This window comes from Pseudodesulfovibrio tunisiensis (genome assembly GCF_022809775.1).
Classification (GTDB): domain Bacteria; phylum Desulfobacterota; class Desulfovibrionia; order Desulfovibrionales; family Desulfovibrionaceae; genus Pseudodesulfovibrio; species Pseudodesulfovibrio tunisiensis.
This window is the reverse complement of sequence record NZ_CP094380.1, coordinates 2,018,362-2,073,412: the sequence shown is the minus strand read 5'-3', so window position 1 is coordinate 2,073,412 and position 55,051 is coordinate 2,018,362. Positions and strand designations below refer to the sequence as shown.

Here is a 55,051-nt window from a genome sequence, read left to right as displayed (position 1 = left end):
TCGGTGAGCCCGCCGATTCCCTCGTCAGGGAATCCGATGCGCACCGGAAGGTCGAAAATCTGTTCCGCGAGCTCCTGCATGCCGTCGATCAGGCAGGTGCCACCAGTGAGCACCACGCCAGCCGCGATCATGTTCTTGAACCCGGACTTGATGAGTTCCTGATCCACCAGCGCGAGGATTTCCTCGCATCTCGGCTCGCATATCTCGGCCAGCACGCGTTTGGACATCTTGCGCGAATCGCGTCCGCCCACGCTCGGCACCTCGATGATCTCGTCATTGGTGACCAGATCGGCCATGGCGCAGCCGTAATCCATCTTGATCTTTTCGGCAGCCACCATGGGGGTGCGCAGGCCGTAGGCGATGTCGTTGGTCAGGTTGTGACCGCCCAGCGCGAGCACCGAGGTGTGCTTGATGGAATCCTTGGAAAAGATGGCGATGTCCGTGGTGCCGCCGCCCACATCCACGAGGGCCACGCCGATTTCCCGTTCCTCGGGAGAGAGCACGGCCTTGGACGAGGCAAGAGACTCCAGCACGATGTTGGACACATCCAGCCCGGAGCGGTTGCAGGAGCGGATGATGTTCTGGGCGGACGTGACCGCACCGGTCACGATGTGCACCTTGACCTCGAGCCGTACCCCGGCCATGCCCAGCGGATCGGCGATGCCGCGCTGATCGTCGACGATGAATTCCTGAGGCAGGGTATGCAATACCTCGCGATCCATGGGAATGGCAATGGCCTTGGCCGCCTCGATGACACGGTCCACGTCGCGCTGGGTGACCTCGCCGCCCTTGACCGCGATGACCCCGTGACTGTTGAAGCCCTGAATGTGGCTGCCCGCAATGCCCGCGTACACGGTGCGGATGTCGCAGCCCGCCATGAGTTCGGCATCCTCAAGCGCCTTCTTTATGCACTGCACGGTCTTTTCGATGTTGACCACCACGCCGCGGCGCAGGCCGGTGGACGGCGCGGTGCCGATGCCGATGATGTCAACCCCGGTTTCCGTGGGCTCGCCCACGACCGTGCAGATCTTGGTGGTTCCCACGTCCAGGCCCACGATGAGATCGTTTTTGGCCATTGTCGTCTCCTTTTCCTCTATTCCCGTATTCCCTGTTGCGCCGGTTCCGCCGTGTCCGACGTTAGCCGCGCCTGATTACCCAGACCTTGTCGCCCGCAGCCGTGATCGAGGCCGCGTTTGCGAATTCTCCCCGCTCCATCAGGTCTCTCCAGACCGTCTTGATGCGGTGCAGCTGGATTTCCCACATGTCCGCGTCCATGCGCAGCGTGAGATTCCTGCCGTCCAGAAATATTTCGAACTCTCCGCCCTGATTCACGCGCATCCAGGCTATCTGTTCCTGCGAGATGGGGATTTCGCCGTTGCCGATCTTGCCCAGAAACGAGGAGAGCAGGCTGCCGACGGCTTCGTCCTCCCGTGCAACGGCCAGCATGGGCAGGGATTCCGTGTCCCCGGGATGCACGGGCGCGATGACCCTGCCTTCGGCATCCGCATAGTAGAGGCCGTTGCCCTGCCGCACCCAGAATGCGGGCACCTTTTCGGTCACGCCGATCCAGAGCCTGTTGGGTAGTTCGCGGCGCACGGTGGCGGCCTTGATCCACGGGTCGCGGAAGAGCTTTTCCTCGACCTCGGCCACGTTCATGTCCAGACTGTTCAGGCCGAGGCTCACGTCGCCCGTCTTGAGGATGTGGCCTCTGGTCAGTCGCTGGTTGCCCTCCACCGTGATGGAGGTCAGGCCGAAGAACGGATGCGTGGTGGCCAGTCTGTATCCATAGAGCAGGCCCACACTCAGGGCCGCGAGCACGGCCAGAGTGAGCCAGATGATCAGGATGCGGCGGACCACGATCCAGCCCGTGGGCGATCCATTGCCGCTCGGACGCTTGCGTCCCCCTCGGTAGGCATTGTTCTTGCCGCCGCCCAGACGGAGTTTGGCGGTCTTGTTCAGGGTCGCGGTGCTCACAGGATGATGACCTCCGTTTCCAGATTCACGCCAAAGAGTTCCCGGACCCGCATGCGGGCCTGGTCCATCAGCTCCAAAGCCTCCTCGCCGGTGCCGTTTCCCATGTTGACCAGAAAGTTTGCGTGCATCTCGGAAAAGCCCACGCCTCCCAGTCTCGCGCCCCGGAAGCCCGCCTTGTCCAGAAGCCTGCCCGCGCTGTCCCCTTCGGGGTTTCTGAACACGCAGCCCGCGCTTTTCGCGGTCACGGGCTGGGTTTTGCGTTTTTGGGCATAGGCCTGCTTCATGGCCTTGTGCACGCTTCTGGATGAAGCCTCGTCCAGCGCCAGTTCCACTTCCCAGATCAGGGCCTTGCCACAGCCCGGGTCGAAATGGCGGTATCCGAACTCGCAGTCCGCTGCGTGCATCCAGAAAAGTCCCTGCGCCGGGGTCCACAGGCGGATGCGGGTCAGCACGTCGCCGAACTCCACTCCGTATGATCCTGCGTTCATGGCGACGGCCCCCCCCACGGAACCCGGGATGCCGGTCAGGCCTTCCAGACCGGAAAATCCGGCCTTCTGCGCCCAGCCCAGCAGTCCCGGAAGCCTGAGGCCGGCCCCGGCGCGGACAATGATCTTGCCGTTCTGCTCCTCGATCCGGTCCGGGTACGAGGGCAGTCCTGCGCGAAGCAGGACCAGCTCGTGCCGCGCATTCCGGGCGAGCAGGTTGGTGCCCCGGCCCAGCACGAAGGGAGGGAGCGCGTTTCGACCCAGGAAGTCGGCGACCGCGTCAAGGTCGTTTTCCTCGCGCACGATCAGCTCCACTGCGGCGCAGCCGCCGAAGCCGAGAGAGGTGCGTTCGCTCAACGCGGGGTTGTCGATGCGTTCCAGGGCCATGGTGAAATCCTATTTGTCCTTTTTCTGTGCCAGATTGAGCCAGTGCTCGCCCACGGTGTAGATGGAGCCCGCGCCCTGCGTCATGAACAGGTCGCCGGGTTGCAGTACGTCGGGCAGTGCAGCCTTGAGTTCCTCGAAATCCGCATAGAACTTGACCTTGGTATCGCTGACCTGCTTGATGCCGTGGGCCAGGGACATGCTGTTCACGCCCGGGATCGGGGATTCGCTGGCCGGGTAGATTTCCGTGAGCAGAAGCAGGTCCGCGTCCGTGAACACCTTGCAGAATTCGCCGAACAGGGCCTGCGTGCGGGAAAAACGGTGCGGCTGGAATGCCACGACCAGCCTGCGGTCCGGATAGCAGGCCCGGGCCGTGCGCAGGTTGGCCCGGATTTCGGCCGGATGATGGCCGTAGTCGTCGATGACCAGCACGCCGCCGCGTTCGCCCTTGCGTTCGAACCTGCGGCCCACGCCGCCGAAATTGGCCAGTCCGGACAGGATGGAGTCCTTGTCCAGTCCGGCTTCGAGGCCCACGCCGATGGCGGCCAGCGCGTTGAGCACGTTGTGCATGCCGGGCTGGGCCACGGTGCATTCGCCCCAGAGCACGTCGTCCAGATAGACCTTGAACAGGCTCCGCAGGTGCGAGCTGATGATCTCGCCGCGCAGCCGGTTTTTCGGACCGAGTCCGTAGGTCAGGCACGGGCGCTTGATTCTGGGCAGCAGCCGTTGCACGCCCGAGTCGTCGCCGCAGACCACGTTCATGCCGTAGAACGGAATCTTGTTCATGAACGCGGTGAAGGAATCGTCGATGGCGTCCTGGTCCGCATAGAAATCCAGATGGTCGCGGTCCACGTTCGTGACCACGGAAATGATGGGCGAGAGCAGCAGGAACGAGCCGTCCGATTCGTCGGCCTCGGCAATGAGGTAGTCGCCCTCACCGAGGCGCGCGTTGGACCCGAAGGTGTTGAGTTTGCCGCCGATGATTACGGTGGGGTCGAGCCCGGCCTCGGTGAACATGGTGGCCAGCAGGGACGTGGTCGTGGTCTTGCCGTGGGTTCCGGCGACAGCCACGCCTGTGCGCAGACGCATGAGCTCGGCCAGCATCTCGGCGCGCGGGATGATGGGAATGCCCATTTCCCGGGCTGCGACCAGTTCCGGATTGTCGTCCGGGATGGCCGTGGACTTGATGAGCACGTCGGCCTTGTCCACGTTGTCCGCGCCGTGGCCGATGAACACGTTTGCGCCCAGCTTTTCCAGCCGTTTCACTGCCGCGCCTGCGGAAAGGTCCGAACCCGTGACCGTGAAGCCCATGTTGATGAGTACTTCGGCAATGCCGTTCATGCCCGAGCCGCCAATGCCCACCATGTGAATCTTGTTCACTCTGGCGCGCATGGCCGGACAGGCTTCGCCGCCTACGGTCAGATATGGTCCCTGTGCTGCTGCCATGAAAAAATCCTCTTTATGCGACCTTGGCGCAGAGTGCTTCCAGTCCGTCCGCAATGCGGGAGGCCGCATCCGGGCGGGCAAAGCCGAGCGCCGCGGTTTCCATGCCCTTGAGCTGTTCCGGGTCGCGGAGCAGTTCCGCCACGTCCCGCGCCAGCAAGCCCGGGTCCAGTTCGGACTGGGGCAGGAGCCGCGCGGCTCCCCGGTCTGCAAGGGCTTTTGCGTTCAATGTCTGATGGTCGTGCGTGGCCTGGGGAAACGGCACGAAAATCGCGGGAACCCCGGCTGCGGCCACTTCGAATACCGTGGTGGCTCCGGCGCGGCAGACCGCAAGGTCGGCCCGCGCGTATTCGAAAGCCATGTCCTCGATGAAATCCCGAACCTGTTCCGGGTCCGCGCCAGCCTCCCGGTAGGCTTGGCGCACCTGTTCCAGATCGGCCGGACCGGTCTGGTGGGTCAGGGTGATCCCGGCTGCCATGAGATCGGGCAGTGCCTGGATCACGGTGGTGTTCAGGGGATGCGCTCCCTGACTGCCACCCAGCACGAGCACGTGCCTGCCTCGTTGGCGTTCGGCGCGGAGTGCACCCGTTTCCGCGATGTCCCGCCGCACCGGATTGCCAGTGAGCCGAATCTTTGCCTCGGGGAATGCGCCGTGCACATTCCCGAAGGAAATGAAAATCGTGTTCGCGAAATTGCCGAGCATGCGGTTGGCTGCGCCGGGCATGGAGTTCTGCTCGTGTACAGCGCAGGGAATGCTTGCTATCCGGGCGGCCAGCACCGGGCAGAATCCCGCATAGCCGCCAAAACCGATGACCGCATCCGGCTGGAAGCGCCGCAGTTCGCGCCGGGCAAGGCACACGCCTCTGCCGACCCAGCCCATGCCCTGAACCATTCCCTTGAGCCCTCGGCCCATGATGCCTTTTGCCGGGAGTTCGCGAAATTCCAGTCCGCGTGTCCGGGCCATGTCGCCTTCCGGTCCGCTGCCGCCAAGGAACAGGATGCGCGCGTCCGGGTTGCGATGCCGGATTTCCTCGGCCACGGCAAGTGCGGGGAACACGTGTCCCCCGGTTCCCCCGGTGGTGATGACGAGTCTGGAGAGCGCGGTCATGCCTTTGCCCCCCGGGAAAGGTTCAGCAGGATGCCTGCGCAGATGAATGAAATGGTCAGGTTGGACCCGCCGTAGCTCACGAACGGCATGGCCACGCCCTTGGGCGGCACCGTGCCGAGGACCACGGCCAGATTGAGCACGAAACCCAGAGCCGGAATCAGGGTCATGCCGAACGCCGTGAACCGGTCCTGAAGCTCCTCCTGCTTCAGTGCCACGCGAAAGGCACGGTACAGGAAGAAGCCGATGAGCACGAAGATCATGGACAGGCCCACGAAGCCGAGTTCCTCGCCCACCACGGCCATGATGAAGTCGTTGTGCGCCTCGGGCAGGAACAGCAGCTTCTGTTTGCCCGCACCCAGCCCGGTACCCCATATCTGACCGGAGCCGAAGGCGTACAGGGACTGGACCAGCTGATAGCCTTCGTTCTGGGCCGAGGCGAACGGGTCCAGAAATGCGGTCCACCGCTTGAAGCGGTAGGGCGAGGACGAAATGAGCAGCCAGCCTGCGCCGCCCGCGAAGATCAGGGAAAGCAGCAGGTAGCTGAGTCGGGTTCCGCCTGCCGCGCACATGAAGAAGAGCAGCCCGGCCAGCATCACGGCGCCGCCGAAGTCCGGCTGGAGCAGGAGCAGGCCGCAGAACATGCCCGTGACGATGAACGGGGGCAGAAAGCCCACGGAAAAGGTTTTCACCATGTCCTGCTTGTGCGCGAAGAAATAGGCCAGATAGAAGATCAGGGCCACCTTGGCGAATTCAAGGGGCTGGATGTTCACGGGGCCGAGCCGGAGCCAGCGGCTCGCGCCATTGATGTTCAGGCCGAGGGGCGACAGGGTCAGGCCCAGCAGGATCATGGCCCCGGCCACCCAGAGATAGGTCAGGCCGTACAGCACCTTCTTGGGAAGCTGCATGCACACGACCATGGCTGACAGCCCCACGCCGGTGAACGCGAGCTGGCGGCGGAAGAAGTGGTACTTGTCGTCGAAGTAGTGCTCGGCCATGATGCCGGACGAGGACAGGACCATGATCAGGCCGAACCCGCCGAGCAACAGCGTTGCCAGCAGGAGCCAGTGGTCCATGCGCCCGGGCGCGGTCATGACGGAATTGAGCTTTCGACTCATGCAAGTTCCTCCACCACGCTCTGGAAGTGGTTGCCGCGCTGGGCATAGCCGGAATACAGGTCGAAGCTGGACGTGCCCGGGGAAAGCAGGATCACGTCGCCGGGATTCGCGTCCGCGTACAGCCGCTTCACGGCCAGATCAAGGGTCGCGTCCCAGGACACGGGAAACATCTTGGCGAGTTCGGGTTCGAACACCTCGCGGCTCGCGCCGAACAGGGCCACGCTTCTGACGTGATCCTTGACGTCGCGGGCCAGTGCGGCCACGTCGCCGCCCTTGAACACGCCGCCCATGAGCAGCCGTACCGGGCGGTCGAAACTCCTGACCGCAGCGACCACGGCTTCCAGCGTCGTGGCCTTGGAATCGTCCACGAACAGCACGTCGCCCTTTTCGCCCACGGGTTCGATGCGGTGGGCAAGGGGCTTGAATTCGCGGATGGCCTCGGCTGCCTGTTCCTCGGTCACGCCGAAGCGGCGCACGGCCTGCCACGCGGCTTCCACGTTGGACCTGTTGTGCTCGCCGAGCAGATGCGGGGCCTCGAACCGGTCCGTGGGGCCGAACCATTCCATTCGGGCGCGCGTGATGTCGCGGCCCTCAAGCACGGGGCGCAGGCTTTCGTGCAGCAGGGCCGCATCCGATTCGTTCATGTGGGCAAACAAATTGAGTTTGGCATGGAGATACTCCTCCATGTCCTCATGATAATCCAGATGGTTGGGCGCGAGGTTCAGGAACAGGCCGACATGCGGCTTGAACAGGCGGCAGTTCTGGAGCTGGAAGCTGGAAACCTCCAGCACGATCACGTCCACGGGCTCCATGTCCAGCAGATATTCGCACAGGGGCGTGCCGATGTTGCCACCGGTGAATGTACGCAGTCCGGATTTCTCCAGAATTTCGCTGATCAGCGTGGTGGTCGTGGTCTTGCCATTGGAGCCGGTCACGGCAAGGACCGGGGCTTCGATGAACCAGGAGGCCAGTTCCAGTTCGGCCACGATCTTGCGTGCGGGTACATCCTTCAGGAACGGCTCCAGTCTTTTCACGGGCACGCCCGGGGAAAGCACCACGATGTCCGCGTCCGCGAACTGGGCCGGGGAGTGCCTGCCGGTCTGGAGTTCGATGTCGCCCGCGATGTCGTTGACAATGGACGGATCAAGCGTGTCGTTGGCATCCACCACGCGCACGGTCGCGCCCAGCACGCAGAGCAGCCGGGCTGCGGCCAGACCGGAGCGGCCCGCACCCACAACCACGGCGAGTTTGTCGGCGAGGATTTTTTCCTTGATGAATTTGCGCATGATGCGGTTCATCGTTTCTACCTCAGTTTGAGCGTGCTCAGCGCCATGAGCGCCATGAGGATGGAGAGAATCCAGAATCTGACGATGATCTTGGATTCCGGGATGCCCTTGAGTTCGAAGTGGTGGTGCAGGGGCGCCATCTTGAAGATGCGCTTGCCCCCGGTGAGCTTGAAGTAGCCCACCTGAAGAATGACCGAGAGGGTCTCGAACACGAACACGCCGCCCACGATGGCAAGCAGGAGTTCCTGCTTGGCCAGCACGGCCACGAAACCGAGCGCGCCGCCCAGACTCAGGGAACCCACGTCGCCCATGAACACCTGCGCCGGATGGGCATTGAACCACAAAAAGCCCAGTCCCGCGCCCACCATGGCTCCGCAGAAGACCGTGACCTCGCCGATGCCCTGCACGTTGGGCACGGCCAGATACGTGGCGATCTGGGCATGGCCGGACACGTAGATGAATATGGCGAAGCAGGCCATGGCCACGACCATGGGGCCGATGGCCAGTCCGTCAAGTCCGTCCGTAAGGTTCACGGCATTGGACGCGCCCACGAGCACGATCATGGCAAAGGGCAGATAGGCCCATCCCAGATCGGGCTGGAAATTCTTGAAGAACGGCACGGCCAGCTGGGTCGAGTAGGCAGGCTCCTGAATCAGCACGGCAATGGCTGCGGCTGCGACCGCGCACTGGCCCAGAAACTTGGCCTTGGCAGACAGGCCCATGTTCCGTTTCTTGACCACCTTGAGATAGTCGTCCGCAAAGCCCACGGCCCCGAAGCCCACGAAGACCATCATGGTCAGCCAGACATAGGGGTTGGACAGGTCGGCCCAGAGCAGGGTGCTGATCGTCACGCTGGCGATGATCATGATGCCGCCCATGGTCGGGGTTCCGGCCTTGGCCTGATGTGCGGGACCGTCCTCCTGAATGTACTGGCCGCATTTGATGCGACGCAGCCAGCGGATCATGGCCGGGCCGAACACGATGGAGATGAGCAGGGCGGTGAGCAGCGCCCAGACGGACCGGAACGTGATGTACCGGAACACGTTGAATACGCCGATTTCCGTGCTCAGGGGGTAGAGCAGGTTGTAGATCATGCAGCACCCCCGTTCGAGCCGAGCTCCCTGTTCAGCGCATTGGCGAATTCCTCCATGCGCATGGAGCGGGAGCCCTTGAAGAGCACCACGGCTTTTTCCAAACCCATGTCCCGCCATGTCCTGATGAAGGAATCCGAATCGTTGGCGCGGATCAGGCGTCCGGCGCCGAAGCCCACGGTCACGTCGGCTGCGTGATCGCCTTTGTAGAACACGGCTTTCGGGTCGATTTCCCTGAGCAGTTCGCCCAGTTCCCTGTGCCGCTGTTCCGCTTCGCTGCCCAGTTCGCGCATGTCGCCGAGCACGAGCACCAGCGGACGGCCGTCAGCCATGACCTGTGCCGTGCGAATGGCATGGCTCATGGACAGGGGGTTGGCGTTGTAGGTGTCGTTGATCACGCACACGCCGCCCGTTGCCGTGCAGCAGAACCGCTGGGAATCCGTGCGGAAACGCTTCAGGCCTTCCACCACCTCGTCAAGGGTGAGTTCCAGAGCCTGAGCCGCAGCAGCCACGGCAGCGGTGTTTTCCGCATAGTGCTCGCCGCAGAAGGGGGCGGTGAATTCGCGTTCGCCGTTCGGGGTGCGCAGCTTGTAGCGGCCCGAGCCGTCGGCCTCGGGGCCGAGGAAGGTCGCGTAGTACGGCATGGCCGCGTCCCTGGTCGAGAACATGATCGGGAATTTGGTGTACTGCCGGACCGCGGCCAGAAGCTCGGGGTAGTCCGCGCTGACAACGGCCTTGCCCTTGGGCCGCAGAAAGCGGAGCAGGGAGGCCTTGGATTTCGCCACGTTCTCGATGTCGCCCAGCCCTTCGAGATGGCCGGGGCCGACATTGGTGATGACTGCGATGTCCGGGTTGGCCACCGGGCCGAGGTCGTCCATGTCGCCCAGATGGCTGATGCCCGCTTCCATGACCCACAGGTCCTGGTCTTCCCGGGCCTTGAGCATGGACATGGGCAGTCCTATCTGGGTGTTGAAATTCCGGTAGTTTCTGGCGACCGAATAGGCCTCGGAGCACACCTCGGCCAGCATTTCCTTGACCGTGGTCTTGCCTGCGGTGCCGGTCACGGCAACGAGCCGCGCACCGCACAGGGCGCGCCAGCAGGCGGCCAGTCGGCCCAGGGCTTCCCGGGTGTTGCGCACCATGAGTACGGGCACGCCCGGATCATCGATCAGACGGTGGGTGACCACGGCGGCGGCTCCGGCCCTGGCAGCCTGCGCCGCAAATTCATGGCCGTCCAGATTTTCGCCTTCGATGCAGAAGAACACGTCGCCGCGCTGGACGGCGCGGCTGTCGGTCTGCACGTTGTTCACGGCGATGGACTTGAATGCCTTTTCCGGAGGAGTGCGCAGGCATTTCTGCACTTCTGCAAGGGTGGTCAGCATGTTATTCGACCTCCCCGAGAGCGCGAAGCACGGCGGTCTTGTCCGAAAAGTCGATGCGGTCCGTGCCGATGATCTGGTAATCCTCGTGGCCCTTGCCCGCGATGAGCAGCACGTCGTTCTGGTTCATGGCGGCCACGGCCAGATTTATGGCGGTCTGACGGTCCGGGTTTTCCAGAACCTCGTGGCTGCCTTCCAGCCCGGGACGTGCGTCGTCCATGATGGCGATCGGGTCTTCGGTGCGCGGATTGTCCGAGGTGAGCACCGCGACATCGGCCCAGCGAGCCACGGCCTTTGCCATGAGCGGGCGTTTGGCACGGTCGCGGTCGCCGCCGCAGCCGAATACCGTGATCAATCTGTCGAAATCCAGTTCCTTCAGGGTCTTCTGCACGTTCTCCAGCGCATCCGGCGTGTGGGCGTAATCCACGAAAATGGGCAGATTCTTTTCGTTCTTCACGCGCTCCAGACGACCGGGAACTCCGTGAAAGTCGGCCAGACAGCGCATGTCCTTGCAGGACAGGCCGAGATGCAGGCCCACGGCCTGCGCCGCAAGCAGATTGGCCGCATTGTATGCGCCGATCAGCGGAGAATGGATGGTCCAGGTCTTGCCTTTCCACGTGGTTTCCAGCTCAATGCCCTGTCCGGTGCAGGAGAGCATCCGGCCCTGCACTGCGTTGCGGGGCTTGCCCCCGGCCTCGGGCAGATCGTGGTCGCCCAGACCGTACGCCGTGATTTCCGGATTTTCCTCAAGCAGCCTGCGACCAAACGGGTCGTTGAAATTGACCACGCCCGCCTTGTCCATGCGCGGGTATTCGCGGAACAGCTTGGCCTTGGCCGAAAAATAGGTCTCCATGTCGCCGTGGTAGTCCAGATGATCCTGCGTCACGTTGGTGAGCACGGCCGCGTCGAAATCCAGTCCGGCCACGCGGTACTGGTCCAGAGCATGGGATGATACTTCCATGATCGCCACGTCCACGTCCGCCTCCTTCATGTTGGAGAGCAGTTCGTGGGTCATCCAGCAGCCCGGGGTGGTGAGCTTGGCGTCGATGGAAAAGCCGGGCCAGCGGTAGTTGACCGTGCCCAGCACACCCACCTTGAGACCTGCACAGGAGAGCAGATGTTCGATGATGTAGCTGGTGGTGGTCTTGCCGTTGGTTCCGGTGATGGCCACGAGCTTGATCTCGCGGTCCATGACATGGAAATAGGCGCGGGCCAGTTCGCCGAGGGCGATTGCGGTGTTGTCGTGATAAATTACGGCGGCACGGCTTTCGGCCACCGGGGCGACGAGATCGCGTGCGGAATCCGGGGCAACCAGATATTCCGCACCGTTGTCCAGAGCGGCGGGAATGAAGTCCATGCCACGCACGGAGGTGCCCGGCAGGGCGACAAAGCAGTCGCCGGGCTGAACCTCGCGCGAATCGGTACGGACCATCAGGCCCTTTCCGCGAACCTTTTTGAGCAGCGTTTCGAATTGCATTTCGCCGCGTTCCTTGTGTTTCCTTCGGCTAGGAGAGCCAGAGAACAAAAACATCGTCCTTCCCTCCCTTGCCTGTAGCGTCCGGCCACGGTTGGCCGGCAGCGGGTTTCTGTTTGTCGACCGTCATGCCGTCCCCCTTGAGAACGGGTACGATGCCCTTCCGGGCCAGAGCTTCCACGGCGCGGCGCACGGGCAGTCCGCGTAGCGCGGGAACCGTCCCGGATACGGTCACGGGGCGCGGTGCGGGCAGGGCGGCGGCCAGATCGGTCGCGCCGTCCTTTGTCCGGGGGGCGCTCACCGCCACCGCAGTCTCGGAAATATTGTCCGGAAGCTTGTCCAGATAGGCCAGGGAACGGATCGCCACTTCGCGTACCACCGGGGCGGCCACCTTGGACCCGTACTGGGACTTCTGGGGTTCGTCGATCATGGCGAGAAAGAGCAGTTCCGGCTTTTCCGCCGGAATCAGACCCACGAACGAGGAAAGGTATTCCTTGCCGTATCCGCCTTCCCGGGATGCCTTCTGGGCCGTGCCGGTCTTGCCGGCCATGGATATGCCCGGAATGCGTGCGCTGCGTCCGGTGCCGTCCTCCTGCACCACTTCGCGCATCATGGACAGGACCGTGTCCGCGGTCTCCCTGCTGAAGATGCGCACGGGCCTGTCTTTGGCAGCCGGGCTCGGGCTTTTCACCAGAGTCAGACGGCGGGTTTCTCCGCCATTGGCAAGGCAGAGAAACGCCTTGGACATCTGTATGGCCGTGGCAGCGATCCCCTGACCGAAACTGATGGCGGCCAGGTCCACGCTGGTCCACTTCGTGGGGGGCATGACAATGCCGCCGCTTTCGCCGGGAAGGCGCAGCCCGGTTCTTTCACCGAACCCGAGTTTGGTCAAGTAGGAATGGTAGACGTCCGCACCCAGATCCGCCGCTATTTTCACGCATCCGATGTTCGAGGAATAGCGGAGCACCTTGTTCGCTGGCAGCCAGCGCGCCGGGTGCGTGTCGCGGATGACCTTGCGCGCCACCCTGTACCGGCCGTTTTCGCAGTCGATCAGGGTGTCCCGGGTGATCACGCCTTCTTCCAGCGCAGCCGCGAAGAGCAGGGGCTTGAGCGTGGAGCCCGGCTCATACACGTCGGTCAGGCTCCGGGCGCGGCGCTGGTCGGCCCGGGACTTGCGGAAGATGTTCGGGTTGAAGAACGGTGCATTGGCCAGAGCCAGTATCTCGCCCGTGGGCACGTCCACCACGACCACGATTCCGGCGCGGGCTTCGTACTTGCGGATGGCGTTGGCCAGGGACTGCTCGGCTGCGTGCTGAATCTGCGTGTCGATGGTCAGGCGAACGTCCTTGCCGTTCACGTCCACTTCACGCCCGTCCGCATCCAGATAGAGCCTGCGTCCGGACGCGTCGCGCTGGACAACGAACCGGGCCTTGCCCGGCACCATGCGTTTCTGGAACTCGCGCTCCACGCCCTCGCGGCCCATGCCGTCAACATCGACAAAGCCGAGCACTTGCCCGGCCAGATGTCCGTTGGGGTACAGACGGGTGAATTCCGAGGTGAGATGCACCCCGGGCAGCTTGGCCTTGTCCACGGCCAGAGCTTCCCGGTCCGTGACCTGCCGCTTGATCCATATGAATGGCCGTTTTGACGAAAGCTTCTTGCGGACCCGCGTCGGAGATATGTGCAGAATCCGCGACAGCACGGCCACGGATTTCTGCAGCGAGGCCGAGGCCTCCACGGGTCTGGCATACACGGATTTGGCTTCCACGCTGGTGGCGAGCATCTGGCCGTTGCGGTCCAGAATGCGTCCGCGCTCCCCGCGCTCGAATTCCGCGGCAAGGTTCTGCCGGGACGCCATCTTCTGGAGACGCGGCCCGTCATGGAGCTGCACCCAGCCTGCACGGACCCACAGTCCGGCCAGGGAAAGGCCGAACAGTGCCATGACCAGGATCATCTTGATCCGGCTGTAGTCCTTGCTTTTTTTGCCGTGCTTTACCATGTCTGCTCCGCGCCGCGACTATTCGGCGTCGATGCGCCTGATCTGTCCGGGCTCGGCCACAGCCAGCCCGTGTCTGTTTGCCAACTCCTTGAGCCGGTACGGGGATACCAGGTTGTTGCGCTCCACTTCGAGTTTTACGGCCAGTGATTCCTTGGCATCCAGCGCCTTTTCCATCTTGCGCAGGTCATAGGCCAGATCCATGCGGTCGATGTTCAGCCACACCGTGGCCATGCCCAGACAAAGGGCCATGCCGGTGAGGGAGAGAATCATCCACAGAAGTGTCTTGTCCGCTTTGCTCATGCCTGTTCCCCGTCCGCGCCGAGACGCTCGGCCACTCTGAGCTTCGCGCTTCGGCTTCTCGGGTTGGCCCGCATCTCCTCCTCTTCGGGGAGAAGCGGCTTTTTCGTCAGAACCTTGAGTTTCGGTATGCCGCCGCAGGTGCATATCGGTTGCCTGGGGGGACAAACACATCCCTTGGCGGCATCCCGAAACGCATGCTTCACAACTCTGTCCTCCAGAGAGTGAAACGAGATTATGGCCAACCGACCGCCCGGATTCAGGCGGTCCATTACTGTCTCAAGGTATGATTCGAGTTCCCCTATTTCCCTGTTGACTGCGATGCGCAGTCCCTGAAAGGTCCGTGTGGCCGGATGGTTGCGCGCCGTGTGCCGCATCTTGGGCGGGTAGGCGAGGCGTACGATCTCGGCCAGTTGCAGGGTCCGTGTGATGGGCTCCTGCTGTCGGGCTCTCAGGATGGCGGACGCGATTTTTCCGGCCATGGGGTCTTCCCCGTATACCCGGATGATTCGCGCCAGCTCTCCGTGTTTCAGTGTGTTGACCAGGTCCTTGGCCGACTGGCCGAAGCCGGGGTCCATGCGCATGTCCAGGGGACCGTCATGGATGAAGCTGAAACCCCGCTCCGCCTCGTCGAGCTGCAGGGACGACACGCCGAGATCCAGCACTGCGCCATCCACGCCTTCCCAGCCGAGCTCGTCGAGAGCTTCCTCAAATCGGCTGAAGGGAAGGTGGAACAGATGAGCGCGGTCACCGAACGGTCCCAATCGTTCGGCTGCCAGAGCAAGCGCCTGTTCGTCCCGATCCAGGCCACAGAGTTCGGCGTTCTCGCCCGCCGTCTCCATGATGAGCCTGGAGTGGCCGCCCATGCCCAGGGTGCCGTCCATGTAACGACCGCCCGGTCTGGGTCTGAGCCACTGAACCACTTCATGTAAAAGAACCGTTGTGTGTATGGACGCAGGGTCCGTCACGTTGTCTTCTCCCCGTCAGAACGGGAGGCTGACGTTGTTCTCCGCCAGCTCCTCGGATACATCGAAGTCCTCCTGCAGGAGGGCTTCGTAACTGTCGGCGGGCCAGATCTCGAACCGCCGTCCCGCACCCAGGACCACCACATCCTTGTCCAGCTTTCCGCTCTTGCGGAGATGCGCGGGGATGGCGATGCGACCCTGTTTGCCCACCGGGGCCTCGGTGTAGCCGGAATAAAGGATGCGGATCATGTTCTGGACCGCACGGCTGGGCGACTTGATCTTTTCAAGCTCGTCCTCCAGACGATCCCACTGGGTCGGGGTGATGCCGATCACATGTCCGTCGTGCAACGTCAAAATCATCCTGCCTTCCGGAACCTCCTTCAGGATCGAGTCCTTGAAGTCCGGAGGAAGGATGAGTCGCCCCTTGTCGTCGAGGCTTCTGTGCACGTGGCCGCGAAATTTCATCGGCATTCCCGTTGTGGCGTATTATCCCACTTTTTTACCCACTCTCGTCACGTTATTCCACTTCCTTCCACCTCTGGCGGAAAACAAAGAGTTTGTCAATACGAAATCCGGACTACGTTGGTAAAATAACGTGGGGATTGTTGATTTTCTGGCACCCTGCGCCTAGACTTCTCACCATCCACACGTGTACAAGTTGTGGAAAAGCGCAATTATCCCGCTGAAAATCGGGACGGAACCTGAAAAAAAGGGGTGATTTCATGGACAGGCACATCAAGATTATCGCGACGCTCGGGCCGGGAACGGACAATTACGACGCGGTAAAGGAACTGGTGCTTTCCGGAGCCAAGATATTCAGGCTGAATTTTTCCCACGGCGGCGTGGAATTCTTCCGGAAAATGGTGGACATCATCCGCAGGCTCGAAGACGAGACCGGATTCACTCTCACCATTCTCCAGGACCTTTCCGGCCCCAAAATCCGTACTTGCGACGTGGGGCAGGGCACGCTGGAGATTGCCAAGGGCAGCGAAGTGCTCATCGGTACGCCCGACAAGTTCGAGGGGGCGACGCTTCCGTTCATCTGTCTCGACATCAAGGACCTGTTCAAGGGGGTCCAGGTCGGGGATCAGGTTGCCCTGTCCGACGGCATGATCCGATTCACCGTGTCCGAGATTCTGGATGAATGCCTGATTCGGGTCACGGCCGTGAACTCGGGCATTGCTCCGCCACGCAAGGGAATCACCTTTCCGGGCAAGACAACTCCGCTGGCCCCGCTCACGGAAAAGGACAAGAAGGACCTTGCCGTGGGCATGGAGCTGGGCGTGGACGTTGTGGCCATGAGCTTCGTGCAGAAGCCCGAGGACATCTGCAACCTGCGCGCCGAGATGATCCAGTACGGACGCAGGGTGCCCATCATCGCCAAGCTGGAGCGCACCGCGGCCATCAGGAATCTGGATCGCATTCTGGATGAGGCCGACGGGGTCATGGTCGCGCGCGGCGATCTCGGACTCGAACTGGACCTTGCCGAGCTGCCGGTCGCCCAGAAGCGCATCATCAAGGCGTGCAACAAGGCCAGCAAGCCGGTGATCGTGGCGACCCAGATGCTGCTTTCCATGGTGAACAGCCCCATGGCCACCCGCGCCGAGACCACGGACGTGGCCAATGCCATCCTTGACGGTGCGGACTGCATCATGCTGTCCGAGGAAACCGCCATCGGCCGGTATCCGGGCGAGACCGTGCGCTTCATGCGCAAGATCGCGTACCAGATCGAAGGCTTCATGTTCGAGGGCCGTGAACGCGACGTGCTCCAGCACTTCGACCGCGAGCATCCGTCCACGTTTCTGGCCTATGCCGCGGCCATGCTGGCGGCCAAGACCGATGCGCGCGGCATTGTCTGCCACTCCACGTCCGGCGCCACAACCCGCATCCTTTCCGCATGCCGCCCGGCCCAGTCCATCTACGCCTTGAGCAGTGATCATACGGTCAGGCACTTTACGAATTTCTCCTGGGGAGTTATTCCTGCTGAACCTCCGGCAGGCGTGAAGGGGCACCAGGAACGGACCGAGGAGTTCGTCCGGCGCAGTCCCGCCTTCAGGGACGGCGATATCGCCATCATCACCGCAGGCCAGCCCGAGCCCGGCAAGAGCGTGACCCAGACCAACGTGGTCAAGCTGTATGAAAAGGCAACCAAAGAAGCGGAAGAATGAGCGCGAAGCAGAAGCACGACATCCCGGACGGACTCAATGAGGAGTACTACCAGATCAGCTCCGACATCCTCGGCAGCTTCAACAAGTACCGCCCGCCCCTGAACATCTACAGCTTCAAGGAGGATGTGGGGCGTCTCGCGCCCTTTTACAAGGTGGGAGGCAGACTGAGCAACGAACAGGTGGAGCAGCTCGCGGCCATGAGCCGGGAAGGGCTGCTCTTCGTGTCCCGCGACGACCACCCCGTGTACGTCAAGCACATCAGCTACCAGCTTGATCTGGTGCTGGTGGACAGGAATCTCAAGGAAAAGGAGATAGCGGACATCTTCACGCAGGCGCTCACGCGCAGGATGGGCGATTTCATGGCCCAGCCCGTGCCGCTTGTCTTCGAAAAACTCTGGGTGGACCTGATGGTGCTCACCGAGTACCTGTCCGGGGACATTCACCGTTCCCGCGCATTGGTGCGCCGTCTGCACAAGGAGCATTCGCTGGAAAACCATTCCGTGAACTGCGGATTTCTGGGGCTGGCCCTGTTCGGCAAGCTTCAGGCTCAGGATTTCGAGGCCGGAAGGATCAACCGCAAGGTGTTCGACCGGGTTACGGCCGGGCTGTTTCTGCACGATCTGGGCATGACCAAGGTGCCGCCGTTCATCCGCACCAAGGACAAGCCCCTGACCGGGGACGAGCGTACCAAGATCAACCAGCACACCCGCGCCGGATACGAGATGCTTGCCAAGCTCGATCTCAAGTATCCCGAGGTCGAGGCCTGCGTGACCGAGCATCACGAGCGCCTCGACGGATCAGGCTATCCACAGAAGACGCGGGAGCTGTCCTTTCCGGGCAGGCTCTGCGCTCTTGTGGATTCCTTTTGCGCCATGATCGTGAACCGTCCCTATGCCGAGGGCCTTTCCCCGGTGGCCGCCGCTGCCGATCTGGCTCAGGACAGGCGGTACGACAAGAGCATGACCGCAGCCTTGCAGGGGCTGCTCATGCAGGACCTGCGCATGAAATAGTTCAGGCTGTCCGGAAAGGCCCGATCGCGGCGTCACTGCAAAAGGATCAGACCTTCGCGTATTCATCATACGCGTCGGCCCTGATCCTTTTTTGTTCCTTGCGCTCGAACCTTTCCGAACAGCCTGAAAAGAGGGGAGCAAGGCCCGATCGCGGCGTCACTGCAAAAGGATCAGATCCTCGCGTATTCATCATGCGCGTCGGCCCTGATCCTTTTTTGTTCCTTGCGCTCGAACCTTTCCGAACAGCCTGAAAAGAGGGGAGATCGGGAGGGCTTGCGGCGTGCGGCGAAAAAGATCAGTCCCTCATGCTTCGAATGGCATGAAGGACTGATTTTCAGGGCGATTGTCCGAGGGGGAAAGGACATGCCCAAATTGGTTCCCGTAGTGACTGGAGGGCGTGGGAGACAGTGAATTCCGCTTGCCGGGGAGAGTGCTTCGGTTGTTTCCTTGTCTGTCTATTCAGCCGATATAAAAGAATAATGGTTCATTGTCCTGTGGGCCGAATTGCTGCCTGTGCCAGATCGTCCAGCAACTTTTCGGCATCCAGTCCGTAGCGTTCGGCCACTTCCGCAACCGTGTCGAACAGGGCCTGACAGAGCAGGCATTCACCGGCCTGTTCGTCCCGGGCGCGAAAGACGGCTTCGGTATCCGGATGGTCATGCACGATGTCGAGCAGCGTCATGTCCGGGGATATCTTTCGATCACGCGTGGTCATTGGTTCATGGCCTTTGACAGGGCAAGCGGGATGTGGGGGATGAGATCACTGATCTGCGAGCCGGGATCGGGCTTGGCAAGTTGACCTGCGTAGCGGTTGGCCTGAGCCGCGATGCGGGCCGCATCCGGGACGGGCAGACCGTATTCGATCAGGGCGCAGGCCATGCCGGTGATCGTGTCTCCGGTGCCGCCCATGGCCTCCATGGCCTCTTCGCTCGGTCCGGTGATTCTGGCGAGCTCCCCGGTCCTGTCGGACACGATGTCCGTGCTGCCCTTGACGAGCAGGCAGGCCGCGCCGTTGTCGTACTCGTAGGTCCGCCTGATCAGCTCCGGCGTCCTAGTCTCGTCCTGCAGGATGAATCCCCGCGTATAGAAAGGATGGGGCGCGGCTTCGTCGGCCAGAAACGCGAGTTCGCCCACGTCCGGCGTGAACAGGTCGTAGGCGGACGCTTCCCCGCTCATCTTGGCCGCGTACATGAACCCCGCGTCCGCAACGAGTCTGGGCCGGGGGTGCATTTCCCCGACACTCAGCAGCACCTTGTTGTGCCAGTCCACATCGGGCTGGAGATAGTGGAAGACGAGCGTGGCGTAGCTTCGTTCGGGCAGCACATTCACGAGATGGGCGTACAGGTCCCGGCTGCCTTTGCCCAGACCTTCATCGCCCACGAGAAAGGCGTGGGGCATGTCCATGCCCAGATGAATGCAGGCCTGCGCCGTGGCCCCCAGCAGGGCCGGAGTGCCCCGGTCCGGGGCGATGACGTGATCTCCGACCAGCAGAACCTTGCCCTCCAGTGTCACCGGGGCGTCAAGGAGCGGAAAATCCGGGTCGGGAACCGTGCCGACTATGGCGAGCATTGGCGCAATATCTCCTGATGGGCAAGGTCCAGGGCATAGCCGCACAGGGTATGCCCGATGTCGCGCGGAGCCGGAGCCTCTTCCAGCGTGCGACCGATCAGTTGCGTTGCGATGTACGGGACGTCCGGACATCCGCCGCCTGAAATGTTGACGATGATCCGGGTGGATTTTTCCACGGTAATCTTCATGTTGGCCGCGCGCACCATGATGTGGTTGCCGAAGTCCTTGACCTGAAACAGGTCCACCGGAGCCAGAAGCGGGCCGGTCACGGGCACGATTTCCAGAGGAGGGGTGCCGGATTCCGTCAGGGTGCGCAGGATGTTCAGTTTTTCCATGAGGGGGAATTCCACGACCAGATCGCATCCCTTCTGGATTTCCGGGGGCGGCCCCATGACCTTGATGGTCCATCCTGCCGCCTTGAGAAGTTTTTCCGCACGGATGACTTCACTCGTGTGCGCGAAAACCAGAAGCCCCCGGTCAACCTGCGAGTCCACAGGTTGCCGGGAGTCCTTTTTTCTGAACAGGTCCAGAATGCTCAAGATTGGCCTCCGGCCAACTGGAGACGGTATTCGCCGTCGCCTTCCTCGGAAATGGCCCTGACGGTCCATCCCCTGGCCTGCACGGCGCGGGACACGTTTTCCTTGGCGGCATCCGTGTCCACCAGCACGTCAAGCTCTCCGGACTTCATTGCTTCGATCTTCTTCAGGGTATCCAGCACCGGTTGAGGGCAGGAAAGTCCCCGCGTGTCAATGACATCACTCATGATGTTCTCCTTAAATCAGGCTGCCCCGGATGGGAACAGCCTGTCTTCTGGAATTTTTCAGCAGGCTGTTACGCCTTCTTGCGCATTGTGAAACCGATGAACAGGCACACTGCCAGTCCGATGAATACGGCGGCAATGCCGTGCGGGCCTACGCCCTTGGGAGAGCTGGCCAGCCCGAAGTTGTGGGCGAAGCCCGCTCCCACGATCATGCCGAAGACGAAGACCGCGGCATCGCCGTCGCCTTCACCGGCCATGAAAAGCTGCCTGCCGGGGCAACCGCCGGCCAGAGCAAAGCACAGACCGGCCAGAAGCATGCCTGCGAAGTTCCAGACAGCCTGAGTGTGGGCCACGGGCTGGTGCTCGAAGCCCATGTTGAACTGGCCAAGGACCAGATTCATGACAAGGGCGGCAACCAGCAGGGCGATCACGCCGGAGAGCAGATGTCCCTGCCTGAACAGGATGAGGTCGCGAAACGCGCCCATGGTGCAGAAGCGGCTGCGCTGGGCAATGGCGCCCACGGCCAGACCGATGGCCAGAGAGACGAGCAGCGGGGCGTGCATGGCGCCGGGGCCCTTGAGGCTGTAGAACAGGACACCGGACTTGGCCTCTCCGCTCACCTGCGGATAGATGAGCATCAGGGCAAGCAGGCCGAGCATGAACAGGGGCATGAGCAGGCCGACCGAGGTGTAGGTCTTCTGGCTGCGGCCCAGATTGTAGCCGCTGCGGAAGAACAGGGTGCCGATCCAGATTCCGGCGATGAGTCCGGCCAGTCCCACGATGGCGTTGAGGTCGCCTCCGGCAAGCCGGAGTATGGCACGCCACGGGCACCCCAGAAAGACCAGGGCGCCGATCATGGAGAATGCGCCGAGAATGAAGCGCACAATGGGCGCGGAACCGGCTCTGGGGCGGAAGTCCCGGCCGATGTATGCGGCCGCCATGGCACCGATCACGAAGCCGATGATCTCGGGCCGTATGTACTGGACCACCCTGGCCCTGTGCAGACCGAGCGCCCCGGCAATGTCGCGTTCAAAGCAGGCCACACAAATGCCCATGTTGCCCGGGTTGCCAAGATACTGCAGCAGTGCCGCGAATACCCCGATGATCAGTCCCGTGGCGACAATGCCTTTCCGTGTGGCAAAAAAATTGTTCATTTCCTCGTCTCCTTTTGTTGCTGCCGAGTTGGGCAGCTCTCCTCTGCATTGGCGGAATGTGCAAAAATATCTTCAAATCATTTCTCCTGACCAATTGTTTAAGCCGACTGGTTTCGATGATGAGTATCGAATTCATCTATGGAGTATGCTGTTGCAATGATGCCGCAAGTGAAAGGAATGATGTGATCCGTGCGGACCTTGCGCAATCTGGCAGGGAAAGGCGGGGGCGTGCCGTTGCCCGTTCGGCAGGCTGAAACAGGAAGCCTCCCGTGCATTGCTCATGCGCGGGAGGCCTTGGGGTGCGAATCGGATTGCGGGTTACATGAAGGCCCGGACCATGTCGCGGGTCATCTCGCGGTATACGTCGGTGGCATAGACAATGCCCATGATGCGGCCGCCTTCCTCGACAAGGGCCCAGGCGCGCTTCTTCTTCAGAAAGGAATCCAGAACCAGCAGTACGGGGTCGTTGGGCTTGAGCAGGGTGGGTTCGGTGACCATGTAGTCGTCCAGCCGCATCTGCGTGCAGATCAGGCAGGCATTGGCAAACTGCTGGTCCCAGTCCACTTCCCCGTCGTCGTGGAGGTATTCGTCCTTGAGCACCGAACTCTTGACCGCGCGGAACAGGTCCCAGATGGTGACCACGCCCACGAGCTTGTCGTTGCGGTTCAGCACCACCACGGCCTGATTGTCCGGGGTTTCCTTCATGGATTCGCGCATGACGCGGATGGCTTCGGCCAGACTGGCATCGTCGCGAACCGTGGGGAAATCGTCGCGCATCATGTCCCAGGCGCGCTTTCTGAGCATCATAGACGGTATCTCCTGTCTTTGCGATTTGTTCAACGGACGGATATCCTGCCGATATTTTGCCTTATTCGTAGCCGTACGCCATGATTTTGTCTACCCGGGAGCGCGGAACCGTGCGGTTTCCCTTGACTTGCGGCCCGGGATTGCCGCACATCTGAAAGCATGAAACACCGTTTTTCCCTTGCGGCATCGGCCTTTCTCCTGACTCTGGCCCTTTTTGCGGGTCCGGCATGTGCCGGGCTCAAGGTTCCGTTCGGGCCGGGTGAAAAACTGTCCTATGAAATCTACTGGACCTTCATCAAGGTCGGGTATGCCGAACTGGAAGTCATGCCTGACACCGAGATGAACGGGGTGCCTGCCCGGCATTTCCGGGCCGAGGCGCGCACCACTCCGGCCATCGACAACTTCTACAAGGTCCGGGATTGCATGGAAGCGTGGACCGACCGCGACGTGACGCGCTCCCTGCGCTACAGGAAGGACCAGAACGAGGGCACCTATCACAAGAAGGTGGACCTCGTGTTCGACTGGAGCGTGAACAGGACGTTTCGGTACATCAGGGGCGAGTTGCGTCATGAACTGAAACAGCCCGAGCATGCGTTCGATCCCATGTCCGTGCTGTTCAACTACCGCAGGCAGGTGCTGTACAAGACCATGCGCTACGGTGTGCCCGTGACCGACGGCAAGAAGTCCGTGATCGGGGAATCCGTGGTGGACGGCATGGAAACCGTGGAGACAAAGGCTGGCACCTTTCGATGCTGGCGGGTGAATCTGGACGTGAAACACATCTCCGGGGTGTTCCGGAAGAGCCCGGATGCGGCCTTGGTGGTCTGGTTTTCCGCGGACGAGCGGCGGATTCCGGTCAAGGTCTGGTCAAAGGTCAAGGTCGGGCATTTCACCTTGGAACTGGTCAGGTACACGCCGCCGTCCGGAGCGGGTGCGGAAAACTGACGGGATCAGTCTTCCAGCGTGTACACGCGAACCTTGCTGCTGCGGGGAAATTCCTGTTTCATGAGCCGCTTGAGCAGCTTTTTCAGCCCCTTGGCATCCGTGTCCGTCTCTTCCTTGGCAAAGCCGTCCACGGCGACATGAAACGCGTCGTCGCCTGTTCGGCGGATGACGATGGAACGGTCGCGCTTGTAGGTGCGCAGGTCCAGCCCCTGCCCCGGGGCGAGCTTGCTCAGGCGCGAGAGAATTGCGGGAATGGCAGCGGCCTTGTCCAGCATGTCAGATGATTTTCCGGTCGGCGTGCGCATCGGCTCCGGATTCGCCGAGGTCGTACAGCCGGATTTTGGTGCTGCGCGGGAATTCGCGTTTGAACAGGGTCTTGAGCAGTTTCTTCATTTTGGCGCGGTCGGTCTGAAACAGCTCCTCGTGATAGCCGCGTTCCTGCACGTCGAAGGTGTCCGGCCCGGTGCGGGCAATGGTCACGGAGCGATTGCGCTTGTAGGTGCGCAGGTCCACGGCATGGCCTTCGGGCAGTTTGTCCAGCTTGCGGAGCACGGTTTCCAGCGCGGTTGCCTTGTCGATCATGCCGCGAGGATAGACAGGGGCGGTGATCCGTGTCAAACAGCGCGCCAGACCCGGATTCCGGGCAATCAATTCAACAGATGGCGGTAGAGATGCTGGAAAAAGGAAACATCGTGGAATGCGAAGTGGAATCCCTGGCCTTTGGCGGCAGGGGCGTGGCCCGGGTGCATGGCATGGCCGTGTTCATTGAGGGCGCGTTGCCCGGAGATACCGTGGAGGCCGAAATCGTGCGTGCCAAAAAGCGGTTTGCCGAGGGGGTGACCCGGTCCGTGCTCAAGCCGTCGCCGCATCGCACGGAACCGCGCTGTCCGCATTTCGGCGAGTGCGGCGGGTGTTCGCTCCAGCATCTGGACTATGCCCAGCAGCTTGCCCAGAAATCCGATCAGGTGCGCGACGCACTGGTGCGCATCGGCGGAGCCGATCCGTCCGTGATGCTGGCTCCGGCCGGTTCCCCGGAAATCTGGAACTACCGCAACAAGATGGAATTCGCGTTTCAGGGCACGGGCAAATCCCTGCGCGTCGGGCTGCGTCGGGCCGTGCGGTCCGGCGACCCGGAACGGGCCGATGTTCTGGATATTCGGGAATGCTTTCTGTGTTCCCCGGATGCCATGAAGCTGCTTCGGGCCGTGCGCCGGTTCTGCCGCGAAAGCCGGGTGCCCGCGTTCGATCCCCGTACGGGCAAGGGCTACTGGCGGCATCTGGTGGTGCGCCACACTGCCACGGGCGAATGCATGGTCCACCTGATCACGGCTGCCGATCCCCGGCTTCATGCCCGGGCCGAGGAACTGGGCGGCAAACTGCGCAAGGATTTTCCGGGCCTGACCTCGTTCGTGCATTCCTCGCGCAAGAGCCGCCGCACTCTGGCGTTCGGCGAGCGCGTGCAGAACGTGCAGGGCCGGGACAGCATCGAGGAACGCCTTGGGCAGACCCGTTACCGCATTTCCGCCAATGCGTTTTTTCAGACCAACACGGCCGGGGCCGAAATCCTGTTCGACACGGTGCGCGAGATGGCCGGGCTCAAGGGCGACGAATCCCTGCTGGACCTGTACTGCGGCACTGGCGGCATCGGGCTGTTTCTTTCGCAGGGTGTCCGGAAGGTTACCGGATACGAACTGTCCCCGGAATCCGTGGAGGACGCGCGCGCCAATGCAGCCCTGAATCATTCGGAGAACTGCGAATTCCATGCGGGCAGTCTGGAAAGCGGCCTGCCCGGGCTGGCGGACATGGCCCGGCCCGACGTGATCGTGACCGACCCGCCCCGGTCCGGAATGCATCAGGAGATCGCCGAGGCCGTGCTGAAACTGGCCCCGCCCAGAATCGTGGCCGTGGCCTGCGATCCCGCCACTCTGGCCCGGGACGTGAAACGGCTTGCTCCGGCCTACGAGCTGCGCGCGGCCCGCGCCGTGGACATGTTTCCGCACACCACGCACATCGAGGCCGTGGCCCTGCTGGAACGGACCTCGAAATAAATGACTGTACAAGAAAAGCCCCCGGCTCGTTCGAGTCGGGGGCTTTTCTTGCGATGTGTCGCGGCTACATTCTGACCAGCTGGTAGTCGCGGGTGCCGAGACCGATGGCCTCGGCATAGTCCAGCCCCATGTGCTCGGGCACGTGGTTGTGGATGGCGAGGAACTTGTTGTCCCCGGGTTGCGTCAGTTCGGGCAGCTTGCTCGGGAACAGGGGCTGTGCCTCGTTCACGAGGTCCATGCTGGCCTGGTCCACGGCAACCGGGTCGAAACTGGCCAGAATGCCGATGTCCGGACAGATGGGCGCGTCCGTGAAGCCCACGCAGTCGCAGTCCGGCACCACGTCCATCACGAAGTTGACGTGCAGGCAGGGCTTTTTCTTGGTGGCAAGCACGCCCTTGACGTATTCCATCATGCGCTCCAGAAAATCCTGCACCCCGATTTCCCAGTTCACGGTCAGGCCGTTGTGGCGGCAGGCCACGAAGCATCCGCCGCAGCCCACGCATTTTTCCGGGTCGAGCGCGATCTTTCCGGTTTCCTCGTCCAGATAAAGTGCGCCGGTGCGACAGACCCGGACGCACGATTCACAGCCCACGCAATGGTCGGGATGCGGGATCGGGCCCGTGGAATAGTGCTGCTGCATCTTGCCGCGTTTGGACGCACAGCCCATGCCGAGGTTCTTGAGCGCGCCGCCGTATCCGGCCAGCTCGTGTCCCTTGAAATGGTTGACGGACACCAGAAAGTCGGCCGAGGCAATGTCTCCGGCAATGTAGGCGTCCTCGATGTGCTTGCCGTGCACGGGCACGGCCACCTCGTTGTCGCCCTTGAGCCCGTCCGCAATGATCACGGGCGCGCCGAGGACCAGCGGATCCCAGCCATGGCGTGCGGCGCACATGTGGTGCGAAACCGCCTCGCCGCGCTGGCCCACATACAGGGTGGACGCATCCGTGAGAAAGGGCCTTGCTCCGGATTTCTTCAGGAAATCGATGATCGGCTTGATCCACAGGGGCGCGCAGAAAACCCGTGACTCCCTGTTCCCCGAAATGAATCTTGATGGCGGCCATGTCGCCGCTTTGCACATGGCTGTTGACCTTCACGGCCTTGAGCAGCCCCTTCATGCGCTGCTCGAACGGGGCCTTGAAACTGGCCCTGAGATTCCAGAAAAATACCTTGGCGGACATGGTTCCTCCTTGTCTTGCGCGGGCAGAATACACGGGGCAGGGGATTCGGACAACAGTTGCCAGCCTCCCTGCCCTTGATTAAGACAGCCGCAGCACCATGAACATTCTTCTCATCGACAATCAGGACAGCTTCACCCACAACCTGCGTCACCTTCTGGCCTCGACCCCGATTGCGGGCGAAAGGCCGAACGTGCGGGTGGAGTCCCATGCCGCGCTGGACACCCTGAATCCGGAAGCGGACCTGCTCGTGATCTCGCCGGGCCCGGGCTCGCCCGTGGAATATCCCGGGTACGAGCGGCTGCTGGAAACCGGCATTCCCGTGCTCGGCGTGTGTCTGGGCATGCAGATCATCAATCATCTGCTGGGCGGTGAACTGGACCGGCTGCCGGGCTGCGTGCACGGCAGGGCGGACAGCATCGTGCTGGACGGTCGGGAAATGACCGTGGCCCGCTATCATTCCCTGCACGTCACCCGGGTGGGGCAGGGGCTGGACGTGCTGGCCCGCAACCGCGCGGGCGTGATCATGTGTCTGGGCAATCGCCAGCGCGGCCTGCTCGGATGCCAGTTTCACCCCGAATCCTTTCTTTCGCCTCACGGCAAGGAGTTTCTGGACTATGCGTTCCGCTTTCTCGGCCTCGTGTGACCGCGCGCGATTCGACGCGTTTGCCGGGGAGCTGGCCCGGCGCATGGACGCTGATCTGCTGCTCTCCGCCCCGGGATTCACCGGGGAGTCCCGCACGCTGGCGGGCATCGGTCCGGACCGGGAATTCGTGCTGGAGCCGGACACTTCCCGCGATGCGATCAAGTCATTCTGCTTTTCCCTGCCCGGCACCACGCTTGGCTATCTGAGCTATGCCTTTGGCATGCATTTGCGCGGCATTGCCACGGACAAGGCGTGTCCCGTGCCTTTTGGTGTGCTGCGGAAATACCGGGCCGTGGCCGAATTCCACGCCGTCACCGGCACCGGGGCCAGCGATGCATCCGGCACTGTGGAGATTTCCGGCGATCCGGAGACCGTGCGCATGGCAGCCGACCTGTTCAGCAACCTAGATTCGCCCGTTGCCCCCGGTCCGGTTCGCGGCCTGCCGGACGGTCCGTTCCGCGCTTCTCTGGATCGAGCCGGATACGAGACAGGCGTGCGCGAGACCCTGGAGCGCATCCGGGACGGCCACACCTATCAGCTCAACCTGACCACGCGGCTTGCCTGGGACTGCCCGGAGCTGGATTCCCTGAATCTGTTTCTGCACATGCGGCGCACGCATCCCGCGCCCTTCTATTTCTGGTTCACCGCCGGACAGCAGCGCATCCTGTCCACCTCCCCGGAACGCTTTCTGCGTGTGGAGCAGGGCGAGGTGCTGGCCCAGCCCATCAAGGGTACCCTGCGGTTCGACGAATATTCCCCGGAGCTGGAGCGCACTTTGACGAGCGATCCCAAGGAGGATGCCGAGCTTTCCATGATCGTGGACCTGTTGCGCAACGACATTTCCATGAACTGCGAGGTCGGGACCGTGCGTGTGGAGGAGCACAAGTCCGTGTTTCAGGTGGACAATCTGCTTCAGATGTATGCGAACGTGCGCGGCTCTCTTGCGCCGGGCCGGGATTGTCTGGACCTGTTTCTGGACGCGTTCCCGGGCGGGTCCATCACGGGCTGCCCCAAGAGGCGGTCCATGGAGATCATCGAGGAACTGGAGCCGCATGCCCGGGGCGCGTACTGCGGTTCGGCCGTGGTCATCGAGGACGAACAGACCATGGATTCCTCGATCCTGATCCGCACCGCAGTGCATGACCGGCAACGCGGCGTGCTCGAGTACTGGGCCGGAAGCGGCATCGTGGTGGACTCGGACCCCGTGAAGGAGTATTGGGAAACAATGGCCAAGGCCGAAAAATTCCTGCACCCGGGGGACGCATGATCCATTACCGCGACAACGGTTTTCACGAAGGGCCGGTGCCCATGGACCCCACCGCGCCCGCTTTCCGGTTCGGAACCGGTTTCTTCGAGACCATCTATTACAACGGGACGAGGCTCTGCCTGCTGGATGCGCATCTTGACCGTCTGCTTGGCGCGTTTCGAGCCTATGGGCTGGAGTACGAGACCGTGGATTTCCCGGCCGTGTGTCTGGAAACCGTCAAACGCAATCAGCTTGCGGACAGGCCTGCCCGGGTCAACATCTTCTATCCCGTGGAAGACGGCCCGGCCCGGCCCGTGATTCTGGCCGCGCCGTACGAGCCGTCCCCGCACAAGACCTTTCGGCTCTGCGTGTGCAACGACCGCCATGTGTCCACCCTTGCGCACTGCAAGACCATGAGCCACATGTTCTATCATCTGGCATGGACCCGGGCCAGGGCGCGCGGATTCGACGATGCCGCAATTCTGGATTTTCACGACCATCTGCTGGAAACCGGGACCGCGTCCCTGCTGTTCGAACGGGACGGCGCGTTCTTCGAGCCGGAATCCCGGTACAAGCTGGCCGGAACCGCCATTGCCGTTGCCCGCCGGATGCTGGACATTGCGCCGGTGCAAATCTCTCTGGACGCACTGCCCGAATACGATCACGCCTATGTGCTCAATTCCCTGACCGGAATGCGGCCCGTGGTCTCCATCGGCGAAACCGCATTCGTGCCCGCGGACGATACCTGCAAGCAGGTGACCCGGGAAATTCTCGGATAAAGGACTCTCAGGATGGAACGCACCCTTGCCCGTACGCTCTTCTTTCTCCTTCTGGTGGTCGCTGCCATCGTGGGCTGCTATTTGTATGTGGATCGGCCCGTTGCCGAGGCCGCGTTTCTGCTCAAGGACACGGGCTGGCATACTCTGGCCAAGGCCGTGTCCCAGCTTGCCAATCACGAACTTTTCACCGCGCTACTGGCCGTTGGATTCGTCTGGGGCGGGATCGATGCGCTGAACAACGGGCCGTCCTATCGTTCCAAATCCCTGCTGTATCTCTGCACCGTGGTGGCCGCAGCCATGCTGGCGGGCGATCTGCTCAAGCTCGTGTTCGGTCGTGCCCGGCCCGAACTGCTCTTTTCCCACGATATCTACGGCTTCTTTCCGCTGGCCGGAGATTACCTGCACTACTCGTTCCCGTCCGGTCACACCCTGCGCATCTTTTCGTCCATGACCGGGCTCGGGCTCGTCTTTCCGCGTGTGCGCGTTCCGGCTCTGGCCGTGGCCTGTCTCGTGGGGCTCTGCCGAGTTCCCGCGCTCAAGCACTACCCCTCGGACGTGCTGTTCGGTGCGTTCATCGGCATCACCATCGCGGTCTGGGGCTGGCGCATTCTCTATCCCTACGGCTGCGCCGATACCCATAGATAGCAGGTTGTCGTGTGTGGAGGGGGGGAAGATGCCTCCGGCGGCACGAGAAACTTTCGTGAAAGTTTCTCGTGGCTCTTCAAAGCTTTTTGGTTCTACGCCGCCTGTGAGAGTGGTGGAAATTTGGAAGGTTCGTTTGGCGGCGCAGGGAGGTGCGGAAAAGCGGAAACTTGCCCTGTCGAGGAATGGATTTCAGGGGGAAACAGGAAAACAAGGAAAAGAGAATTCCCTTCGGACCTACCCGTTTCCGGAATTTGAAGAGGCTGGCTGCATGTCCCGACAGGGCATGCAGCCAGCCTCTTCAAATTCCGGAAACATATGGGGATCCAAGGGGCCTTGCTCCTTGGCGGGTCCGGGCAGAGCCCGGCCCCCCGGGAGGGTCGCCGAAGGCCTCTTCTATGCCCGGCTGATGTAGCAGTACATGACGATGAAATGGCAGAAGCTGCCGAGCATGACGAACAGGTGGAATATTTCGTGGAATCCGAAGACGTTGGGCCATGGATCGGGCCGCTTGCAGGCATAGATGACCGCGCCCACGCTGTAGGCCAGACCGCCGCCCACGAGCCAGGCGAGCGCACCGGTTTCGAGATTCACGACAAGGGGATAGATGCCCACGAGCACCATCCAGCCCATGGCGAGATAGATGGCGGTGGACAGCCAGCGCGGGGCGTGCAGCCAGAAGATTTTCAGGAACACTCCGGCCACGGCGATTCCCCAGACGCAACCGAACAGGGACCAGCCCCAGCCACCGCGCAGGGGAATGAGGCAGATCGGCGTGTATGTGGCCGCGATGTAGAGAAAGATCATGGAATGGTCGATGCGGCGCAGCACGCGGGTTCCGGTTTCGGACAGGGGGAGCCAGTGGTAGAGCGTGCTGGACAGGTAGAGCAGGATCATGAACCCGCCGAAGATGGAAAAGGTGACGATGTGCCACGGCATGGCGGGGATCGAGGCGCGGACCACGAGCAGTACGGTGCCGAGCACGGCCAGGAGTGCGCCAATGCAGTGGGTGAGTCCGCTCACGGGGTCTCTGAGAGTGAGAGCCATGTCAGCCTCCGGGTTCGTTGTTGCGCGGAAATCCGGACGGGTGTTCCGTCGGCTTTGGGCAGAGGATAGGCGGTTCGGACGGCAATGTCACGCGTCGGGAGCGAAATTTGCTGGCGCCCTGCGGCTAGTCCATGCTCCAGACCTTTTGCACCTGATTCAGAACCGCACTCATGACCGGGTCCTGATCCCGATTGCGCTGGAAGATGAAGAACAGGTCGATGGTCAGGCCGTCAAAGGGCACGCAGTGCACGGGCCTGCCGATGCGCGAGGCTGCCTCGGCCTCTTCGGCGCGGAAAAAGGAGATGCCCTTGCCCGCGGCCACGAGAGCGCGGATGATCTCGTCGCCGTCCGCTTCCAGCGTGATGGCGGGCTGGATGTTGTTGTCCGCGAAAAACTTGTTGAACAGGGACTGGGCCGGGCAGTCGCTCGGCGAATTGATCCAGGGCAGCCTGGCCAATGCGTCCAGACCGCCCTTGATGGAATCCTTCCACACGTCGGGCACGGCCACGTAGAACTGCGTGGACTCCAGACGCACGGCGTGGATGTCGGACTGTCTGGGCTCCCCGAACACGAAGCCCGCGTCCAGATTGCCGGAGCGCACATCGTCCCGGATCGAGGTGCTGTAGCCCTGACCGAGCTGAAGCGTGATGCGCGGGTGGGCCTCGCCGAGTCCCGTGACCAGAGGCACCACGCGCAGGAAATCCGCGTCCGTGGACAAGCCCACGCTGACTTCGCCCACAAGCTCGTCATTGAGCAGCCGCGCCTCGCGCCGCATGTCTGCCACGGCTGCCAGCACGGCGTCGGCCCGGGCCTTGAGCAGGGTTCCGGCCTCGGTCAAACGCATTCCCTTGGGCGTGCGGATGAACAGCCGGGTGGCGAGTTCCTCTTCCAGCGACTTGATGTGGGCGCTGACCGTGGGCTGGCTGGCATGCAGCCGTTCCGAGGCGCGGGTGAGATGCGCTTCCTCGGCAACGACGATGAATGTCTTGAGCTGGTAGAGTTCCATCGGGCAAATCTCCTTGCAGGCTGGAAAAATCGCGTTTCCGCACGGAAGCGGATGCGCGTGGTCGTTTTTTTCGGGCAAACCCGGGAAAAACGTGCTGCTTGGCTCCTATTCGGTCCGGGAGCGGAAATCAATCAAAAATTCCGAACAAGTTCATCATTGAATATGATTGGAAGCACGTATCGGTCAAACGTATATGCGTTCATAGGCAGGTCGCACAAGGCGGCCACGGAGGTTATGCCATGAGCAGCATGGAATCCGAATCCCGTTTGGTCCTGATGGTCCTGAAGGACGGTCGTGAAGTCATGGTCCGTTGCGCTCCCCGGGCGAGTCGTTTTCGCGAACTCGTTGTCGCTGTCGCAACCTTTGCATCTCTGGCGCTCGTCTTCGTGATGGGGAAGAGCGTCTGAACATAGCGGGAAGCCGTCGCATCCCTCGTCAAGCAATGGCGGCGGCTTTTCCGAATCGGGCACGAAGCCGCGCAGCTCCGGTCATTTCATCCTTTCCGGCCGGAGATGTGCGGCTTCGTATCATTTCGGGCCGTCTCCCGAATTCTTCAATCAGTCGAAATCCGCGAGCAGCGCGCTGATCTGAATCCCGGCCACGGTCGGGGTTTCGTTGTAGCGGCGGCGGATGCGGTACAGGGCCTCGTGCAACTGGTCCGAGGAAATGCCGTTCCTCAGCGCGGTGTTGGCTTCGATGAACGCGGCAAGGCTGTCGCAGACCTTGAGCAGTTCTCCGTCCTTGGGGTCCAGACAGTCCCGGTTGCATTCCCGTGTCAGGACATCGCTGGAGACCTTTTCGATCCTGCCATCCCGGATCACGGCCGAGGCGAATTCGCTGCCCACTTCCACGCCGAGAAAGTATTCTAGCCGGGCCGCCACATCCGGAAATCCGCCCTTGCGCAAGGGGCCGAGCACCACGCGTTCCAGCTCCCGGCTCTCATATTCGCGGATCAGTTCGCCAATGACTTTCGATGCGCTCTTGACCGGAGAGATGATGTCCCGGGTCAGGAGCTCGGGCAGGTCGTGGAACAGACCGGAAAAGAAGTTGTTCTGGCTGCGAGCCCGGCACGCGCCCACTTCCATGCTGAAGAACCACGAGTATGCCGCCACGATGAACATGTGCCCCAGCACGGATGTTTCCGGCACGCGCGGTGTCTGGGACCATCGTTTCTGGAAGCGGAGCCTGCCGCACATGCGCGCGAAGCGGCCGAGGACCGTGTTACCCTCGTTCAGCAGGTCGGGCACGCCCCTGATGTCGGCCAGAGCCGCAAGCCGGTCCTCGAACGACTGCTTGATCTCGGTCAGTTCGTGGTCCATGCGGTTGATGCTTTCCAGCAGCTTGAATTCCGAATAGCTGGCATAGAGATGCGCAGCCTGAAGGATGCGGCGGGAAAGCCGTGTTTCCTCGGGTTCCAGCAGATAGCGGCTCAATCCGTCCAGAAATTCGTCGCCCAGCGGCGTCAGTCTGGGCCGAAGCTGGTCCAGCACCCAGTCCGTGAGCACGCGGTAGTCCTCGGGATCCTCCTTGATGCGGTAGAATACCGGGGGTTTGATGTCCGTGATGACCAGTCTGTAGAGATAGTCGTACAGCCCGCCCTCCACGATCTCGTTGCCCAGAGCGCGGCGTTCTTCCACGTCCATGTCCCGGGAGTTGAGCAGAAACAGGAGCCAGGCCACGATCATCTTGTGGGCCTGCTTGTCCACCTCCACCAGTTCCATGGGCCTGAGCTTGTCGTTCCAGCGCTTCATGAATGCGCCGGAAAAAATCAGTTCCAAAAGACTCTTGCGCACGATCACGGACATATGAAGCCTCCAGTCTTCAGAGTGCCCCAAACCGGCGGGCATGGCAACAGCCTGCGCCATTCCGGCGTGATTATACTCGGCATTCCCTTGCAGGAAGAGTATGATGGAAACAAAACGGGGTTTGCCATGACAAGGCGATTGAAGTGGACGGACTCCCTGAGTCTGGGCGTCAGGCAGATCGATGACCAGCACCGCGAACTGATCCGCATTGCCAACGGCTTGCTGAACGCCGTTGAGTTGGGGCGGCCCACCCGGGTGCTGGAAAACGTGCTGTCCCGGTTGCGCGAGTATACGGTGTTCCATTTCCACAGTGAAGAGACGTTCATGGAGGATATCCGCTATCCGGAACGGGGAGAGCATGCGCGGGAGCATTTTGCGCTCAAGCAGCGGGTCAAGGCCTTTCGTCGGCGTCTGTACAGGGATGAACCTCTGGAGGTTGGGGAGGTCCTTGCGTTCCTGCAGGGCTGGCTCCTTGATCACATTCTGGTTTCGGACATGGATATCGCCCGTTTTCTGCGGGAAACCGGGAGAAAACGGAAGCCGGGAAGCCCGGGAGGCTCCCGAAAGTGAGGAACGCCATGCCATTGGGTAAATGCCGCATCTGTCGCTATTGGGCCAATCCGCAGACCTGCGATCTGCTGGATACGCCGGACGCGGACATGCTGTCCGAATGCCGGAGACATGCGCCGCGTTTGTGCGGGAATCAGGACAAGCGCCCCTGGCCCCTGACCCGGGCCGAGGATTGGTGCGGGGATTTCGAGACCCGGTGGGGCGTGCCTTCCTGCACGGACTGATTTCTTTTTCAGCCTGATGCAACATGGTGTGTTTTCACCATGTGTGTCCGGTCGCGTGGTCGCGTCTTGTCATTGTTCGACTCAGGGTGTATACGGTTTCAAAATTCGTCACACGAAGCCGCAACCGATACGCTCGGCTCGCACAGGGGGGAGGCGCACATGCATATTTCCGAAGGAGTTCTGTCCGGTCCCGTTCTGGCCGCCGGATGGGGATTGGCCGCGCTGGGCACGGCGGTCGGGTTGAAAAGAATCGACATGGATCGGATCATGACCGTGGCCATCCTGTCCGCCGCGTTCTTCGTGGCTTCCCTGATCCATGTGCCCCTTGGGCCGTCAAATGCGCATCTGGTTCTCTGCGGTCTGCTCGGAGTCATTCTGGGATGGGCCGCCTTTCCCTCCATACTCATCGCCCTTGCGCTTCAGGCTCTGCTGTTCCAGTACGGCGGACTGACCGTGCTCGGCGTGAACGCCTTCAACATGGCCGCCCCGGCCGTGCTGTGCCATTACCTGTTTCGGCCCATGCTTTCCGGCCGGAGTGCAGGGCAGTTTGCTGCCGCATTCGGCTGCGGATTCCTGGCCTTTGGCATGAGTGCCTTTCTTACGGCCACGGCCCTTGCCCTGTCCGGCGACGCGTTCCTGCCTGCAGCCAAGGCCATTGTGGTTTTTCAACTGCCCATCATGGGCGTGGAAGGCGTGATCACCGGATTCACCTATTCCTTTCTTGCCAAGGTCAAACCCGAGGCGCTGGGCCTTGACCCGGCCTGATTCGTTCGGAGGCTTCATGAAACGCGTTTTTCCCGTGCTTTTGATGCTGATTGCCCTGTCCCTTGCGCTTCCGCAGAACGGCCTTGCGCACAAGGTCAACATTTTCGCCTACGTGGATGGCGATTCCGTTGTCACGGACAGCGGATATTCCCGCTCCCGCCGTGTGCATGACGGCATTGTCGAAGTGCATGACGCGGCCACGGACAATCTGCTGCTTTCCGGCAATACGGACAACGAAGGCCGCTTCACCTTTGCCATTCCGGCACAGGCGCGCGAGGGCAGGATGGACCTTCGTCTGCTGCTCAGGGCCGGAGCCGGGCATCAGGCGGAATGGGTGGTGAAGTATGCGGAATACGGAGATTCCCCTGCGGATGCATCCGGCGGGAATGCTTCGGTTGCTGCGCCGACAGTCGGCGGGGATGCCGAGGTGCAGGCCGCTTCCACGGAACTGGAGGCGCTGGTGGCCCGGGCGGTGCATCGCGAAATGGAACCGGTCAAGCACATGCTGGCCGAGATGAACCAGTCCGGCCCGGGCGTGTCCGAAATCGTGGGCGGCATCGGCTGGATCATGGGATTGTTCGGCATTCTTGCCTATGCCCGAAGCCGACGCAACTAGTCCGGCTGTTCCGTTTTGGTTTTTTTCCGGCCCGTGCATTGTCGCGGGTCTTTTTTTCTGTTAATTCCCCTCCTAAACGAGGGTTAATTATAACCCGGCTATCATGCCGGGGTCCCAGAGAATACCATTTGCGGGGTGGTTGTTTCCAGACCTTGTTAGTATGTTTATGGTTTCATATAGATACGAGAAGGCGCGCGGTACGGTCCAAAACCCCAGAACGGCTGCATCGAGGAGATCGACATGCGACTGACAACACGAAGCCGATACGGAACCAGAATGGCCCTGGACATTGCGCAGCACGCAATCGACGGCCCGGTCCGCATTCAGGACATTGCGGAGCGCCAGGGCGTTTCCGTGAAATATCTTGAGAAGCTGATTCGCAAGCTCAAGGATGCGGGATTCATCAAGAGCAAGCGCGGCCCCAGAGGCGGGCACATGCTGGCCCGCAAGCCTGCGGAGATCAGCGTGGGAGAAATCGTGCGGGTGCTGGAAGGGGATGCCCATCTGGTGGAATGCCGCACGGGCAAGGAAGACTGCCAGCGCATGGAGGTCTGTCTGACGCGGCGACTTTGGAAGGAGGCTGCGGACGCCATGTACGAAAAGCTGAATTCCATCACGCTGGCCGATCTGCTTGCGGACGCGGCCCAATGTTCGGCGCCCGAGGCCACACCCATGCTCATGGATTAGCTGGCCGTCCTTTCGGACAGTCCGGCATCATCCTGAAGAAAAAAAGGCCGGGAAGCATGCAGCTTCCCGGCCTTTTTTCTGTCATTTTTCCGGATACAGACATCGATCCGTGCCGCGCCTGCGGAACATGCGCAGCATGACCGGCCACAGCATCAGGGTGATTCCCCCGCCGCACAGGGCGAAAATGCCGATCATGACCGGGCGGCTGGGCCAGTCCAGCGAGGCCAGCCACATGATCCCGGCCCCGAAAAGCAGCAGGATGAAGGTCATCATGGACGAGGCCGAGCCGATGTCCCGGTTCACCTGCTCCAGAGACAGGGACACGCTCACCGGGCGTCCTATGCCCGTGCCAAAGGAACATGCCACCATGGGCAGGGCGAACCAGAGCGGTCCGTTGCCGCCGACCGCGATCATGCACGCCCCGGCCAGAATCACGATGCAGAATCCCGTGGTGTTGATGGCCACGCCGGACACGCGCTTGGACAGCTTGGCGCACAGCCACGCCCCGAGCATCATGCCCAGCGCGTTGAGCGCAAAGAATCTGGCGAAGTCGCCCTGATCCAGACCGAAGAATTTCATGTAGATGAAGGGCGAAGTGGCCAGATGCGCATAGAACGGGGCCATGACGAGGCAGAAGACCACCGTGGCCATCATGTATTCCCGGTTGCGGAACAGGGTCCGGTAGCGGGTGATGAATCCGATTTCCGCAGTCCGGTCCTCTTGGGGCAGAGTGTCGGCCATGCACCATGCACAGACCAGAGCCGCCAGTCCGTAGAGCCCCTGCACCACGAATATCCATTGCCATGCCGCGACTTCCAGAATCAGTCCGCCCAGCGACGGGGCGACAATCGGGGCAACGCCGATGATCACGCCGATGTAGGCGTACACGCGCTGCCTGAGCGCGCCCTCGAACGAATCGCGGCACATGGCCGTGCCCACAGCGGTCCCGGCTCCGGCCCCGATGGACTGGAGCACGCGGTAGGCGATGAGTTGGGACATGTCCTGAGCCGTGGCGCACAGCAGCGAGGCCAGGGAAAAGAAGATCAGCCCGAAGAGCATGATGGGCCTGCGTCCGTATCTGTCGGACAGGGGACCGTAGATCAGCATGGAAATGCTGTAGGCCACGAAGTACATGCTCAGGGTCAGGCCTCCCTGCGCTTCGGAAACGCCCCATTGCTTCACGAGCATGGGCAGGGCGGGCAGGTACATGTCCGTGGACATGGCCGAGGCCCCGATGATGAAGGCCAGAGCGAAAGTCATGGCCGTGCGGTCGTCTTTCCCGATCATGCCTTGGCCTCCGAATGGCCCACGGCGTGATCTTCCGGATGTTTCCGTGTGTGAGAACGCATGTATTCCTCCGAAAAAGAAGGTCGGCTTAACGTCCTTTGCGACGCAAGCCAACCCCTTTTTTTGCGTGTTCGATGCAGTGCCCGTCAGCGGCCGGGCAGCCATATGTAGTAGAAGCCGGCCCGGGGCGGCAGGAGCATGTCCGTATCCGCACCCAGAAGCGAAAACTTCTCGGGCCGGGCCGTGGAAAGGGCGTTGTAGGGATTGTCGTTGGGGTAGGCATCCCGGCGATAGGCCACGACGCTGGCGTTTTTCGGCAGGTCGCACAACGTGCGGGCCTTGGCGAACGCGTCTTCAAGGTAGCCGATCTGATCCACCAGTCCCAGCTTCAGGGCCTGATCCGCAGTGAACACGCGTGCTGTTTCGACCACGGCCATGCTGTCCGGGGACAGGTCGCGGTGTTTCCGCACCAGAGCGTGAAACCGCGAGGCCAGCGTGTCCGTGATGGACTGGAACAGTTCGCGTTCCTCTTCGGTTGCGGGTCGGAACGGCGAGCCCATGTCCTTGTCGCGCCCGGATTTGCTGACTTCCACGTCCACGCCGATCTTGTCCATGAGTCCGTTCAGCCTGGGCCGCATGAAGATCACGCCCACGGACCCGGTGATGGTGGTGGGGTGCGCCAGAATCCAGTCCGAGGGCAGGGCCGCGTAATATCCGCCGGATGCAGCCACGTCGAACATGGCGGTCACGACCTTTTTTCCGGTGCGTTCCCTGAATGCGAGCAGCTCGTGATACAGGATGTCGCTGGCCGTGGTGGTGCCGCCCGGGGAATCCACGGCAATGACCACGCCCTTCACGTCGTCGTCGGCTTCCGCAAGCTTGAGGTTGCTGACCAGTTCCTGCACCTGACTGGGTTTGGCCGAAAGCAGGCCCTGTCGGGGCTGGTCCATCAGGAATCCGCGCAGATGGATGAGTGCGATCTTGCCGTCTCCATCGCCTTCGAGCACGTATTCCCGGAGCGGTTCCGTGGCCTTGGAGGCAAAAAGCTTGACCTTGGGCGCGCATCCCGAAGCCATGAGCAGGGCAAGAATGAAAAGCAGGATTCGTGTGGGGTTCATGATGTCCTCCATGGGGGAACCTCTCGGAAGTTGGACCAGCCTGTCCCGGGGATTCGTTTCGAGTCCGGGAAACTGGCGTCCTCCGGCATCGGGAAGGGGGAACCCTCCGAAGCATCCGGGAATGTCATGGTCGCGCCAATGTCCGGTTCCGGTTTGGCGAATTCGAAGCGGCCGTTGCGCCATGCAGGCCCTTTCGCAGGCTCTGCCGGACCGGATTTGAATACCACGGTCTTGGGCCGCAGCCCGAAGCCAGCGTCATGATGAATATCAGAATCGGAAAAGACATGCATCGCACAATGTCTTTTCCGAAAGGCAATGGTCTGCGCATGCCCGCATTACCGTTTTTCCAGCTCTTCCAGCATGATGTCCAGAGCGTGGACCGAGATGCGTATCTCCAGAAAGGAAATCCACAGCGAGGCGAGCAGCAGCACGAGACTGACGCCGAACATGATCTGTCCGGCCATGTACCAGTCTTCGAACAGGAAGATCATGGAGAGCACGCAGGTGAACATGGAGAGCACGCCGAGGCCCTGCATGTTGCGGATCATGTAGATGCGCTTGCGCAGGTTTTCGATCTGTCTGCGCGCGGATTCGTCGCTGCTTTTGCGGAAATGGTCGTGCAACGCCCTGACCCGGCTGCCCAGCGACAGGAATCGGTTGGTAAAGGCCAGCATGAACAGCGAAATGGCCGGGAACAGCAACGCCGGGGTGGTTACGGTAATCTGCATGTTTGGTCCGTTTTCTTGAGGTCTGGTTCCACGCTGCAACGATGGGGCAAGCCCGGAGCGGTGTCAAGCCGTCCGGGCCGTGTCCTACTCTGCGGAGTCGTCCTGCCTGTATTCCAGAATGTCCCCGGGCTGGCATTCCAGATATTCGCAGATGGCCTCCAGCGTGGAAAAGCGGATGGCCTTGGCCTTGCCCGTCTTGAGCACGGACAGGTTCTGGGGCGTGATGCCCACGGCTGCGGCGAGGTCCTTGGAACTCGCCTTCCGGCGGGCCAGCATGACGTCGAGATTGATGATGATGGACATGTTTTGCCCCTAGATGGTGAGTTGCCGTTCTTCCTGCATTTCCCGGGCGTCATCCATGATCCGGGCAACCACGAGACCGATCAGGCCAAGCACGATCCAGCCGAGGTTTGCGTCGGAAACCCCTACCGCCACCATGCGCTGCCCTTCGGGATTGTTCATGGTCAGGATGATGGACGAAAGAGCCTGATTCACCGGGGCAAGGGCTTCCCGGATCAGGATGGTCCAGGCCAGCAGCCGATAGCAGCGGACATTGGCGTGTTCGAACACGATGCCGCGTTCATACAGGGCAAACAGTCCGGCAAGCTGCCAACTGCCGAACATGGTCACGGACACGGGCAGGAGTGAAGCCAGACAGCCCAGCAGCCGGGTGGTCGTGGTGGGGGCGCTCAGAATCATGTCCGGGTTCACGGCGAGCATGGAGTCGAAATTGAAGAACGAGGGTTCGCCCGGCGTGTACGTGGTCCAGAGCAGGACGGACATTACGGGGGTGGCCGCCATATAGGTCAGGGCAAGGTATCGGATGACCCGGCTCATGCGGTTGATCTGTTTCATGGGTTTCTCCTTGGGTGATGTTTTCTTCAGCGTCTTTTGCGATGATTTGTTATCGTTTGTCAATAAGTTTTTCTTAAAAATCGGTAAAAAATTCCTTTTCGGGGATAACCGTTTTCCGACATTGAGGAAGTTCCCGGGAGCGATGGATACAGCTTTTTCGAAGGGGTGGTGCGACGGGAAAAAACATGTTTTTTTATGGTCAACCATACCGGGCCATTACCCTCACTATCAGCTTGAAAGTACAAACGAATACTTGGGTGCCCTCTTGCGCTCATTCCCTGCTTGGGCTAGTCTCCCACCTCAGTCATGAAGTCCTTCAGGTGGCCCCGGCCCTAACAGGGAATCCGGTGAAACTCCGGAGCGGTCCCGCCGCTGTCATCCCCTGCTGATTCCTGTTTCCACAATGCCACTGCCCTGCGGGGCGGGAAGGCGGAACAGGCGGGGAGAGCCAGAATACCTGCCTGAAGCGTTTCCTGCCGGATGCGACCCGCGGAGGTCGCTGCCGACAAATTTGCCTGTACAAACATCAAACCGTTGCCGGATTCACGCGGTTCCGCCGCCTGAGTCATCCACGGCAGCCGACAACAACCGACGGGACGGCCGCGCGGGCGGTTCTGTGTCCCCAGCTTTCCGTGAAGCACGGTTTTCAGAGAGATTACATGCCGGTTCAGATCAAGAAACGAGACGGTCGCGTCGAGACCTGGTCCTCCAGGCGCATCGGAGACGCCATTTTCAAGGCGCTCAAGGGCAGCGGAATCAAGGATCCCCTGCTGGCCAGGCGTCTGGCGAAGAAAGTCGAAAAGAAACTCAAGGACGTGGACGTTCCGGAGCAGGAGCTGGTTCAGGACATGGTTCAGGAAGTCCTGATGGAATCCCGGCTCTACAAGGTGGCAGAGCGGTACATCATCTACCGCGAGAAGCGCCGCGAGCTGCGTACCCACAATCAGGCGTTTCTGGACATTTCCGCTGTCACCGAGAGCTATCTCGACAACATCGACTGGCGGGTCAACGAAAATTCCAACATGGTGCATTCCTTTCAGGGACTGATTCTGCATATGGCCGGTTCGGTTCAGGCCAGATACGTGCTGGAAAAGTATCCCGAGGAAGTGCGCATGGCCCACAACCACGGATATTTCCACATCCACGACCTGTCCTTCGGTCTTGCCGGATACTGCTCGGGCTGGTCCCTGCGCGACCTGCTCATCGAGGGCTTCAATCTGGACGACCGCTGCTCGTCCACCCCGGCCAAGCATTTTGACGCGGCCTGCGGCCAGATCGTCAACTTTCTCGGCACGCTCCAGAACGAATGGGCCGGAGCTCAGGCGTTCAACAACGTGGACACCTATCTTGCCCCGTTCATCCGGTACGACAATCTGAACTACTGGAACGTGAAGCAGCAGATCCAGAAGCTGCTCCACAACCTGAACGCCACATCCCGCTGGGGCGGCCAGAGCCCGTTCACGAACTTCACCTTCGACTTCGTGCCTCCGTCCCACATCGCCAACGAGCCGATCATCATCGGCGGCGAGTTCCAGGACTCCACCTACGGCGAATATGCCGAGGAAATGGCCATGATCAACCGGGCCTTCCTCGAAGTCATGCTCGAAGGCGACGCGGACGGCCGCATCTTCTCCTTCCCCATTCCCACGTACAACGTGACCAAGGATTTTCCGTGGGAGTCCGAGGAAGGCAAGCTGCTGCTCAAGATGACCGCCAAGTACGGCGCGCCCTACTTCCAGAACTTCATCAATTCGGATCTGAATCCCGAGGACGTGCGCTCCATGTGCTGCCGCCTCCAGATGGACCTGCGCGAAATCCGCAAGAAGACCGGCGGCCTGTTCGGCGCGGGCGACCTGACCGGTTCCATCGGCGTGGTCACCCTGAACCTGCCCAAGCTCGCGTATCTGGCCCACAATGAAGATGACTTCATCGATCTGGTCACCGAATACGCGGAACTGGCCCGCGACTCTCTGGAATTCAAGCGCAAGATCGTGGAAAAGAATCTGAACGCGGGCATGTTCCCGTTCTCCCGCCGCTACCTGAAAAACGGGTTCAACGGCCACTTCTCCACCATCGGCCTGATCGGTGGCCACGAGGCCTGCATGAATCTGCTGCACAAGGGCATCGATTCGAAGTCCGGCTCCCGGCTCATGCAGCGCGTGCTCAACCAGCTCCGCAAGCTGGTCGTGGACTTTCAGGAGCAGACCGGCCACCTCTACAATCTGGAGGCCACTCCGGGCGAAGGCACCTGCTACCGTCTGGCCAAGATCGACAAGGACCTCTACGCCGACATCTACACCTCGGGCTCGGATATTCCCTACTACACGAATTCCACCCTGCTGCCCGTGGGCGTGACCTCGGACGTGTTCTTTGCGCTGGAGCATCAGAACGAACTCCAGACCCTGTACAACGGCGGTACCGTGTTCCACACCTTCCTTGGCGAGGCCGTGCCGGACGAGGAAAGCGTGAAAAGCTTCCTGCTCAAGGCCATGAGCAACACCAAGATTCCCTACATCTCGGTTACGCCCACCTTTTCGGTGTGCCGGGATCACGGCTACATTGCGGGCGAGCACTTCGAGTGCCCCACCTGCGGCGGGGAAACCGAAGTCTACACCCGCGTGGTGGGCTACTACCGTCCGGTGAGCCGCTGGAACAAGGGCAAGCAGGAAGAATACAGGGACCGCACCGAGTACGCCATGGAAGGCTTCTGCGCTTCCGCGTAATTGCGGCAGGATGGAATCGCCATGATTCTCGACGCGAACCAGATAACGTCCATCAGGCAGCGGAACGACGAGGAACTGCGCCGGGGCGGCCGCGCCACGCACGGCTATCCGGCACAGACCATCCAGAACCTGCTGCACACCATCGAGGCGCTGAAAAAGGAAAAGCGCAAGTGGAAGAAACTGGCTCAGACCCGAGGCAAGTCTCTTGAGGACATTCTGAGCATCGCGTCCGCGACCGGAAACGGTTCGAAGAAGGACTGACAACGCGGCCCGCCCCTGATTTCAGGTGGCGGGCCTTTTCAATGCGCAGGGCACAATGGGGGCAGAGGCATGCATGTTTTTTCTCTTGCTGCCTTGACGCGCTGCCCATATTCCCGCACTTCTGGAAGATGGAATCATTCAACCAGGAGAAAGCGGGATGAAGAAGAGCATTGCGGCATTGTTCGTGGCGGCGCTGTTTCTTGGAGTGTGTTCGATGGCCATTGCCGGGACTCCGGAGCTGCGCGGAACGTGGAAGGGGATGTCCTATCTGCACAAGAAGGACGCGGGATTTGTCGAGGGACAGGTCGCGGTCGTGATCAACGAGCAGAAGGGGCAGCTTTTTGCCGGGTACAAGCTGTGGTTCGACAGAAAGACCAAGGAAGTGGTGCGGGAAGGATTTTCCGGGGTGCTGGCGGACGATGGCGTGACTCTGTATCTGGCGGATCACGAGGCCGGGTATACCACGGGCCTGCTGACCGGCAGGCAGACCCTGTCCCTGTATTACGTGGAGCACGGCGCACTGGCCAAGACCATCCTGCAGAAGCTGGAGCGCATCCGGTTCACCAAGGCGTTCGTGGAGATCGATTCGGACGGGGATTCCACGATCATGCGCACCGAGATTTTCAATGTGTACCCCCTGAATGCCGAGCGCATCCTGAGCGAAGCCGATCTGGACAAGGACGGCAAGCTGACCAGCAGGGAATGGGAAGCGTGGAAGAAGAAGAACCCGTAGAGGGTCGCCGGGAAAGCTGAGATTGCAGAAAAAAGGGCCGGGAATTCCGAATGGAGTTCCCGGCCCTTGGATTGCGGCTATCCGTCTTCCTGAAATGCCTTCCAGTCGGCAAGGAAACTGGCCAGACCGGAGTCCGTGAGCGGATGCCTGATGAGTTCCTCGATCACGGCAAAGGGTATGGTGGCCACGTCCGCGCCGATGAGTGCGCCTTCGAGCACATGCATGGGATTGCGCACGCTGGCCACGAGAATCTTCGTGTCGAATCCGTAGTTGTCGTAGATTTCGCGAATCTGGGACACGATTTCCATGCCGCCCCGGGATATGGCGTCCAGTCGTCCCACGAACGGGCTGACATAGTCCGCGCCGAGCTTGGCAGCCAGCAGAGCCTGCATGGGGGAGAAGATCAGGGTCACGTTGGTGCGGATGCCGTCGCCGCGCAGCACCTTGAGCGCCTTGAGCCCCTCGCGGATCATGGGAATCTTGACCACCACGTTCTTGCCCATGGCGTGCAGGTCGCGGGCTTCGCGGATCATGCCCTCGGCATCCTCGCTCACGACTTCCAGACTGACCGGGCCGTCCACGATCTTCAGGATTTCCCGTGCCTGCGACCGCCAATCGCCGCCTTCGCGTGCCAGAAGCGTGGGATTCGTGGTCACGCCGTCCACAAGTCCGAGTTCCTCCGCTTCCCGAATCTGGCTGAGGTTCGCGGTGTCCAGAAAGAATTGCATTGATCCTCCTCGGTTGGTCTCAATCGGGTAAAGAGCGTCCACCATATCATGAAACCCGGGGAGGGCAACAGTTTCGTCGGGATGCGCAAAAAGCGGGGCGCTCAGTTTCCGAACGGGGTCTGGGTGATGAAGAAATCGAACTCGCGCAGGAGCTGGACCTTTTCCTCTTCGGCGAGCTGTTCGCGTTCCTCGTCGGGCAGGCCGCATTCCTGAAAACGGCTCAGGGAAAGATAGCAGGTCTTGACCCGGATCAGGTCGCGGGACTGACGGTGCTTGCCGAAGTAGTAGGCCAGAATCTTTACCGCACTCTTGATGTTTTCCTTGGTGTGCGGCAGCTCCCGGATGTCCAGAATGGAGCGGTCGTCCCCGGTTTCGACGAGGGGAAGCACGTCCATGACCACGCGCCGGGAAGCGCGCAGGGAGGCCGGGCTGACGCGGTAGACCTTGACGGTCTTGCGGTTGAGGAGCGCCCGGAGGATGAGCAGGAATCCGAGCAGGCAGAACAGGGGAATCCAGATGTCCATGTAGAGCATTGTCGCACCTGTGAGAATGAATTGGCGTGAGAGATGGGAAAGGGCATGGCGGGCTCCGTCACGATCCGAACAGGAACGGCTTGAGGTTGATCCTGTACTGTCCGGGGTCCGCGCATTCCAGAATTTCGAGTCTGTCCCGGTGCAGGGTCTGCCGGGCCGCGAGGTCCACGAGTTCGGCGGGAATGGGCCGCAGGTCTTCGTCGAGAATGATCTTGATCTTCGGCAGCAGGGGTCGTTTGGGGTTGGATTCGCAGACAACCCCGTACTTCCCGGTGTTCAGCCGGACCAGACTGCCCGCGGGAAATATGCCGAGACACTTGATGAAAAGCTGCACTTCCGTGGTATCGAAATCCTGACCGCGCATGCCGTACATGATGGCGAGCGCCTTGTTCGGCAGGATCGCGTCCTTGTAGGAACGGTCGCTGGTCAGGGCGTCGTACACGTCGGCAAGGGAAAGAATCCGCGCATAGGGGGAGATCGCGTTCTGCATCAGCTTGCCCGGGTAGCCGGCACCGTTGAATTTCTCGTGATGCTGGCGGACCGCGTCGAGCACGATGTCGGGTATTGCGGGCTGTCGGCGCAGGATGTCGTGGCCGAAGACCGGATGCTTTCTGATTTCGGAAAATTCCTTTTCCGACAATCGGCCGCGCTTGTTGATGATGTCTTCGGCAATGGCCGTCTTGCCGATGTCGTGCAGCATTCCCGCAGTGCCGAGTTCGCGGAGTTCGTCCCGGCCCATGCCCAGATACTCGCCGAAGACCACGGCGATGGCCGCCACGTTGATGGAATGGGAATAGGTGTACTCGTCATAGCGGGAAAGCTTGGAGATGCAGATGAGGGTATCCGGATTGCGAACCGCACTTTCAATGATTCCCCGAACCACGCCGGAAGTGGCTTCGTAGTCGATCTGCCGCCCCATCTTCACGTCGCTGACAATGCGCCGGGCATGAACCATGGCATTTTCGTAAGCCATCTGGGTTATCTGGATTTCCTGATCGAACGGGGAGCGCTGCTTTTCGGGAGGTTCGTAGCCAGGGTCGGAAATCACGGTTTCCAGTCGTTCGGCCCGAGGCGTTTCATTGTCCGGGACATGGATGAAGGCATGTCGGTAGCCCTGTCCCTCGATGCGCACCACTTCGTCACGGTCCCGGATCGGGCCGGGCGTGGTATACAGGTACGGCAGGTGCTCCCACACGTCGGAGTGCAGTTTCACCACTTCCATTCCCGGTCGAAGTTCGCTGACAGGTACCTTCTTTATCATGCCCGCTCCGGGCGGTTACGCCGTGAGGCGCTGGATTTTCTCCAGATATCTGTTGATCTGGTCCATCTCCTCCGGCTTGCTGTCCAGAAACATGGTCCCCAGATTCAGGATTCCCTTGCGGCTCTTGATGTTCTTGACCGCAATGGGCAGCTTGAGCTTGCCCATGTCACCCAGATTCATGCTGACGATGTACTTGCTGTCCGGTTCCATGTCCCTGAGCGGGCCGCGTCGGTCGTCCCGCGTGGCTATCTTGCAACCGGTTTCGCTGACGTTGATCACGATGCATTCCACATCGCCGTCCACGGCGTGCAGGGTTGCGTCGATATTGCAGCGCACGCGCGAGGATTGCCGGAGGTCGATCTTTTCGATCACGTCCGGGTAGGAGAAGAAGAGCAGCGGGGTCGGGGACGTGATGAAATTGAGCATGGCGGTGCGGAAGCCGTACACCGTACCCTTGTGGATGTAGCGCAGAACCACGGCGCTGCCAAAGGAGAGCTGCTTGCGAACCTTCGAGGGAATTCGCACCTTGGCTATGGCGAATTCGTACGGGTCGTTGCCCACGATGGTTCCCCGGTAGTTCTGGTCCGTTCCCGGCACGTGCACGATCACGTCACGGCCCGGGGATACTTCCAGCTTGATTCCGGGGATTTTCGTGATTCTGGTTTTGTTTCCGTTCCCGTTTTCAGGGGACGAGTCCGCGACTTCCACCATTTTCGACCCTCGGTCAGGTTGTTGAGATCGTTATGCGAGCGTGATTATTCCAACTGACAACTATTATTATATGGATCATTGTTTCGGGTGTCGATAGAGAAAACTCCCGAAAGTGGGGAATATAAACGCTTCGGCATATTGATCAGAGCACCACGGCTTCGAACCACAGTATGGTGGTGGACGGTTTTTTCCAGGCATCCGGAGGCAATCCCGCCTTGTTGCAGGTCTGGGTCAGGAAGGTTTCCCGGTCCCACTGCCATTCCACGGGCACCTGGGGCAGGAGCAGGCCGGAGCGCATGCCGTCGGACATGATCAGCCCGTGGCGGCCCACCTCGATCCGGTTCACGTCCGGGCATTCGCTGATCGGGCTGAGAATGGAGATTTCCAGAGACAGCTCGTCGAATTCCGCGCGGGAGAGCGGAGGAAAGCGCGGGTCCTCGAATGCGGCGGCCCGGGCCATGTTCCAGACCGTGCGGAACAGGGGACCGCTGCCCTGCACGTTGCCGATGCATCCGCGGAGATGGCCCTGTTTCTTGAGGGTCACGAACGCGCCCAGGGATTCGCGCATCCTGTCCGTGGGCGGTTCCGGGATGGAATCTTCCCGATTTTCCAGACGGGTGAGGATGGACTGTTGCACCAGCTCCCTGAGATAGTGCTGTTCCTCGGGACTTACGGAAAACTCGAACGTGCTCATGATGTTTCCTCCTTGTCCTTGATTGCGGGTGGCACGAACGCCATGCCCAGCAGGCCCAGACAGAACAGGGCAATGACCGCGCTCATGCCCACGCGCTGACTGCCCGAGAACAGGGTCAGCCAACCGACCAGCATGGGGCCGAAGAACGAGGTCAGCTTGCCGGACAGGGCGAAGAGCCCGAACATTTCATTGCGGATTTCCGCCGGAGCGGTGCGGGCGAGATAGGATCGGCTGGACGCCTGCACCGGGCCCACGAACAGGCCCAGACTCAGGCCGAAGATCCAGAACAGGGTTCTGTCCTGCACGAGCAGGATGGCTGCGCCCGGAACAATGAGCCCCAGCAGGGACACGACGATGGTGCGGCGGGGACCGATCCAGTCGTCCAGCCAGGCAAATGCTGCCGCGCCCAGTCCGGCCGTCACGTTCAGGCCGATGCCGAACAGGATGACCTCCCCGGGCCCCATGCCGAACGTGCCTGCCGCATAGATGCCGCCAAAGGCGAACATGGTGGTCAGACCGTCGTTGTACAGCATCCTTGCGAGCAGGAAGACAGCGATATCCCTGTATTCGCGGATGTCGCGGACGGATTTGCGCAGTCGGCCCATGGCCTGTCGCACGGCCATGCCCATGGGGATGCCCGTGGGGCGCGCATCCGGAGTCCACAGGAACAGGGGCAGGGAGAACAGCAGGTACCATGCTGCGGTGAGTGGCATGACCGCGCGCACGTGCAATGCGTTTTCCCGGGGCAGGTCGAACCATGCCCCCTGTTCCACGAATCCGTACAGGGCCAGCACCAGCAGGGTCAGGCCGCCCGCGTATCCGAGCCCCCAGCCCCAGCCGGACCAGCGCCCGATCCGGTCCGGCGAGGCCATATCCGGGAGCATGGCGTTGTAGAAGATCATGGCGCATTCCGCGCCGATGGTGCCGATGCAGGCCAGAGCCAGCGCGGGCCAGACAAAGAGCGGGCTGGGCTCCATGAACCACAGCAGGCCGGTGGCTCCGGCGCAGAGCAGGGTGAATACCCCGATCCATGGCTTGCGCATGCCGCTGCGATCCGCGATTGCGCCGAGAAGCGGTCCGCCCAGACCGATGACCAGTCCGGCAATGCCCATGGCGTTGCCCCATTGCGCGGTGCCCACGGTCGGATCGACGGCTATGGCGCGGGTGAAATAGGCCGCGAAAACAAATGTCTGTACCAGAGTGGCAAATCCGCTGTTGGCCCAGTCGTACAGGGCCCAGGACCAGAGTGCTCGTTTCATGCCTGCCAACCTAATACATGCCGGACCGTCTGCCAACGGAAAGGACGGTCGATGGCGCGGCAGGACGGCAGGCGTGTACAAGGGAAACGGCCGCCCCTTCCCGAGGAAGGAGCGGCCGTTTTGCTTGTCGTGCCGTCCGGGCCTATTTCAGGTCCAGCGCCTTCTTCAGGTACTGGAAGTCGATGTTGCCGGCAACCAGCTCCGCGCCCTGCTTGATCTTGATGGCGTCGCGCAGCTTGTGGCGGGACAGGATGGAGTCCATCTTCTTGGCAACGGTGAAGGTGTCCTCCCGGACCATGATGATCGGGGTTTCCAGCACTTCGGACCGGGTCAGGATGATGTCGTTGGGATAGAGATTTCCCGTGAGCACCAGACAGGGGCAGTCCCCTTCCAGAGCCACGAGCTGCACATCCGAGCGGTCGCCGCCCACGATGATGGCGGAGTTCTTCTTCTTGCGGAAGTGGGTCATGAAGTTTTCCACCTGCATGGTGCCGATGAGAAAGCTTTCCACCACGCGCTCGCTCTTGTTGTGCGCGGAAATGATCTTGCCGCCCAGACGATCGGCCAGATCGCCCACCTTGATGGCGCCCATGAGCGGGTCGCGCGGGATCACGCCCAGCACCTTCACGCCCCGGCTTTCCAGACAGGGACCCAGAAGCTGGTTGACCTCGTCCATGAAGGACGGCGGCACGTCGTTGAGGATCACGCCGATCATCTGGTCGCCGAGGATTTCCTTCATGACCATGAGGTAGTCGTACTTCAGCTCCTTCTGGAACCGGTCGATGACCACGGCCTTGATGCCGAGCTTCTTGATGACGGTGATGGCGTCGGTGTCGCAGTACTTGCCGGAATACATGGACCCGGACCCGGCTACAAGAGTCACGTCCTTGTCCTGCGAAACGGCCTTGTAGCCGTCCACGATGCTGTCCAGCAGGCCTTCGATCCTGCCGTTGAACGCCTTGATCTTGAAATCCTGCGTCACGACGACCGGGGTGACCTTTTCCGGGTCCTCCTCCACGCCGAGCACGTCCTGAACGAAAAAGGCGTCCTCGTCGCCGAGCTTGCCGTCCTTTTCCCTGGGCATGGCTCCCACGGGCTTCATGTACCCCACGTTGTAGCCTTCCTTCTGGAATTTCAGACCCAGGCCCATGACGATCATGTTCTTGCCCGAGTAGCCTGTTGTGGAGCCTATGTAGAGACCTGGCATGGGGATTCCTCCTATTTATTGCACCTTCTAAGAATTTCAGCCGATGGTCAAGCGCAGGTCCGTGACCAGCGCGTCCTTTTCATCGACAAGCACGGGATTGAGCTCGGCCTCGCGGATTTCCGGGAAATCCACTGCCATCTGGGACATGCTCAGGATGATGTCCTCCACGGCTCCCACATTGGCCGGGGCTTCGCCGCGTACGCCGCGAAGCAGGGGATACGATTTGATTTCGCGCATGATGCCTTGTGCCTCCTGCAGGGTGAGCGGGGCCAGGCGGTAGGCCACATCCCCCAGAATCTCCGCGGAAGGGCTGGCCAGCGAAAAATGCATGAGCGGCCCGAACTGCGGGTCCTGACGGAAACCAATTATCACTTCCCGGGCCTTGATTGGCCCCATGGCCTGAAGCAGACAACCGGAAATGTAGGCGTCCGGCCTGCGGCACTGGGCGCGCATGGTGATGGAGGCCCACGCCTTGCGCAGGTCCTGCGGGGTCTCGATGTTCAGGGCGACCCCGTTCACTTCGCTCCTGTGCGACAGGTTCGGGGACGCGATCTTCAGGGCCACGGGATACCCGATCTTCCTGGCTGCCCGCACGGCCTGATCGCTGGTGCGCACCAGCCGGGTTTCGGGCACGGGCAGTTCATAGGCCTGAGCCACTTCCAGACTCTGCGCCAGACTGAGTTCCGTGGCTCCGATGCGCAGGGCGTTCCGGATGATCTGTCCGGCCTTGCCCATGTCGCGCCGGAAGCAGACCTCCACGGGAATCGGGCGGTGCAGCCAGCGGAAATGGGCGTGCATGGCCTGTATGGCCCGGATCGCGGCTTCGGGGTAGCCATAGCTGGGAATGCCCGCCTTGAGCAGCATGTCCCGGCCCGGGGCAATGCGCTCCTCGCCCATGAAACACGCGAAAAACGGCTTGTCGCTTTCCTTCGACACGTCGATGATCGCCTGTGCGGTCGCTTCGATTTCCGCAGACGCCGTTGGTGTGAGCAGAACCAGCACCGCATTCACGCCTTCATCGCGCGCCACGGCCTCCAGTGTTGCCCGGTAGCGTTCTGCGGGGGCGTCCCCGAGAATGTCGATGGGATTGTATATGGCTGCGAAGGGGGGCAGGACCTGCTTGAGTTCTTCCAGCGTTTCCGGGGATGGCCGCATCAGATGCAGCCCGCTTTCCTCGCAGGCGTCCGCTGCCAGAATGCCGGGGCCGCCGGAATTCGTGACCACCGCGAGATTCGGACCCTGAGGAAGCGGTTGGGCGGCAAAGGCTCTGGCCAGATTGAACAGGGATTCCAGATCGTCCACCTGAATGACTCCGGACTGGCGAAACGCGGCCCGGCAGGCCTGAAAGGAACCGGCCAGAGAGCCGGTGTGGCTGGACGTGGCCCGGGCTCCGGCCTGCGTGGTGCCTGCCTTGATCATGATGACCGGTTTCTTGTCGGAAAGCATCCGCGCCTTGTTCAGGAACTCCTGTCCATTGTCCACGGATTCCAGATAGCCGATGACCACCTTGGTATCCGGGTCATCGGTCAGGGCGTCCAGCACGTTGGCCTCGGAAAGTCCGGCCTTGTTGCCCAGGCTGAAGAATTTGGAAAAGCCGATGTCCTCGCCGTCGGCCCAGTCCAGTATGGCGGCGCACAGAGCTCCGGACTGGGAGAAGAAGGCAATGGAGCCGTCCCTGGGTTTGGCCTGGGCAATGGTGGCATTGAGGCCGACCCGGGCATTGATCATGCCCAGCGAATTCGGGCCAAGCAGCACCATGTTCCGGCGCTGGGCGAATTCCGCGATTTCCTGTTCCAGTTCGTAGCCGTCGCGTCCGGTTTCCCGGAATCCCGCGGAAATGATGATGGCCGCGCCGGTCCGCATGTCCGCAAGTTCGCGCATGGCGCCCAGAACCTTGTCGCGCGGCAGCACGATGATACCCAGATCCGGAGAGGCGGGCAGGTCACTGATGGAAGGATATGCCTGGAGGTCAAGGATTTCCCCGCCCTCGGGATTGACGGGGTATATTTTCCCCTTGTATCCTGAGCGGAGCAGATTGGCTGTGATCACATGCCCGAGCTTCCGCTTTCGGCGCGATGCGCCGACTACGGCCACGGAGACGGGATCAAAAAGGGCCCGGAGGCGAGGGTCTGAGTACATATATTCCGGAGTTGTTATGGATACCACCGACCTTGAGGCCTGTATTAACTATACTTTTTTGCAAGTCAAGCACCTCAGGATGGCGCTGACGCACAGTTCGTACGCCAACGAGCAAGACGACGCGGACGGCGATAACGAACGCCTGGAGTTTCTGGGCGACGCCGTTCTGGAACTGAGTATATCCGCTGAAGCCTACAAACGCTACCCCCATGCGCCCGAAGGCCAGCTCACGCGCATCCGGTCCCAGCTCGTCAAGGAAAAGAGCCTGGCCGACCTTGCTCGGGGCATTGGGCTGGACAGGTACCTTCTTCTGGGCAAGGGTGAGGAGATGCAGGGCGGCCGGGATCGGGATTCCCTGCTGGCAGACGGATTCGAGGCCCTTCTCGGCGCGATTTTTCTGGACAGCGACTTCGAAACCGTGCGCAAGCTCATTCTGGGCATCTTTGCGTCGCTCTGGCCCGAGGACGTGTTTCTGCCCGAGGTCAAGGACTTCAAGAGCCGTCTTCAGGAAGTGGCCCAGCATCGTTTCAGGGATCGTCCCGTCTACGTGCTGGCCGAGACCAGCGGGCCCGAGCATGAAAAGACATTCGAGGTGGACGTGACCCTGCCTACCGGCGAGGTGTTCCGGGGGACCGGAACCAGCGTCAAGCGCGCCGAGCAGACTGCGGCCCGCATTGCCCTGAATCATTTGCAGGACAACTGATCCGGCTTCAGGCCGACCGTTTCCCGGGGAATTCCACATGGACCTCAAGAAAGCGCTTCGCACGAAATCCGCGGAACACCGCGAGGATACCGTTGACCGTCATGACGCACATCATCTGCACCTCGTGCCCGCGGATGAGGAAGCCGCCGGAAAAACAGGCTCTTCCCTCCTGAAGCGGTTCAGTGTACACAAGGCCATGCCCATCAAGGAACCTGTGCGCATAATCGGACTCGCTCCCGGCACGTTGAACCTGCCACGCAGGACCGGCGACATCATCGGCTCGGCCCAGCTTCTGGTCGGCGGTCAGCGATTGCTGGACGCGGTGCCGGACGCGCCGCCGTGGGCGGAACGGGTGCCCATTGCCGGACCGCTCGGTCCGATCGTGGAGCGCATCCGCAAGGACGCCTCGGCCGGAAGGCGCGTGGTCGTGCTGGCGGACGGAGATCCGCTTTTCTTCGGCATCGGCAAGCGACTCGGGGATGATCTCGGCCGCGAGCACATTCAGGTCGTGCCCAACATTTCCACGGTGCAGACCGCTGCGGCCCGGCTCGGCCTTCCATGGCAGGAAATGGATTTCGTGTCCCTGCATGGCCGCGCTGACTATGCCCCGCTGTATGCGGCGCTGGTGCGCGCCGATCTGATCGCGGTGTTCACGGACGCGACCAATACCCCGGATGAAATCGCCCGCGCCCTGCTGGAACGCGGGGCCGACTGCTTTTCCATGACCGTGCTCGAAAATCTGGGAACTCCGGAGGAAACCATCCGCCAGATTCCTCTGCCCGAGACATGGGGCATGGAATTCGCGCCCCTGAATCTGGTGGTGCTGGAACGCCAGTATCCCCCGGAGATCGAACTTACGCTCGGCATCCCGGATCATTACTACATGCATCAGAAGGGGCTGATCACCAAGCTGCCGGTGCGCTCCTCCGGGCTCGGCCATTTGCAGGTCATGCCCGGTTCCACGGTCTGGGATCTTGGCGCAGGCTGTGGCTCCGTGGCCATCGAGGCATCGCATTTGGCCCGGTCCGGTCGTGTTTTCGCCGTGGAACGCAACAAGACCCGTGCCGCCATGATCCGGGAGAACATCCGGCGCACCGGCGCATGGCTCGTGGACACGGTGCACGGCGACATGCCCGGCTGTCTGGACCCGTTGCCCGCGCCGGACCGCATCTTCATCGGGGGCGGCCTTGGCGGTCCGGCCAACACGGACACCACACTACTGCAGGTGGCCTGCGACCGGCTTGCCTCGCGCGGACGCATCGTGATCCACTGCATCCTGCTGGACAGCCTCCAGACCGCAAAATCCCATTTTCAGGCGCTGGGCTGGCATTTCGGCGTGACCCAGCTTCAGGCCTCGGCCACGGATTCGCTGGCCGGAGACCTGCGGTTCAAGGCGCAGAATCCCGTATTCATTCTCTGGGCTGAAAAGCCGTAGAGAACAT

Annotated in this window: 58 protein-coding genes and 1 riboswitch (1 of these 59 cut by a window edge); of the genes, 19 read left to right on the top strand and 39 right to left on the bottom strand. The window is 61.5% G+C overall.

The window, feature by feature from the left end:
• The 14 genes from ftsA to MPN23_RS10145 all read right to left on the bottom strand — a co-directional run.
• Positions 1-1,076, bottom strand: the 5' portion of a protein-coding gene (gene ftsA, locus MPN23_RS10210) for a cell division protein FtsA (RefSeq protein WP_243544104.1). Its footprint begins 160 nt before the window's first position; 1,076 of the gene's 1,236 nt are visible here — the first part of the coding sequence; the start codon lies at positions 1,074-1,076; its stop codon lies off the left edge, out of view.
• 61 nt (positions 1,077-1,137) lie between these two features.
• On the bottom strand, positions 1,138-1,974 hold the full coding sequence (locus MPN23_RS10205; protein ID WP_243544103.1) for a cell division protein FtsQ/DivIB: 837 nt from the start codon (positions 1,972-1,974) through the stop codon (positions 1,138-1,140).
• Positions 1,971-2,846, bottom strand: a complete 876-nt coding sequence (murB, locus tag MPN23_RS10200) for a UDP-N-acetylmuramate dehydrogenase (protein WP_243544102.1) — start codon at positions 2,844-2,846, stop codon at positions 1,971-1,973. Before murB ends, MPN23_RS10205 begins: the two co-directional genes overlap by 4 nt.
• Positions 2,847-2,855: 9 nt before the next feature.
• Positions 2,856-4,235, bottom strand: a complete 1,380-nt coding sequence (murC, locus tag MPN23_RS10195) for a UDP-N-acetylmuramate--L-alanine ligase (RefSeq protein ID WP_424450072.1) — start codon at positions 4,233-4,235, stop codon at positions 2,856-2,858.
• Between the two features lie 67 nt (positions 4,236-4,302).
• On the bottom strand, positions 4,303-5,394 hold the full coding sequence (gene murG / locus MPN23_RS10190; RefSeq protein ID WP_243544100.1) for an undecaprenyldiphospho-muramoylpentapeptide beta-N-acetylglucosaminyltransferase: 1,092 nt from the start codon (positions 5,392-5,394) through the stop codon (positions 4,303-4,305).
• Entirely contained in the window at positions 5,391-6,509 is a 1,119-nt protein-coding gene (ftsW, locus tag MPN23_RS10185; RefSeq protein WP_243544099.1) for a putative lipid II flippase FtsW, read from the bottom strand. Before ftsW ends, murG begins: the two co-directional genes overlap by 4 nt.
• Positions 6,506-7,807, bottom strand: a complete 1,302-nt coding sequence (gene murD, locus MPN23_RS10180) for a UDP-N-acetylmuramoyl-L-alanine--D-glutamate ligase (protein WP_243544098.1) — start codon at positions 7,805-7,807, stop codon at positions 6,506-6,508. Before murD ends, ftsW begins: the two co-directional genes overlap by 4 nt.
• Before the next feature lie 5 nt (positions 7,808-7,812).
• Positions 7,813-8,889 (bottom strand): phospho-N-acetylmuramoyl-pentapeptide-transferase, encoded by a 1,077-nt coding sequence (mraY, locus tag MPN23_RS10175; RefSeq protein ID WP_243544097.1) that lies wholly within the window; start codon positions 8,887-8,889, stop codon positions 7,813-7,815.
• Entirely contained in the window at positions 8,886-10,268 is a 1,383-nt protein-coding gene (locus tag MPN23_RS10170; protein WP_243544096.1) for a UDP-N-acetylmuramoyl-tripeptide--D-alanyl-D-alanine ligase, read from the bottom strand. The genes mraY and MPN23_RS10170 overlap by 4 nt, the downstream gene beginning before the upstream one ends.
• Position 10,269: 1 nt before the next feature.
• Positions 10,270-11,796, bottom strand: coding sequence for a UDP-N-acetylmuramoyl-L-alanyl-D-glutamate--2,6-diaminopimelate ligase (locus tag MPN23_RS10165; RefSeq protein WP_243544095.1), 1,527 nt, complete (start codon positions 11,794-11,796; stop codon positions 10,270-10,272).
• The gene (locus MPN23_RS10160; protein WP_243544094.1) at positions 11,771-13,738 is read right to left on the bottom strand and encodes a penicillin-binding transpeptidase domain-containing protein; all 1,968 of its coding nucleotides are present in this window, start codon (positions 13,736-13,738) and stop codon (positions 11,771-11,773) included. The genes MPN23_RS10165 and MPN23_RS10160 overlap by 26 nt, the downstream gene beginning before the upstream one ends.
• 18 nt (positions 13,739-13,756) lie before the next feature.
• Complete coding sequence (locus MPN23_RS10155; RefSeq protein ID WP_243544093.1) at positions 13,757-14,038, bottom strand: hypothetical protein; 282 nt, start codon at positions 14,036-14,038, stop codon at positions 13,757-13,759.
• Positions 14,035-15,003, bottom strand: a complete 969-nt coding sequence (gene rsmH, locus MPN23_RS10150; protein WP_243544092.1) for a 16S rRNA (cytosine(1402)-N(4))-methyltransferase RsmH — start codon at positions 15,001-15,003, stop codon at positions 14,035-14,037. The genes MPN23_RS10155 and rsmH overlap by 4 nt, the downstream gene beginning before the upstream one ends.
• Before the next feature lie 15 nt (positions 15,004-15,018).
• Positions 15,019-15,465: a division/cell wall cluster transcriptional repressor MraZ gene (locus MPN23_RS10145; protein WP_243544091.1), complete on the bottom strand. Its 447-nt coding sequence runs from the start codon at positions 15,463-15,465 to the stop codon at positions 15,019-15,021.
• Positions 15,466-15,722: 257 nt separating this feature from the next.
• Here MPN23_RS10145 and pyk point away from each other — a divergent pair, with 257 nt between their 5' ends.
• Together pyk and MPN23_RS10135 are read left to right on the top strand one after the other, a co-directional pair.
• Positions 15,723-17,168, top strand: a complete 1,446-nt coding sequence (gene pyk / locus MPN23_RS10140) for a pyruvate kinase (RefSeq protein WP_243544090.1) — start codon at positions 15,723-15,725, stop codon at positions 17,166-17,168.
• The gene (locus tag MPN23_RS10135; RefSeq protein WP_243544089.1) at positions 17,165-18,178 is read left to right on the top strand and encodes an HD-GYP domain-containing protein; all 1,014 of its coding nucleotides are present in this window, start codon (positions 17,165-17,167) and stop codon (positions 18,176-18,178) included. Before pyk ends, MPN23_RS10135 begins: the two co-directional genes overlap by 4 nt.
• Positions 18,179-18,662: 484 nt before the next feature.
• On the opposite strand, the gene MPN23_RS10130 is transcribed toward MPN23_RS10135, so the two are convergent.
• From MPN23_RS10130 to MPN23_RS10105, 6 genes are all read right to left on the bottom strand, one after another.
• Complete coding sequence (locus tag MPN23_RS10130) at positions 18,663-18,893, bottom strand: DUF1858 domain-containing protein (RefSeq protein ID WP_243544088.1); 231 nt, start codon at positions 18,891-18,893, stop codon at positions 18,663-18,665.
• Entirely contained in the window at positions 18,890-19,747 is an 858-nt protein-coding gene (locus MPN23_RS10125; protein ID WP_243544087.1) for an NAD(P)H-hydrate dehydratase, read from the bottom strand. Before MPN23_RS10125 ends, MPN23_RS10130 begins: the two co-directional genes overlap by 4 nt.
• On the bottom strand, positions 19,735-20,286 hold the full coding sequence (locus tag MPN23_RS10120) for a putative Se/S carrier protein (RefSeq protein ID WP_243544086.1): 552 nt from the start codon (positions 20,284-20,286) through the stop codon (positions 19,735-19,737). The genes MPN23_RS10125 and MPN23_RS10120 overlap by 13 nt, the downstream gene beginning before the upstream one ends.
• Positions 20,283-20,510 (bottom strand): sulfurtransferase TusA family protein, encoded by a 228-nt coding sequence (locus tag MPN23_RS10115; protein ID WP_243544085.1) that lies wholly within the window; start codon positions 20,508-20,510, stop codon positions 20,283-20,285. Before MPN23_RS10115 ends, MPN23_RS10120 begins: the two co-directional genes overlap by 4 nt.
• A gap of 68 nt (positions 20,511-20,578) precedes the next feature.
• Positions 20,579-21,661, bottom strand: coding sequence for a YedE family putative selenium transporter (gene yedE / locus MPN23_RS10110; RefSeq protein WP_243544084.1), 1,083 nt, complete (start codon positions 21,659-21,661; stop codon positions 20,579-20,581).
• Positions 21,662-21,979: 318 nt separating this feature from the next.
• The gene (locus MPN23_RS10105; RefSeq protein WP_243544083.1) at positions 21,980-22,468 is read right to left on the bottom strand and encodes a CBS domain-containing protein; all 489 of its coding nucleotides are present in this window, start codon (positions 22,466-22,468) and stop codon (positions 21,980-21,982) included.
• A gap of 159 nt (positions 22,469-22,627) precedes the next feature.
• Between MPN23_RS10105 and MPN23_RS10100 the strand changes: the two genes are divergently transcribed.
• On the top strand, positions 22,628-23,413 hold the full coding sequence (locus MPN23_RS10100) for a DUF3108 domain-containing protein (RefSeq protein ID WP_243544082.1): 786 nt from the start codon (positions 22,628-22,630) through the stop codon (positions 23,411-23,413).
• A gap of 5 nt (positions 23,414-23,418) precedes the next feature.
• Here the strand turns inward: MPN23_RS10100 and MPN23_RS10095 are convergent, their stop codons facing one another.
• The gene (locus MPN23_RS10095) at positions 23,419-23,688 is read right to left on the bottom strand and encodes a hypothetical protein (RefSeq protein ID WP_243544081.1); all 270 of its coding nucleotides are present in this window, start codon (positions 23,686-23,688) and stop codon (positions 23,419-23,421) included.
• A 1-nt stretch (position 23,689) separates the two neighbouring features.
• Positions 23,690-23,995: a hypothetical protein gene (locus tag MPN23_RS10090; protein WP_243547377.1), complete on the bottom strand. Its 306-nt coding sequence runs from the start codon at positions 23,993-23,995 to the stop codon at positions 23,690-23,692.
• An 89-nt stretch (positions 23,996-24,084) separates the two neighbouring features.
• Here MPN23_RS10090 and rlmD point away from each other — a divergent pair, with 89 nt between their 5' ends.
• Positions 24,085-25,461, top strand: a complete 1,377-nt coding sequence (gene rlmD / locus MPN23_RS10085) for a 23S rRNA (uracil(1939)-C(5))-methyltransferase RlmD (RefSeq protein WP_243544080.1) — start codon at positions 24,085-24,087, stop codon at positions 25,459-25,461.
• A gap of 64 nt (positions 25,462-25,525) precedes the next feature.
• Here rlmD and MPN23_RS10080 read toward each other — a convergent pair whose 3' ends face one another.
• Positions 25,526-26,539: a DUF362 domain-containing protein gene (locus MPN23_RS10080; protein ID WP_341540070.1), complete on the bottom strand. Its 1,014-nt coding sequence runs from the start codon at positions 26,537-26,539 to the stop codon at positions 25,526-25,528.
• 197 nt (positions 26,540-26,736) lie between these two features.
• Here MPN23_RS10080 and MPN23_RS10075 point away from each other — a divergent pair, with 197 nt between their 5' ends.
• The 4 genes from MPN23_RS10075 to MPN23_RS10060 are packed head-to-tail and all read left to right on the top strand — an operon-like array spanning position 26,737 to position 29,952.
• Complete coding sequence (locus MPN23_RS10075; protein WP_243544079.1) at positions 26,737-27,282, top strand: aminodeoxychorismate/anthranilate synthase component II; 546 nt, start codon at positions 26,737-26,739, stop codon at positions 27,280-27,282.
• The gene (locus MPN23_RS10070; protein WP_243544078.1) at positions 27,254-28,549 is read left to right on the top strand and encodes an anthranilate synthase component I family protein; all 1,296 of its coding nucleotides are present in this window, start codon (positions 27,254-27,256) and stop codon (positions 28,547-28,549) included. Before MPN23_RS10075 ends, MPN23_RS10070 begins: the two co-directional genes overlap by 29 nt.
• Complete coding sequence (locus tag MPN23_RS10065) at positions 28,546-29,307, top strand: aminotransferase class IV (protein ID WP_243544077.1); 762 nt, start codon at positions 28,546-28,548, stop codon at positions 29,305-29,307. The genes MPN23_RS10070 and MPN23_RS10065 overlap by 4 nt, the downstream gene beginning before the upstream one ends.
• Before the next feature lie 12 nt (positions 29,308-29,319).
• Positions 29,320-29,952: a phosphatase PAP2 family protein gene (locus tag MPN23_RS10060; protein ID WP_243544076.1), complete on the top strand. Its 633-nt coding sequence runs from the start codon at positions 29,320-29,322 to the stop codon at positions 29,950-29,952.
• Between the two features lie 393 nt (positions 29,953-30,345).
• Here MPN23_RS10060 and trhA read toward each other — a convergent pair whose 3' ends face one another.
• Positions 30,346-30,996: a PAQR family membrane homeostasis protein TrhA gene (trhA, locus tag MPN23_RS10055; RefSeq protein WP_243544075.1), complete on the bottom strand. Its 651-nt coding sequence runs from the start codon at positions 30,994-30,996 to the stop codon at positions 30,346-30,348.
• A gap of 124 nt (positions 30,997-31,120) precedes the next feature.
• Positions 31,121-32,002 carry a LysR family transcriptional regulator gene (locus MPN23_RS10050; protein ID WP_243544074.1) on the bottom strand — a complete coding sequence of 294 codons (882 nt, stop codon included), beginning with the start codon at positions 32,000-32,002 and terminating at the stop codon, positions 31,121-31,123.
• A gap of 239 nt (positions 32,003-32,241) precedes the next feature.
• Between MPN23_RS10050 and MPN23_RS10045 the strand changes: the two genes are divergently transcribed.
• Positions 32,242-32,409: a hypothetical protein gene (locus tag MPN23_RS10045; protein ID WP_243544073.1), complete on the top strand. Its 168-nt coding sequence runs from the start codon at positions 32,242-32,244 to the stop codon at positions 32,407-32,409.
• 150 nt (positions 32,410-32,559) lie between these two features.
• Here MPN23_RS10045 and MPN23_RS10040 read toward each other — a convergent pair whose 3' ends face one another.
• Positions 32,560-33,807: an HD domain-containing protein gene (locus MPN23_RS10040; RefSeq protein ID WP_243544072.1), complete on the bottom strand. Its 1,248-nt coding sequence runs from the start codon at positions 33,805-33,807 to the stop codon at positions 32,560-32,562.
• Between the two features lie 126 nt (positions 33,808-33,933).
• On the opposite strand from MPN23_RS10040, the gene MPN23_RS10035 reads away from it, so the two are divergent.
• From MPN23_RS10035 to MPN23_RS10015, 5 genes are all read left to right on the top strand, one after another.
• Positions 33,934-34,377 (top strand): bacteriohemerythrin, encoded by a 444-nt coding sequence (locus tag MPN23_RS10035; protein WP_243544071.1) that lies wholly within the window; start codon positions 33,934-33,936, stop codon positions 34,375-34,377.
• An 8-nt stretch (positions 34,378-34,385) separates the two neighbouring features.
• The gene (locus tag MPN23_RS10030; RefSeq protein WP_243544070.1) at positions 34,386-34,601 is read left to right on the top strand and encodes a hypothetical protein; all 216 of its coding nucleotides are present in this window, start codon (positions 34,386-34,388) and stop codon (positions 34,599-34,601) included.
• A gap of 159 nt (positions 34,602-34,760) precedes the next feature.
• Positions 34,761-35,366: a cobalt transporter CbiM gene (cbiM, locus tag MPN23_RS10025; RefSeq protein WP_243544069.1), complete on the top strand. Its 606-nt coding sequence runs from the start codon at positions 34,761-34,763 to the stop codon at positions 35,364-35,366.
• A gap of 16 nt (positions 35,367-35,382) precedes the next feature.
• Entirely contained in the window at positions 35,383-35,982 is a 600-nt protein-coding gene (locus MPN23_RS10020; protein WP_243544068.1) for a hypothetical protein, read from the top strand.
• Between the two features lie 240 nt (positions 35,983-36,222).
• On the top strand, positions 36,223-36,669 hold the full coding sequence (locus MPN23_RS10015) for an RrF2 family transcriptional regulator (protein ID WP_243544067.1): 447 nt from the start codon (positions 36,223-36,225) through the stop codon (positions 36,667-36,669).
• Positions 36,670-36,750: 81 nt separating this feature from the next.
• Here MPN23_RS10015 and MPN23_RS10010 read toward each other — a convergent pair whose 3' ends face one another.
• From MPN23_RS10010 to MPN23_RS09990, 5 genes are all read right to left on the bottom strand, one after another.
• Positions 36,751-37,956: a multidrug effflux MFS transporter gene (locus tag MPN23_RS10010; protein ID WP_243544066.1), complete on the bottom strand. Its 1,206-nt coding sequence runs from the start codon at positions 37,954-37,956 to the stop codon at positions 36,751-36,753.
• A gap of 146 nt (positions 37,957-38,102) precedes the next feature.
• Positions 38,103-39,074: a signal peptide peptidase SppA gene (sppA, locus tag MPN23_RS10005; protein ID WP_243544065.1), complete on the bottom strand. Its 972-nt coding sequence runs from the start codon at positions 39,072-39,074 to the stop codon at positions 38,103-38,105.
• Positions 39,075-39,409: 335 nt separating this feature from the next.
• On the bottom strand, positions 39,410-39,802 hold the full coding sequence (locus MPN23_RS10000; protein ID WP_243544064.1) for a DUF2721 domain-containing protein: 393 nt from the start codon (positions 39,800-39,802) through the stop codon (positions 39,410-39,412).
• Between the two features lie 84 nt (positions 39,803-39,886).
• Positions 39,887-40,105, bottom strand: a complete 219-nt coding sequence (locus MPN23_RS09995) for a helix-turn-helix domain-containing protein (RefSeq protein ID WP_243544063.1) — start codon at positions 40,103-40,105, stop codon at positions 39,887-39,889.
• A gap of 9 nt (positions 40,106-40,114) precedes the next feature.
• The gene (locus MPN23_RS09990) at positions 40,115-40,657 is read right to left on the bottom strand and encodes a DUF2975 domain-containing protein (RefSeq protein WP_243544062.1); all 543 of its coding nucleotides are present in this window, start codon (positions 40,655-40,657) and stop codon (positions 40,115-40,117) included.
• 301 nt (positions 40,658-40,958) lie between these two features.
• Positions 40,959-41,136, top strand: a riboswitch (cobalamin riboswitch).
• 180 nt (positions 41,137-41,316) lie between these two features.
• On the opposite strand from MPN23_RS09990, the gene MPN23_RS09985 reads away from it, so the two are divergent.
• From MPN23_RS09985 to MPN23_RS09975, 3 genes are all read left to right on the top strand, one after another.
• Complete coding sequence (locus MPN23_RS09985; RefSeq protein WP_243544061.1) at positions 41,317-43,380, top strand: ribonucleoside triphosphate reductase; 2,064 nt, start codon at positions 41,317-41,319, stop codon at positions 43,378-43,380.
• A 21-nt stretch (positions 43,381-43,401) separates the two neighbouring features.
• Positions 43,402-43,641 (top strand): hypothetical protein, encoded by a 240-nt coding sequence (locus tag MPN23_RS09980; protein WP_243544060.1) that lies wholly within the window; start codon positions 43,402-43,404, stop codon positions 43,639-43,641.
• Positions 43,642-43,798: 157 nt separating this feature from the next.
• The gene (locus MPN23_RS09975) at positions 43,799-44,374 is read left to right on the top strand and encodes an EF-hand domain-containing protein (protein WP_243544059.1); all 576 of its coding nucleotides are present in this window, start codon (positions 43,799-43,801) and stop codon (positions 44,372-44,374) included.
• Positions 44,375-44,451: 77 nt separating this feature from the next.
• Here the strand turns inward: MPN23_RS09975 and fsa are convergent, their stop codons facing one another.
• The 8 genes from fsa to MPN23_RS09935 form a co-directional block, all read right to left on the bottom strand.
• Positions 44,452-45,102 (bottom strand): fructose-6-phosphate aldolase, encoded by a 651-nt coding sequence (fsa, locus tag MPN23_RS09970; RefSeq protein ID WP_243544058.1) that lies wholly within the window; start codon positions 45,100-45,102, stop codon positions 44,452-44,454.
• A 101-nt stretch (positions 45,103-45,203) separates the two neighbouring features.
• On the bottom strand, positions 45,204-45,635 hold the full coding sequence (locus MPN23_RS09965) for a hypothetical protein (RefSeq protein ID WP_243544057.1): 432 nt from the start codon (positions 45,633-45,635) through the stop codon (positions 45,204-45,206).
• Positions 45,636-45,693: 58 nt separating this feature from the next.
• A complete protein-coding gene (locus MPN23_RS09960; protein WP_243544056.1) occupies positions 45,694-46,896 on the bottom strand; it encodes an HD-GYP domain-containing protein in 1,203 nt (400 codons plus the stop codon).
• Between the two features lie 15 nt (positions 46,897-46,911).
• Positions 46,912-47,607 carry a flagellar brake protein gene (locus MPN23_RS09955; RefSeq protein WP_243544055.1) on the bottom strand — a complete coding sequence of 232 codons (696 nt, stop codon included), beginning with the start codon at positions 47,605-47,607 and terminating at the stop codon, positions 46,912-46,914.
• 142 nt (positions 47,608-47,749) lie between these two features.
• Positions 47,750-48,301: an AmmeMemoRadiSam system protein A gene (gene amrA / locus MPN23_RS09950; RefSeq protein WP_243544054.1), complete on the bottom strand. Its 552-nt coding sequence runs from the start codon at positions 48,299-48,301 to the stop codon at positions 47,750-47,752.
• Positions 48,298-49,560 (bottom strand): MFS transporter, encoded by a 1,263-nt coding sequence (locus MPN23_RS09945; protein WP_243544053.1) that lies wholly within the window; start codon positions 49,558-49,560, stop codon positions 48,298-48,300. Before MPN23_RS09945 ends, amrA begins: the two co-directional genes overlap by 4 nt.
• Before the next feature lie 142 nt (positions 49,561-49,702).
• Entirely contained in the window at positions 49,703-50,767 is a 1,065-nt protein-coding gene (locus MPN23_RS09940) for a phosphotransacetylase family protein (protein WP_243544052.1), read from the bottom strand.
• 36 nt (positions 50,768-50,803) lie between these two features.
• Positions 50,804-52,906 (bottom strand): acetate--CoA ligase family protein, encoded by a 2,103-nt coding sequence (locus MPN23_RS09935; RefSeq protein ID WP_243544051.1) that lies wholly within the window; start codon positions 52,904-52,906, stop codon positions 50,804-50,806.
• A 16-nt stretch (positions 52,907-52,922) separates the two neighbouring features.
• On the opposite strand from MPN23_RS09935, the gene rnc reads away from it, so the two are divergent.
• Positions 52,923-53,609: a ribonuclease III gene (gene rnc / locus MPN23_RS09930; protein WP_243544050.1), complete on the top strand. Its 687-nt coding sequence runs from the start codon at positions 52,923-52,925 to the stop codon at positions 53,607-53,609.
• Between the two features lie 37 nt (positions 53,610-53,646).
• Positions 53,647-55,044 carry a precorrin-6y C5,15-methyltransferase (decarboxylating) subunit CbiE gene (gene cbiE / locus MPN23_RS09925; protein ID WP_243544049.1) on the top strand — a complete coding sequence of 466 codons (1,398 nt, stop codon included), beginning with the start codon at positions 53,647-53,649 and terminating at the stop codon, positions 55,042-55,044.
• Positions 55,045-55,051: the final 7 nt, after the last annotated feature.

Excerpts from the sequence above, each read along its gene's own strand:
- murB (WP_243544102.1), bottom strand. The coding sequence starts at position 2,846 with ATGGCCCTGGAACGCATCGACAACCCCGCGTTGAGCGAACGCACCTCT.
- murC (WP_424450072.1), bottom strand. The coding sequence starts at position 4,235 with ATGCGCGCCAGAGTGAACAAGATTCACATGGTGGGCATTGGCGGCTCG.
- murG (WP_243544100.1), bottom strand. The coding sequence starts at position 5,394 with ATGACCGCGCTCTCCAGACTCGTCATCACCACCGGGGGAACCGGGGGA.
- ftsW (WP_243544099.1), bottom strand. The coding sequence starts at position 6,509 with ATGAGTCGAAAGCTCAATTCCGTCATGACCGCGCCCGGGCGCATGGAC.
- murD (WP_243544098.1), bottom strand. The coding sequence starts at position 7,807 with ATGAACCGCATCATGCGCAAATTCATCAAGGAAAAAATCCTCGCCGAC.
- mraY (WP_243544097.1), bottom strand. The coding sequence starts at position 8,889 with ATGATCTACAACCTGCTCTACCCCCTGAGCACGGAAATCGGCGTATTC.
- MPN23_RS10170 (WP_243544096.1), bottom strand. The coding sequence starts at position 10,268 with ATGCTGACCACCCTTGCAGAAGTGCAGAAATGCCTGCGCACTCCTCCG.
- MPN23_RS10165 (WP_243544095.1), bottom strand. The coding sequence starts at position 11,796 with ATGTTTTTGTTCTCTGGCTCTCCTAGCCGAAGGAAACACAAGGAACGC.
- MPN23_RS10160 (WP_243544094.1), bottom strand. The coding sequence starts at position 13,738 with ATGGTAAAGCACGGCAAAAAAAGCAAGGACTACAGCCGGATCAAGATG.
- MPN23_RS10155 (WP_243544093.1), bottom strand. The coding sequence starts at position 14,038 with ATGAGCAAAGCGGACAAGACACTTCTGTGGATGATTCTCTCCCTCACC.
- MPN23_RS10145 (WP_243544091.1), bottom strand. The coding sequence starts at position 15,465 with ATGAAATTTCGCGGCCACGTGCACAGAAGCCTCGACGACAAGGGGCGA.
- pyk (WP_243544090.1), top strand. The coding sequence starts at position 15,723 with ATGGACAGGCACATCAAGATTATCGCGACGCTCGGGCCGGGAACGGAC.
- MPN23_RS10135 (WP_243544089.1), top strand. The coding sequence starts at position 17,165 with ATGAGCGCGAAGCAGAAGCACGACATCCCGGACGGACTCAATGAGGAG.
- MPN23_RS10130 (WP_243544088.1), bottom strand. The coding sequence starts at position 18,893 with ATGACCACGCGTGATCGAAAGATATCCCCGGACATGACGCTGCTCGAC.
- MPN23_RS10125 (WP_243544087.1), bottom strand. The coding sequence starts at position 19,747 with ATGCTCGCCATAGTCGGCACGGTTCCCGACCCGGATTTTCCGCTCCTT.
- MPN23_RS10115 (WP_243544085.1), bottom strand. The coding sequence starts at position 20,510 with ATGAGTGATGTCATTGACACGCGGGGACTTTCCTGCCCTCAACCGGTG.
- yedE (WP_243544084.1), bottom strand. The coding sequence starts at position 21,661 with ATGAACAATTTTTTTGCCACACGGAAAGGCATTGTCGCCACGGGACTG.
- MPN23_RS10105 (WP_243544083.1), bottom strand. The coding sequence starts at position 22,468 with ATGATGCTCAGAAAGCGCGCCTGGGACATGATGCGCGACGATTTCCCC.
- MPN23_RS10100 (WP_243544082.1), top strand. The coding sequence starts at position 22,628 with ATGAAACACCGTTTTTCCCTTGCGGCATCGGCCTTTCTCCTGACTCTG.
- MPN23_RS10095 (WP_243544081.1), bottom strand. The coding sequence starts at position 23,688 with ATGCTGGACAAGGCCGCTGCCATTCCCGCAATTCTCTCGCGCCTGAGC.
- MPN23_RS10090 (WP_243547377.1), bottom strand. The coding sequence starts at position 23,995 with ATGATCGACAAGGCAACCGCGCTGGAAACCGTGCTCCGCAAGCTGGAC.
- rlmD (WP_243544080.1), top strand. The coding sequence starts at position 24,085 with ATGCTGGAAAAAGGAAACATCGTGGAATGCGAAGTGGAATCCCTGGCC.
- MPN23_RS10080 (WP_341540070.1), bottom strand. The coding sequence starts at position 26,539 with ATGTGCAAAGCGGCGACATGGCCGCCATCAAGATTCATTTCGGGGAAC.
- MPN23_RS10075 (WP_243544079.1), top strand. The coding sequence starts at position 26,737 with ATGAACATTCTTCTCATCGACAATCAGGACAGCTTCACCCACAACCTG.
- MPN23_RS10070 (WP_243544078.1), top strand. The coding sequence starts at position 27,254 with ATGCGTTCCGCTTTCTCGGCCTCGTGTGACCGCGCGCGATTCGACGCG.
- MPN23_RS10065 (WP_243544077.1), top strand. The coding sequence starts at position 28,546 with ATGATCCATTACCGCGACAACGGTTTTCACGAAGGGCCGGTGCCCATG.
- MPN23_RS10060 (WP_243544076.1), top strand. The coding sequence starts at position 29,320 with ATGGAACGCACCCTTGCCCGTACGCTCTTCTTTCTCCTTCTGGTGGTC.
- trhA (WP_243544075.1), bottom strand. The coding sequence starts at position 30,996 with ATGGCTCTCACTCTCAGAGACCCCGTGAGCGGACTCACCCACTGCATT.
- MPN23_RS10050 (WP_243544074.1), bottom strand. The coding sequence starts at position 32,002 with ATGGAACTCTACCAGCTCAAGACATTCATCGTCGTTGCCGAGGAAGCG.
- MPN23_RS10045 (WP_243544073.1), top strand. The coding sequence starts at position 32,242 with ATGAGCAGCATGGAATCCGAATCCCGTTTGGTCCTGATGGTCCTGAAG.
- MPN23_RS10040 (WP_243544072.1), bottom strand. The coding sequence starts at position 33,807 with ATGTCCGTGATCGTGCGCAAGAGTCTTTTGGAACTGATTTTTTCCGGC.
- MPN23_RS10035 (WP_243544071.1), top strand. The coding sequence starts at position 33,934 with ATGACAAGGCGATTGAAGTGGACGGACTCCCTGAGTCTGGGCGTCAGG.
- MPN23_RS10030 (WP_243544070.1), top strand. The coding sequence starts at position 34,386 with ATGCCATTGGGTAAATGCCGCATCTGTCGCTATTGGGCCAATCCGCAG.
- cbiM (WP_243544069.1), top strand. The coding sequence starts at position 34,761 with ATGCATATTTCCGAAGGAGTTCTGTCCGGTCCCGTTCTGGCCGCCGGA.
- MPN23_RS10020 (WP_243544068.1), top strand. The coding sequence starts at position 35,383 with ATGAAACGCGTTTTTCCCGTGCTTTTGATGCTGATTGCCCTGTCCCTT.
- MPN23_RS10015 (WP_243544067.1), top strand. The coding sequence starts at position 36,223 with ATGCGACTGACAACACGAAGCCGATACGGAACCAGAATGGCCCTGGAC.
- MPN23_RS10010 (WP_243544066.1), bottom strand. The coding sequence starts at position 37,956 with ATGATCGGGAAAGACGACCGCACGGCCATGACTTTCGCTCTGGCCTTC.
- sppA (WP_243544065.1), bottom strand. The coding sequence starts at position 39,074 with ATGAACCCCACACGAATCCTGCTTTTCATTCTTGCCCTGCTCATGGCT.
- MPN23_RS10000 (WP_243544064.1), bottom strand. The coding sequence starts at position 39,802 with ATGCAGATTACCGTAACCACCCCGGCGTTGCTGTTCCCGGCCATTTCG.
- MPN23_RS09995 (WP_243544063.1), bottom strand. The coding sequence starts at position 40,105 with ATGTCCATCATCATCAATCTCGACGTCATGCTGGCCCGCCGGAAGGCG.
- MPN23_RS09990 (WP_243544062.1), bottom strand. The coding sequence starts at position 40,657 with ATGAAACAGATCAACCGCATGAGCCGGGTCATCCGATACCTTGCCCTG.
- MPN23_RS09985 (WP_243544061.1), top strand. The coding sequence starts at position 41,317 with ATGCCGGTTCAGATCAAGAAACGAGACGGTCGCGTCGAGACCTGGTCC.
- MPN23_RS09980 (WP_243544060.1), top strand. The coding sequence starts at position 43,402 with ATGATTCTCGACGCGAACCAGATAACGTCCATCAGGCAGCGGAACGAC.
- MPN23_RS09975 (WP_243544059.1), top strand. The coding sequence starts at position 43,799 with ATGAAGAAGAGCATTGCGGCATTGTTCGTGGCGGCGCTGTTTCTTGGA.
- fsa (WP_243544058.1), bottom strand. The coding sequence starts at position 45,102 with ATGCAATTCTTTCTGGACACCGCGAACCTCAGCCAGATTCGGGAAGCG.
- MPN23_RS09965 (WP_243544057.1), bottom strand. The coding sequence starts at position 45,635 with ATGCTCTACATGGACATCTGGATTCCCCTGTTCTGCCTGCTCGGATTC.
- MPN23_RS09960 (WP_243544056.1), bottom strand. The coding sequence starts at position 46,896 with ATGATAAAGAAGGTACCTGTCAGCGAACTTCGACCGGGAATGGAAGTG.
- MPN23_RS09955 (WP_243544055.1), bottom strand. The coding sequence starts at position 47,607 with ATGGTGGAAGTCGCGGACTCGTCCCCTGAAAACGGGAACGGAAACAAA.
- amrA (WP_243544054.1), bottom strand. The coding sequence starts at position 48,301 with ATGAGCACGTTCGAGTTTTCCGTAAGTCCCGAGGAACAGCACTATCTC.
- MPN23_RS09945 (WP_243544053.1), bottom strand. The coding sequence starts at position 49,560 with ATGAAACGAGCACTCTGGTCCTGGGCCCTGTACGACTGGGCCAACAGC.
- MPN23_RS09940 (WP_243544052.1), bottom strand. The coding sequence starts at position 50,767 with ATGCCAGGTCTCTACATAGGCTCCACAACAGGCTACTCGGGCAAGAAC.
- MPN23_RS09935 (WP_243544051.1), bottom strand. The coding sequence starts at position 52,906 with ATGTACTCAGACCCTCGCCTCCGGGCCCTTTTTGATCCCGTCTCCGTG.
- rnc (WP_243544050.1), top strand. The coding sequence starts at position 52,923 with ATGGATACCACCGACCTTGAGGCCTGTATTAACTATACTTTTTTGCAA.
- cbiE (WP_243544049.1), top strand. The coding sequence starts at position 53,647 with ATGGACCTCAAGAAAGCGCTTCGCACGAAATCCGCGGAACACCGCGAG.